This is a genomic window from Chryseobacterium sp. GVT01B (genome assembly GCF_019970045.1).
GTDB lineage: Bacteria > Bacteroidota > Bacteroidia > Flavobacteriales > Weeksellaceae > Chryseobacterium.
Genome location: NZ_JAHXYI010000005.1, coordinates 288,358 through 346,028, shown reverse-complemented (window position 1 = coordinate 346,028; position 57,671 = coordinate 288,358). Strand labels below are relative to the sequence as shown.

At 36.1% G+C, this 57,671-nt stretch carries 47 protein-coding genes (1 of these 47 running past the window's edge); 33 read left to right on the top strand and 14 right to left on the bottom strand.

Annotated elements, in window-relative coordinates:
* The 3 genes from LC457_RS13950 to LC457_RS13940 all read left to right on the top strand — a co-directional run.
* On the top strand, positions 1 to 40 hold the final stretch of the coding sequence (locus LC457_RS13950; RefSeq protein ID WP_223600412.1) for a T9SS type A sorting domain-containing protein. The gene continues 3,509 nt to the left of window position 1, outside the view; only the last 40 of its 3,549 coding nucleotides appear in the window; the start codon falls outside the window, past its left edge; it ends in the stop codon at positions 38 to 40.
* Between the two features lie 128 nt (positions 41 to 168).
* The gene (locus LC457_RS13945) at positions 169 to 2,982 is read left to right on the top strand and encodes a T9SS type A sorting domain-containing protein (RefSeq protein WP_223600411.1); all 2,814 of its coding nucleotides are present in this window, start codon (positions 169 to 171) and stop codon (positions 2,980 to 2,982) included.
* 173 nt (positions 2,983 to 3,155) lie between these two features.
* The gene (locus LC457_RS13940; RefSeq protein ID WP_223600410.1) at positions 3,156 to 5,480 is read left to right on the top strand and encodes a GEVED domain-containing protein; all 2,325 of its coding nucleotides are present in this window, start codon (positions 3,156 to 3,158) and stop codon (positions 5,478 to 5,480) included.
* Between the two features lie 193 nt (positions 5,481 to 5,673).
* On the opposite strand, the gene LC457_RS13935 is transcribed toward LC457_RS13940, so the two are convergent.
* The gene (locus LC457_RS13935; RefSeq protein ID WP_156118404.1) at positions 5,674 to 5,832 is read right to left on the bottom strand and encodes a hypothetical protein; all 159 of its coding nucleotides are present in this window, start codon (positions 5,830 to 5,832) and stop codon (positions 5,674 to 5,676) included.
* A gap of 43 nt (positions 5,833 to 5,875) precedes the next feature.
* A complete protein-coding gene (locus LC457_RS13930; RefSeq protein ID WP_142719381.1) occupies positions 5,876 to 6,703 on the bottom strand; it encodes an ion transporter in 828 nt (275 codons plus the stop codon).
* Positions 6,704 to 6,952: 249 nt separating this feature from the next.
* Here LC457_RS13930 and LC457_RS13925 point away from each other — a divergent pair, with 249 nt between their 5' ends.
* The 3 genes from LC457_RS13925 to LC457_RS13915 all read left to right on the top strand — a co-directional run bounded on the left by LC457_RS13925 (position 6,953) and on the right by LC457_RS13915 (position 9,806).
* Positions 6,953 to 7,801 carry a hypothetical protein gene (locus tag LC457_RS13925; protein ID WP_223600409.1) on the top strand — a complete coding sequence of 283 codons (849 nt, stop codon included), beginning with the start codon at positions 6,953 to 6,955 and terminating at the stop codon, positions 7,799 to 7,801.
* 128 nt (positions 7,802 to 7,929) lie between these two features.
* A complete protein-coding gene (locus LC457_RS13920; protein ID WP_223600408.1) occupies positions 7,930 to 9,027 on the top strand; it encodes a Nif3-like dinuclear metal center hexameric protein in 1,098 nt (365 codons plus the stop codon).
* A gap of 2 nt (positions 9,028 to 9,029) precedes the next feature.
* On the top strand, positions 9,030 to 9,806 hold the full coding sequence (locus LC457_RS13915) for a zinc ribbon domain-containing protein (RefSeq protein WP_047381378.1): 777 nt from the start codon (positions 9,030 to 9,032) through the stop codon (positions 9,804 to 9,806).
* 312 nt (positions 9,807 to 10,118) lie between these two features.
* On the opposite strand, the gene LC457_RS13910 is transcribed toward LC457_RS13915, so the two are convergent.
* Positions 10,119 to 11,897 (bottom strand): long-chain fatty acid--CoA ligase, encoded by a 1,779-nt coding sequence (locus LC457_RS13910; RefSeq protein ID WP_223600407.1) that lies wholly within the window; start codon positions 11,895 to 11,897, stop codon positions 10,119 to 10,121.
* Positions 11,898 to 12,265: 368 nt separating this feature from the next.
* On the opposite strand from LC457_RS13910, the gene LC457_RS13905 reads away from it, so the two are divergent.
* Positions 12,266 to 13,405, top strand: coding sequence for an acyl-CoA dehydrogenase family protein (locus LC457_RS13905; RefSeq protein ID WP_047377008.1), 1,140 nt, complete (start codon positions 12,266 to 12,268; stop codon positions 13,403 to 13,405).
* Between the two features lie 21 nt (positions 13,406 to 13,426).
* Positions 13,427 to 13,792, top strand: coding sequence for a hypothetical protein (locus LC457_RS13900; protein ID WP_142719375.1), 366 nt, complete (start codon positions 13,427 to 13,429; stop codon positions 13,790 to 13,792).
* 267 nt (positions 13,793 to 14,059) lie between these two features.
* Here the strand turns inward: LC457_RS13900 and LC457_RS13895 are convergent, their stop codons facing one another.
* The 4 genes from LC457_RS13895 to LC457_RS13880 all read right to left on the bottom strand — a co-directional run bounded on the left by LC457_RS13895 (position 14,060) and on the right by LC457_RS13880 (position 18,575).
* A complete protein-coding gene (locus tag LC457_RS13895) occupies positions 14,060 to 15,004 on the bottom strand; it encodes a hypothetical protein (RefSeq protein WP_223600406.1) in 945 nt (314 codons plus the stop codon).
* 403 nt (positions 15,005 to 15,407) lie between these two features.
* Complete coding sequence (locus LC457_RS13890; RefSeq protein WP_213278537.1) at positions 15,408 to 17,003, bottom strand: peptide chain release factor 3; 1,596 nt, start codon at positions 17,001 to 17,003, stop codon at positions 15,408 to 15,410.
* A 158-nt stretch (positions 17,004 to 17,161) separates the two neighbouring features.
* Positions 17,162 to 17,872, bottom strand: coding sequence for a hypothetical protein (locus LC457_RS13885; RefSeq protein ID WP_223600405.1), 711 nt, complete (start codon positions 17,870 to 17,872; stop codon positions 17,162 to 17,164).
* Position 17,873: 1 nt separating this feature from the next.
* Positions 17,874 to 18,575: a hypothetical protein gene (locus tag LC457_RS13880; RefSeq protein WP_223600404.1), complete on the bottom strand. Its 702-nt coding sequence runs from the start codon at positions 18,573 to 18,575 to the stop codon at positions 17,874 to 17,876.
* A 110-nt stretch (positions 18,576 to 18,685) separates the two neighbouring features.
* Between LC457_RS13880 and LC457_RS13875 the strand changes: the two genes are divergently transcribed.
* The 8 genes from LC457_RS13875 to LC457_RS13840 all read left to right on the top strand — a co-directional run bounded on the left by LC457_RS13875 (position 18,686) and on the right by LC457_RS13840 (position 31,423).
* On the top strand, positions 18,686 to 19,516 hold the full coding sequence (locus LC457_RS13875) for a CPBP family intramembrane glutamic endopeptidase (RefSeq protein ID WP_223600403.1): 831 nt from the start codon (positions 18,686 to 18,688) through the stop codon (positions 19,514 to 19,516).
* A 40-nt stretch (positions 19,517 to 19,556) separates the two neighbouring features.
* Positions 19,557 to 20,132 (top strand): RdgB/HAM1 family non-canonical purine NTP pyrophosphatase, encoded by a 576-nt coding sequence (gene rdgB / locus LC457_RS13870; protein ID WP_262904076.1) that lies wholly within the window; start codon positions 19,557 to 19,559, stop codon positions 20,130 to 20,132.
* Between the two features lie 68 nt (positions 20,133 to 20,200).
* Positions 20,201 to 21,115 (top strand): ribonuclease Z, encoded by a 915-nt coding sequence (locus LC457_RS13865; protein ID WP_223600402.1) that lies wholly within the window; start codon positions 20,201 to 20,203, stop codon positions 21,113 to 21,115.
* Positions 21,116 to 21,122: 7 nt separating this feature from the next.
* The gene (locus LC457_RS13860; RefSeq protein ID WP_374200547.1) at positions 21,123 to 21,893 is read left to right on the top strand and encodes a TIGR02757 family protein; all 771 of its coding nucleotides are present in this window, start codon (positions 21,123 to 21,125) and stop codon (positions 21,891 to 21,893) included.
* 11 nt (positions 21,894 to 21,904) lie between these two features.
* Entirely contained in the window at positions 21,905 to 22,459 is a 555-nt protein-coding gene (locus LC457_RS13855; protein ID WP_047423643.1) for a DUF1003 domain-containing protein, read from the top strand.
* A 205-nt stretch (positions 22,460 to 22,664) separates the two neighbouring features.
* Positions 22,665 to 25,025, top strand: a complete 2,361-nt coding sequence (locus tag LC457_RS13850; protein WP_223600401.1) for a choice-of-anchor L domain-containing protein — start codon at positions 22,665 to 22,667, stop codon at positions 25,023 to 25,025.
* Positions 25,026 to 25,193: 168 nt separating this feature from the next.
* Positions 25,194 to 28,778 (top strand): choice-of-anchor L domain-containing protein, encoded by a 3,585-nt coding sequence (locus LC457_RS13845; RefSeq protein WP_223600400.1) that lies wholly within the window; start codon positions 25,194 to 25,196, stop codon positions 28,776 to 28,778.
* Positions 28,779 to 29,065: 287 nt separating this feature from the next.
* Positions 29,066 to 31,423: a choice-of-anchor L domain-containing protein gene (locus tag LC457_RS13840; RefSeq protein WP_223600399.1), complete on the top strand. Its 2,358-nt coding sequence runs from the start codon at positions 29,066 to 29,068 to the stop codon at positions 31,421 to 31,423.
* Between the two features lie 128 nt (positions 31,424 to 31,551).
* Here LC457_RS13840 and rsmA read toward each other — a convergent pair whose 3' ends face one another.
* Positions 31,552 to 32,322, bottom strand: a complete 771-nt coding sequence (gene rsmA / locus LC457_RS13835; protein ID WP_223600398.1) for a 16S rRNA (adenine(1518)-N(6)/adenine(1519)-N(6))-dimethyltransferase RsmA — start codon at positions 32,320 to 32,322, stop codon at positions 31,552 to 31,554.
* Between the two features lie 91 nt (positions 32,323 to 32,413).
* On the opposite strand from rsmA, the gene LC457_RS13830 reads away from it, so the two are divergent.
* The 7 genes from LC457_RS13830 to LC457_RS13800 all read left to right on the top strand — a co-directional run bounded on the left by LC457_RS13830 (position 32,414) and on the right by LC457_RS13800 (position 37,930).
* The gene (locus tag LC457_RS13830; protein WP_047423638.1) at positions 32,414 to 33,313 is read left to right on the top strand and encodes an ABC transporter permease; all 900 of its coding nucleotides are present in this window, start codon (positions 32,414 to 32,416) and stop codon (positions 33,311 to 33,313) included.
* 2 nt (positions 33,314 to 33,315) lie between these two features.
* Positions 33,316 to 33,612, top strand: a complete 297-nt coding sequence (locus tag LC457_RS13825; protein ID WP_047381407.1) for a DUF3098 domain-containing protein — start codon at positions 33,316 to 33,318, stop codon at positions 33,610 to 33,612.
* Between the two features lie 96 nt (positions 33,613 to 33,708).
* The gene (locus LC457_RS13820) at positions 33,709 to 34,527 is read left to right on the top strand and encodes an undecaprenyl-diphosphate phosphatase (RefSeq protein ID WP_223600397.1); all 819 of its coding nucleotides are present in this window, start codon (positions 33,709 to 33,711) and stop codon (positions 34,525 to 34,527) included.
* Between the two features lie 23 nt (positions 34,528 to 34,550).
* Positions 34,551 to 35,249: a tRNA pseudouridine(55) synthase TruB gene (gene truB / locus LC457_RS13815; RefSeq protein ID WP_223600396.1), complete on the top strand. Its 699-nt coding sequence runs from the start codon at positions 34,551 to 34,553 to the stop codon at positions 35,247 to 35,249.
* Entirely contained in the window at positions 35,246 to 35,824 is a 579-nt protein-coding gene (locus LC457_RS13810; RefSeq protein WP_223600395.1) for a hypothetical protein, read from the top strand. Before truB ends, LC457_RS13810 begins: the two co-directional genes overlap by 4 nt.
* Positions 35,824 to 36,546: a 23S rRNA pseudouridine(2604) synthase RluF gene (gene rluF, locus LC457_RS13805; RefSeq protein WP_223600394.1), complete on the top strand. Its 723-nt coding sequence runs from the start codon at positions 35,824 to 35,826 to the stop codon at positions 36,544 to 36,546. The genes LC457_RS13810 and rluF overlap by 1 nt, the downstream gene beginning before the upstream one ends.
* 163 nt (positions 36,547 to 36,709) lie before the next feature.
* On the top strand, positions 36,710 to 37,930 hold the full coding sequence (locus LC457_RS13800; protein ID WP_223600393.1) for a YncE family protein: 1,221 nt from the start codon (positions 36,710 to 36,712) through the stop codon (positions 37,928 to 37,930).
* A 60-nt stretch (positions 37,931 to 37,990) separates the two neighbouring features.
* Here the strand turns inward: LC457_RS13800 and LC457_RS13795 are convergent, their stop codons facing one another.
* Positions 37,991 to 39,214 (bottom strand): helix-hairpin-helix domain-containing protein, encoded by a 1,224-nt coding sequence (locus LC457_RS13795; protein WP_223600392.1) that lies wholly within the window; start codon positions 39,212 to 39,214, stop codon positions 37,991 to 37,993.
* A 518-nt stretch (positions 39,215 to 39,732) separates the two neighbouring features.
* On the opposite strand from LC457_RS13795, the gene LC457_RS13790 reads away from it, so the two are divergent.
* From LC457_RS13790 to LC457_RS13780, 3 genes are read left to right on the top strand one after another with little or no spacing between them, the layout of a single operon-like run.
* A complete protein-coding gene (locus tag LC457_RS13790) occupies positions 39,733 to 40,299 on the top strand; it encodes a hypothetical protein (protein ID WP_223600391.1) in 567 nt (188 codons plus the stop codon).
* Positions 40,300 to 40,345: 46 nt separating this feature from the next.
* The gene (locus LC457_RS13785; protein ID WP_223600390.1) at positions 40,346 to 40,660 is read left to right on the top strand and encodes a reprolysin-like metallopeptidase; all 315 of its coding nucleotides are present in this window, start codon (positions 40,346 to 40,348) and stop codon (positions 40,658 to 40,660) included.
* On the top strand, positions 40,660 to 41,100 hold the full coding sequence (locus tag LC457_RS13780) for a hypothetical protein (protein ID WP_223600389.1): 441 nt from the start codon (positions 40,660 to 40,662) through the stop codon (positions 41,098 to 41,100). Before LC457_RS13785 ends, LC457_RS13780 begins: the two co-directional genes overlap by 1 nt.
* Before the next feature lie 702 nt (positions 41,101 to 41,802).
* On the opposite strand, the gene LC457_RS13775 is transcribed toward LC457_RS13780, so the two are convergent.
* A complete protein-coding gene (locus LC457_RS13775) occupies positions 41,803 to 42,147 on the bottom strand; it encodes a MerR family transcriptional regulator (RefSeq protein WP_047383183.1) in 345 nt (114 codons plus the stop codon).
* A 206-nt stretch (positions 42,148 to 42,353) separates the two neighbouring features.
* Between LC457_RS13775 and LC457_RS13770 the strand changes: the two genes are divergently transcribed.
* On the top strand, positions 42,354 to 43,235 hold the full coding sequence (locus tag LC457_RS13770) for an AraC family transcriptional regulator (RefSeq protein ID WP_223600388.1): 882 nt from the start codon (positions 42,354 to 42,356) through the stop codon (positions 43,233 to 43,235).
* A 193-nt stretch (positions 43,236 to 43,428) separates the two neighbouring features.
* On the opposite strand, the gene ccoG is transcribed toward LC457_RS13770, so the two are convergent.
* Complete coding sequence (gene ccoG / locus LC457_RS13765) at positions 43,429 to 44,871, bottom strand: cytochrome c oxidase accessory protein CcoG (RefSeq protein ID WP_223600387.1); 1,443 nt, start codon at positions 44,869 to 44,871, stop codon at positions 43,429 to 43,431.
* A gap of 257 nt (positions 44,872 to 45,128) precedes the next feature.
* On the opposite strand from ccoG, the gene LC457_RS13760 reads away from it, so the two are divergent.
* On the top strand, positions 45,129 to 46,022 hold the full coding sequence (locus LC457_RS13760) for an SMP-30/gluconolactonase/LRE family protein (protein WP_223600386.1): 894 nt from the start codon (positions 45,129 to 45,131) through the stop codon (positions 46,020 to 46,022).
* 237 nt (positions 46,023 to 46,259) lie between these two features.
* On the opposite strand, the gene LC457_RS13755 is transcribed toward LC457_RS13760, so the two are convergent.
* Positions 46,260 to 47,567, bottom strand: a complete 1,308-nt coding sequence (locus LC457_RS13755; RefSeq protein WP_149388085.1) for a DEAD/DEAH box helicase — start codon at positions 47,565 to 47,567, stop codon at positions 46,260 to 46,262.
* A gap of 452 nt (positions 47,568 to 48,019) precedes the next feature.
* Between LC457_RS13755 and rpsA the strand changes: the two genes are divergently transcribed.
* From rpsA to LC457_RS13735, 4 genes are all read left to right on the top strand, one after another.
* Positions 48,020 to 49,810, top strand: a complete 1,791-nt coding sequence (rpsA, locus tag LC457_RS13750; RefSeq protein ID WP_047376953.1) for a 30S ribosomal protein S1 — start codon at positions 48,020 to 48,022, stop codon at positions 49,808 to 49,810.
* 384 nt (positions 49,811 to 50,194) lie between these two features.
* Positions 50,195 to 52,822, top strand: a complete 2,628-nt coding sequence (locus LC457_RS13745) for a T9SS-dependent M36 family metallopeptidase (RefSeq protein ID WP_223600385.1) — start codon at positions 50,195 to 50,197, stop codon at positions 52,820 to 52,822.
* A 124-nt stretch (positions 52,823 to 52,946) separates the two neighbouring features.
* Positions 52,947 to 53,933 (top strand): DMT family transporter, encoded by a 987-nt coding sequence (locus LC457_RS13740; protein ID WP_223600384.1) that lies wholly within the window; start codon positions 52,947 to 52,949, stop codon positions 53,931 to 53,933.
* A gap of 81 nt (positions 53,934 to 54,014) precedes the next feature.
* Positions 54,015 to 55,007 carry an alpha/beta fold hydrolase gene (locus LC457_RS13735; RefSeq protein WP_047423623.1) on the top strand — a complete coding sequence of 331 codons (993 nt, stop codon included), beginning with the start codon at positions 54,015 to 54,017 and terminating at the stop codon, positions 55,005 to 55,007.
* Positions 55,008 to 55,089: 82 nt separating this feature from the next.
* Here the strand turns inward: LC457_RS13735 and LC457_RS13730 are convergent, their stop codons facing one another.
* The gene (locus tag LC457_RS13730; protein WP_223600383.1) at positions 55,090 to 56,229 is read right to left on the bottom strand and encodes a multidrug effflux MFS transporter; all 1,140 of its coding nucleotides are present in this window, start codon (positions 56,227 to 56,229) and stop codon (positions 55,090 to 55,092) included.
* A gap of 75 nt (positions 56,230 to 56,304) precedes the next feature.
* Between LC457_RS13730 and LC457_RS13725 the strand changes: the two genes are divergently transcribed.
* Entirely contained in the window at positions 56,305 to 57,087 is a 783-nt protein-coding gene (locus tag LC457_RS13725; RefSeq protein WP_223600382.1) for a helix-turn-helix domain-containing protein, read from the top strand.
* A gap of 173 nt (positions 57,088 to 57,260) precedes the next feature.
* On the opposite strand, the gene rplS is transcribed toward LC457_RS13725, so the two are convergent.
* Complete coding sequence (rplS, locus tag LC457_RS13720) at positions 57,261 to 57,617, bottom strand: 50S ribosomal protein L19 (protein ID WP_047376947.1); 357 nt, start codon at positions 57,615 to 57,617, stop codon at positions 57,261 to 57,263.
* Positions 57,618 to 57,671 lie beyond the last annotated feature (54 nt).

Here is a 57,671-nt window from a genome sequence, read left to right as displayed (position 1 = left end):
AGATGGATCTAAACAAACGATTAAAGCAATTAAAAGATAAAATGTATTAATTATATAACATGAAACGACAGCTAAAAAGCTGTCGTTTTTTTATTTTTAAATTTTTTAAAAAAGGTGTTTTAAATTTATTGTAAATTCGTAGACGTATTAATAACCAAAAACTTATACATGAAGAAAATCTTATTTGTATGCTTACTGATGATAAGCATCGCATTAAGTGCTCAAATCAAACTGGGTGGAGGCAGCACAGCTACCGGGAATGCTCCTGTCAATAGTGGCTTTAGTTATTCCTATTCTCAGCAGATTTATACAAAACAGGAAATCAATGCTGATGCAGCAGGTAATATTACAGGTCTTAAGTTTTACTTAACACCTTCTGCAAATCCCGCTTATTTATCAAATTGGGTGATTTATTTGGGACATACCACAAAAAACTCTTTAAATTATCAAGTTGGGTGGATTCCTGTCGGGGAAATGACTCAGGTGTATTCAGGTACGGTTACTAATGTAAACGGGATAGTAGAAGTGACATTTACTACACCATTCCCATATGATAATATAAGAAACCTGGTTGTTGCAGTAGATGAAAATGGATTTAATTCTAATTCAAATAATCCGTTTTTTGTGTATAATACTATGGAACAGGCTCTTTATACCGAGAGTAATACTGTTAATCCGGATCCTGCAAATCCGCCAAATGGTCATTTTTTACCTTATAAACCTGTAGTCAGTCTTATGGGGTTAGTTCCTAATCCATTACCGGATTGTCCAATAATCAGTTATCCTGCAAACAATGCTTCGAATGTACCGGTTCTGCCTAATTTTACATGGGCTGCTGTACAGGGAGCTACAAGTTACAAAGTTTCTGTCGGAACTACTGCGGGAGGAACAGATATTGTTAATCAACAGTCTGTAACGACAACAAACTTTACTCCGTCATCTCCACTTTTGGCAAGTACAGTTTATTATCTTAAAGTAACAGCAGTGGGGCCAACAGGAGAGTCCTCTGGTTGTGTTAATCAGAAATTTACAACAGTACCGGCTATACCTTCCAATGATGAGTGTACAAATGCTATAAATCTTACTGTAAATCCAGATGTGAATTGTGTGAGTTTTACCTCTGGGACTACTGTGATGTCAACTGTATCTTCTCCTGCATCATCATGTGGTACGAGTACTGGTGATGTATGGTATAAGTTTACAGCTACTTCTTCTAGGCATACAGTTAATCTGAAGGATGTAACCTCTGTACCATTAGGAGGTGGGTATGTTTATTTTCAGGTTTTAAAAGGTGATTGTGGTAATTTGACAAGTATATTATGTTCTGATTCTGGATGTGGTTATGTGACAAGTGCATCATGTCCTGTTTCTGTTGTTAATAACCTTACTGTAGGAGAGACCTACTATATAAAAGTATTTAGTGGATCAGGCTATTCATCTCATAAATTTGATATATGTGTAGGAACTGTTCCACCGCCGCCATCCAATGATAATTGTACCAATGCTATAATTGTTCCTGTGAATTCTGGGATGGATTGTATCAATGTTATTTCCGGAACAACTTTATCATCAACGAAGTCTGCTATATCTTGTGACTCTTTCTCCAGATATGATGTGTGGTACAAATTTATAGCAACTGATACCAAGCATATCATTAAATTGATTAATAAAGTTGCTGTGGGAGAACCAAACTCTTTGGGAGGATTAAGTTTTAATGTGCTGGGTGGCAGTTGTGGTAATTCTGTATGTGTAGGAATAGGTGGGGCTGTTGGACTTGTTACCGGTCTTACAGTGGGAGAAACTTATTATCTCAGAGTATTTGATGTAGAAGGAACGCCCCAATCGGGTTTCAATTTTGATTTATGTATTACAAAAGATTTGACACCGATTCCGGTAAATGATGAATGTGCAAATGCTGTTTCTTTGACTGTTAATCCGGATTTGACCTGTGTTGGGGGACTTGAAGGAAGTACTTTGGGAGCAACAGTTTCAGCGATGTTACCAGCAACTTCGTGTGCCGGAATCGGGGTTCAGAATGATGTTTGGTTTAAATTTGTTGCCACAGGAACCAGCCACAGAATTAGTTTTAAAAATATTATAGATGTTGGAGTGAGTGGTACACAGCAAGATATACGATTTGAGGTTTTCAAAGGTAGCTGTGGTGCTTTAACAAGTGTAAAATGTGGTGGAAGCGTTAATCGTTCTAGTTATATTAATAATGTTTCAGGGTTGGTTGCCGGTGAAACCTATTATATAAGGGCATACAGTACAGGTGTTGGCATTGCCGTTAAATTCAATATATGTGTGGGAACATTGCTGCCTCCTGTTAATGATGACTGTGCTGGTGCTTTGACGGTCTCAAATTTTCCATATACTTATACACAGATTGATGCTGAGCATACTACCAATAATAACGGATTTATAAATTCTTGCAATTCTGCAATGAATGACGGAACATGGTTTACCTTCGTTGGTGATGGTTTTCTGCATAAGATTACAGTTTCAAGACCTTTAAATAGCACATTTAATTTTGGTATTGGTGCCTATAAAGGAAATTGTGGAAACTTAACGTGTGTAAAAAGAGTAAATTTTACTGGTTCAAGTCCGGTTATAATGGATTTGCCAACTATTGCAGGAAACGTATATTATATAAATATCGGAGATCGGGATTACGATACAGATACAGTGGAAGGCGTTTTTACCATTACTATAGAAAAGGTAACCAGCCTTGGTACTCTTGAAGTTACTGATAAAAAAGAAACTATAGAAATATACCCAAATCCATTTACAAGTGTACTGAATATTGTAAAACCACATAACGTCAAATCAGTTTCCATTCTGGATTCTTCCGGAAGATTGATAAAGACTATTGATAATCCTTCTTCTACGATTCACTTAGGAGATTTGAAACAAGGAATGTATTTAGTAGTACTGAATATGAAAGACGGATCTAAACAGACAATTAAAGCAATTAAGAAATAAATAATTTCTTAAAAAATAGGATACAGAGGCTGCTCAATTTGAGCGGCCTCTCTTTTTATAAGTGAAATTATCTTTTATAAAAGGAAAAGTTTAATTCATTGTGATATAATTAAAAAAATATTTTTTTTATTGTTGATTTTCACTAGATTTGATTAACTAATACTGTTTTTTATATGAGAAATTTTTTACTTGTTGGTTTCTTAATGACCGGCCTTTTATCCTCCGCACAGACTTACTGTACGCCTGCGTTTGCAAGTGGGTGTAGTGGAGGAGATGTAATAGACTCCTTTGCAATTCCGGGTGCCGGATTTGATCACCCTAATACGGGTTGCTCTACTGATGCATATGGAGATTATACTTCGATGACAATCAACCTTAGTGCAGGTTTGAGTTATGATTTTAGCGTTAAACATGATTACAGTGATCAGAATGTAAGGATTTGGATAGATTTTAATAACGACGGAACTTTTGATGATGCTGCTCCGGAACTTGTAGCTTCTGCGAGTAGTACTTTTGTTGGAGGAAACAATATTACCTCTGGGCTTATTGAAATTCCTTCAACCGTTACTCCTGGTACTTACAGAATGCGAGTAGGGGATAGATTCTCCAGTGACCCTATTCCGTGTAATACTGATGGGTATGGAGAAGCCCATGATTATACTGTAGTAATTGGTGCAGTTCCAACTTGTTTTGCACCGTCTGCTTTAACGGTATCTGCAGTGACGGCAAATTCAGCTCAGATTGGATGGACAGCTCCGGCTTCTGCTCCAGGCAGCGGTTATGAATATTATTATTCAACTTCCAGTACATATCCTACAGCTGCTGCTGTAGCTTCCGGAACGAGTACCGGTTTAACTGCTGGCCTGTCTACATTGGCTCCGGCTACTGTTTATCACGTGTGGGTACGTTCTGTATGCAGTACTTCAAATAAAAGTGCATGGTCTCAAATGGCAACATTTATGACATCCTGCGTTTCTGTAGCAGTGCCATATGCATTGGATTTTGAAAGCATAACTCCACCTGATCTTCCAAACTGTACCTCAGTAGTAAATGACGGTTCAGGAAATATGTGGGTGACGGGCGATTTGGATGCTCAAGGATTTACGGGAAATGTTCTTCAGTATTCTTACGACTATGCCAATAATGCTGATACCTGGTTTTTCACCAATGGAATAAACCTTACCGCGGGAGTTACCTACAGAATTAAATATAAATATGCAAACGCAGAAGGAACTGTATATGCCGAAAAGTTAAAAATTGCCTACGGAACTTCAGCTACAGGTGCAGGAATGACCAATACATTAGCCGATCATTCAAATATTGTTACCAGTACAGCAACCAGTGCTTTTGTGAATTTTACACCAACTGCCACAGGGGTCTATTATTTTGGATTCCAGGCATATTCTGATGCCAATATGAATCAGTTGTATGTAGATGATATTAATATAGATGTAGCACCAGCTTGTAGTGAGCCTAATGCATTAGTGATGTCTAATATTACTGCCGCAGGAGCTACGGTTTCCTGGACAGCTGCCACTCCTGTACCGGCAAGTGGATATGATATTTATTACAGCACAACCAATACAGCACCTACAGCTACAACTACACCTAATTTTACAGGAGTTACAGCAACTACTTATAATATTCCAGGTTTAGCTGCTTCCACTGTTTATCATGTATGGGTGAGATCTGCGTGTAGTGCAACCAGCAAAAGTGTTTGGAGTGATTCTGCTACGTTTATGACATTATGTTCAAGTGCGAATCTTCCTTATGCAATAGATTTTGAAAATGTTACTGTTCCTGAACTTCCAGGATGTACAATGAATGTTAACTCGGGAGCTGGGAATAATTGGGAAACAGTAGATCCGCCTTCTGACAGCCAGGGATTTACTACCAATGTATTAAGATATCATTATAATTCTTCCAGTTCTGCCAATGCATGGTTCTTTACCCAGGGATTGAACCTGACAGCGGGGACACAATATACCATTAGCTATAAGTACGGGAATAACTCATCTACTTATGTTGAAAAACTGAAAGTAGCTTACGGAACTTCACCAGTTGAATCTGCAATGACTAATTCAGTGGCAGATTATCCGTCAATCAATGATGAAATGGCTCATACAGAATCTATAACGTTTACAGTTCCTACGACAGGAGTGTATTACTTTGGATTTAATGCCTATTCAGATCCGGACCAGTTTAATCTGTATGTAGACGATATAAGCATTAATAATGCAAATCTGGCAACATCTGAAGTTTCTGCAGCGAAAAACAGTATCAAAGTATATCCTAATCCATTTACGGATGTATTGAATATTTCTGATGTGAAAAACGTGAAAAATGTATCAGTAACAGATGTTACGGGAAGATTAGTGAAAACTATTGCAAACCCTGAATCTACGATACACTTAAGAGACTTAATGCAGGGTGTTTATTTAGTAACGTTGGAAATGAAAGACGGATCTAAACAGACTATCAAAGCCATTAAAAAATAATTTATCATTTAAATAGAAAGAAAGAGACGGGTCATTAGTGATCCGTCCTTTTTTATGAAGTAGACATTTACTTTAAAAATCTACAGATCAAAAAAAGATGAGCGAAATATTTCACTCATCTTTTTATTTTGTTAATGACCGTTATATAATATAAATCATTATAAATTATTCATTACCTATTGTTTATTACTCATTACTTATTAGGCACCGGCTGAATCTCACCCTTGTTCATAAGGTCAAAAACAGTTGGGAAGAACATTACTAATATAAAGTAGACGATGATCATCAGCACTACCAGTGCAAAAAGAATGATCACTAAGCTATTCGGTTTGTTTTTCTTTTTAGGTTCCATGATTTTGAGGTATTTGGTGAATAAATTTTACTTATACCAAATATTAAGCTAATTTCTTGCCACATTGCTTACAATATCTGGCATCATCATCAATATCTTCGTTTCCACAACGTTCACATACCATTTCCAGATTTTGTCTTTTGTTTCTCATTTCTGCCGTGACAATACCAGTAGGAACAGCAATAATGGAGTAACCGGCAAGCATCAGAACAACCGCAAAAAACTTTCCTAAAGGCGTAATAGGAGATACATCACCATATCCTACGGTAGTTACTGTAACAACCGCCCAATAAATAGACTGTGGTATAGTTTCAAATCCCTGGCGTCCACCTTCCACCATAAACATCAGTGATCCTACAATCACAGAGAATATAATCAGGAATAAAAGGAAAATATAAATCTTTCTCGAACTGTTTTTCAGGGCCCGCACAATAAGATATCCGTCATTCATAAAATCCAGCAAATTGAAAATCCTGAAGATTCTCAACATTCTCAGCATTCTGAAAATCAGGAAATATTTAGTGATAGGAAAGAAAAAGCTGAGGTAAAAAGGTACAAGAGCCAGGAAATCTATAATTCCAAAAAAGCTGAATATATAATTCCGTTTATTCTTCACCACAGCAATACGCATAGAATACTCAATAGTGAAGAAAATGGAGATCACCCATTCCAGAATCAGGAAGGTATAATGAAACCTTTTATCAAGCTTAGGGACACTTTCCATCATAATAATGGCAGTACTTGCAAGAATTAAAGATAATAAGATGATATCGAACAGTTTTCCGAGCTTCGTATCGGAGCGATAAATGATCCGGTAAAGGAATCTTTTCCAAAGTTTGTCTTCAGGAACAAGATTATGTTCTCTTTCCATTTATATAGGTTATTTCACAGCGAAGTTAATAATTTCTATAGAGTATAAGGTAAAGATATGATTGTTAAAAGAATCCTGCAAATGTTAAAGTAATTTTCATCATTAAAAAGTGAATTATTCGCACTTAATTTAATGATTTTCAATACATTATAATAAGTAAAATACGAATAAAAAATGACATATAAAAATTTATTTTTTAACATAATATTAATTCAAGTTTGTAATTTTATCCAACAAAAGCTTTATATCATGAGAAAAATTTTAACCTTGTTTATTCTGTTTTTCATAAGCAGTTTTGTAGATGCTCAGGTTGGGATTAATACTTCAACACCCAATGGTGCTGCAGTACTGGATATAGTCTCCAACCAGAAAGGGATTCTCATTCCTCGTCTTTCAGATACTGACCGGGATACATACCTGGCAGATAATAATGTTTCCACAGTACCACCTGCAGGTGTTGTGAATGCTAACCTTACTGCAGGAACACTTATTTTTAATACGACAACGAATAACTTCCAGTATTGGGATGGTACCCTCTGGAGACAGCTTTTTGTTCCCACATCTTCTCAGGCTGGTAACGACGGTGTCGTTAAAATAAATTCTGGAAACGCAAATGTAAAACCCTCATTCAGTTTAAGTGCAGCAGGAAGCGGGTATGGCCCAAGACAACAGGTGCTTTATGCCACACCGCTGGTCTTTGCAGCAAGTCCTACTACAAGCTGGCCGGAAACCACAGTTCCATTTCCGGGAGTTACCTCCAATATTTATATTGCAGCCAGTGGTAAATGGAGAGAAAATGAAATTTACGGACAAGTACATGTCTGGAGAGCCATTGCTACAATTACTCCAGGGTCCAATTCATCAGGATCAATAAAAGCTACTTTTAAAAATCCTGACTCCGGTTTTGAGATTAACTCTATCCAATTAGTCCCAAGTGGTTCAAGTGGAGCAGGTAACATTCTTACATTCTATTTCTATACTATTGCAGATCCTGCGAGTCTTGATCCGGGAAGAGGCTATCAGCTTTTTATGGAAGCCGATATCAACTGTAGTGTGGTAATGGAATCCTTTACAAGAGTATCGCTTTTCAAAGATTAACAGTCTATTTATTTTTTTAATATCAAATTCAAACCGGCCGATGAAAGCCGGTTTTTTATTGCAGCAGAAATATTCTTTGGGTTTTTAGTAAAATTAATATCTTCGCTGTAACCGTAAAATATAAATTAATGAAGCTAAAAACCGTAATTGCAAAGATTGAAGAGGAAATAAGTATCAGACAGGCAGAAGATTTTGATAACGTAGGCCTGTTGTGTGGTGTTTATGATCGTGATGTATCCGGGATTCTGGTTTGTCATGATGCTTTAGAAAATGTAGTAGATGAAGCTGTTGAAAGAAACTGCAATCTTATTGTATGCTTCCATCCCATTATATTTTCCGGACTCAAATCTTTAACAGGGAAAAACTATGTGGAAAGAGCCGTCTTAAAGGCTATAGAAAATAAAGTGGCGATCTATGCCATTCATACAGCATTTGATAATGATTTCTTTGGAGTCAACTATGGAATTTGCAGGCAGTTGGGATTAAAGAATATGAAAATTCTTCAGCCGAAAGAAAATAATCTAAAACAGCTGACGGTTTTTGTACCGAAAGAGCATTCCGAAAAAGTAAAAGAAGCAATGTTTTCAGCGGGAGCGGGAAATATCGGTTTCTATGATGAATGCAGTTTTACGGTGAATGGTAAAGGAACCTTCAGACCGGTGGAAGGTTCAAATCCGTTCTCAGGCCAGCAGGACATTCGTGAAAATGCAGATGAAGATATGATTTCTGTGATTTTTGAAAGCTTTAAACAAGGGCAGATTGTGGGCGCAATGAAAGCCGCACATCCTTACGAAGAAGTGGCCCATCAGATATACAGCCTTGATAATAAAAACCAACATGCCGGATTGGGAATGTATGGCGATCTGGAAGAGGAAATGGATGAAAAAGATTTCCTGGGGTTTGTAAAAGAAAAGTTTGGTCTTGAAGTGATAAAGCACTCCTCTTTCAACAATAAAAAAATCAAAAGAGTAGGGGTTCTGGGCGGTTCCGGAGCAAGTGGGATAAGATCTGCAGCTTCCAGAAAATGTGATGCTTATCTTACCGGAGATCTTAAATATCACGACTATTTTTTAGCAGAGTCTAAAATGCTGATTTGTGATATTGGCCATTATGAATCAGAACAATTTGTTACTCAACAATTATTTGAAATTTTGTCACAAAAATTTAGTACATTTGCAATTTCAAAATCTATTGAAAAAACAAACCCAGTAAATTATTTCATTTAAATATGGCAAAAACCAACGATATTTCAGTTGAAGAAAAATTAAGAGCTTTATACGATTTACAGATCATTGATTCAAGATTGGATGAAATCCGAAATACTAGAGGAGAATTGCCAATTGAAGTTGAAGATCTTGAAATCGAGATTGAAGGTCTTGAAAAAAGAGCTGAAAAATTTCATGCTGATATCAAAGATCAGGACGATCAGATCAAAACAAAGCATGAAGTTATTAACCATGCTAAAACTTTAATTGAGAAGTACAAATCTCAGCAGGATAATGTAAGAAACAATAAAGAGTTTGAAGCATTAGGAAAGGAAATGGAATTCCAGGATCTGGAAATTCAGCTTGCTGAAAAAAGAATTAAAGAATTCGGAGTTAAAATTGCTCACAAAAACGAAACTTTAAGTGAACTGAATACGAAGATCGACGATTTGAAAAGCCACTTGAAATTCAAGAAAGAAGAATTAGAAGGTCTTATCTCTGAAACTCAGAAAGAAGAAGAATATCTTTTAGAGCAGTCTAAAGAATTCGCAGGTAAAATCGATGAGAGATTATTAGCTTCTTACAACAGAATCAGAACAAACTCTATCAATGGTCTTGCAGTAGTAGGATTAGAAAGAGGAGCTCCAAAAGGATCTTTCTTTACAATCCCGCCTCAAAAGCAAATGGAAATTGCTCAGAGAAAGAAAATTATTATTGATGAGCATTCAGGGAAAATCCTTGTTGATGACGAATTGGTAATGGAAGAAAACGAAAGAATGAAATCTGTAATTAAGTTCTAATTATTGATTTTAAATCATACAAAAGCTGCTTCAGAAATGAAGCAGCTTTTTTTGTGTATATTCAATAGGAACGGGCTTTAGTTTGTTTAACCTTTTGCGGTGTGTTGTCATTCCGTAGGAATCTCTATACATTCTTTTAATATAATATGAATTCCTACGGAATGACAATAGTGCAATAATAGGCCTATTGAAACGCAACGGAGAATAATCAATAGAAACGCTATAGCCCGTTTAATAAAAAAATAAATCCTTCTGTTGGCTTTAGCCAAAACCTATAAAAAAACCGCCTCAAAATGAAGCGGTTGGTATTATTTATTCCTGATGATCATACATCTTATTATACAAAGCAATAAACTTCTCTTTTACCGCTTTTCTTTTCAGTTTTAATGTTGGAGTAAGCAATCCGCTTTCAATGCTCCATACTTCAGGAGTAAGTTCAATTTTTTTGATTTTCTCCCAGTTTCCAAGATGTTCGTTGATCCCTTCAATCTCTTTTTCAATTCTTTGCTTCAGCTCAGTGCTTTTTGCAATCTCTTCCGGTGTGGAACCGATGTTCAGATTGTTTCTCAAAGCCCAGTTTTTAGCAAATTCAAAATCTGGCTGTACTAAAGCACATGGCATTTTTTCACCATCACCTACCACCATGATCTGCTCAATAAACTTGGAAGCTTTTGCTAAGTTTTCAATCGTCTGAGGAGCAATATATTTTCCACCGGATGTCTTGAACATTTCTTTCTTACGGTCTGTGATCTGTAAAAATCCGTCACTGTCAATATGCCCGATATCGCCGGTTTTGAAAAATCCATCTTCTGTAAAAGCTTCTTTGGTCATTTCTTCGTTTTGGAAATATCCTTTGAAAACTGATGGCCCTTTTACGGTAATTTCACCATCTTCCTGGATCTTTACTTTTAAATTATCCAATGGAATACCTACCGTTCCGACTTTCATTTTCTCAAAACTGTTGACGGAAATCACCGGGGAAGTTTCTGTTAAGCCATAACCTTCCAAAATTGGAATTCCTGCATTTTGGAACATTAAGTTAAGTCTTGTAGATAATGCGGCAGATCCTGATACCAAAGTCACGATTTCACCACCTAAACCTTCTCTCCATTTAGAAAATACCAGTTTGTCAGCAATAATTTCCTGAAGTCCGGATGGTTTTGAGATTACTTTCTTTTTACTGATGAGGTTCAATGCCCAGAAGAATATTTTTGATTTCAGTCCTCCGGCAGAAGATCCTGTATTGTAGATTTTATCATATACCTTTTCAACAAGTCTTGGAACTACGGTCATATAATGAGGCTTCACTTCTTTTACGTTTTCCCCCATTTTCTCGATGCTTTCAGCAAAATAAAGAGAAAAACCGTTGTATTGATAAAGATAGAACAGCATTCTTTCAAAAATATGACAGATAGGAAGGAAGCTTAATGCTCTTGTTTCCTTATAATCGAAACTTCTTTTCTTTGGAATCCTAGGAATAGCCCCCAATACGTTTGAAACAATATTGTTGTGGGTAAGCATTACTCCTTTAGGTCTTCCGGTAGTTCCGGAAGTATAAATAATAGTTGCCAGATCCTCTGTATTGATGGCATTGGAAAGGTCGTCTACTTCAATTTGTGTAGATTCATCTTTACCCAGATCAAGGATTTCTCTCCAGTTGGCAGCACCGCTGATGTTGTCAAAAGTAAATATTCCCTGTAGAGTAGGGATGTTATGTTTCACTTTCATTACTTTAGTCAACAGCTCCTTATCAGAAACAAAGCAGTACTGAATTTCAGCATTGTTGAAGATAAATTCGTAATCTTCAGGTGAAATACTTGGATAAACAGGTACGGAAACAACTCCGATCTGAGAAAGACCAAAGTCCATAATCGCCCATTCAGTGCGGGAATTGGTAGTAATCAAAGCGATCTTATCACCCGGTTTTATGCCCAGCTTCAGTAACCCTCTGGATATCTTATTTCCCTCATTAATAAACTCCTGCGTAGAAGTTTTTTTCCACTCACCCTGATACTTCGTTACAAACATATCCGTTTTAGGATATTTTTCTAAAGCGTAGTGCGGAATATCGAATAATCTCTTGATCGTCATGATTTTTTAAATAAATTATAAAGAAATTTAAATATAAGCATTTTTTTTAATTGAAAACATATGAATGTAATAATTAGGAAATAGTTAAATGCTTACCATAATATATTGAACCAAAAAGGGGACCAGAGGTCTTTAAAAAGTGGTTACAACAGCTCATTCTGGATTTAGCATACCTTAGCAAACCGTTTTTATTTTTCGTCCTGAATAGTGTGGTATTCCCGATTGGTAAACCTGCATGTCATTTATTGCTATTTCAAACTTTAAAACCTCTTTCAACTCCCTTTTTCTGTGCGTTTTTCCTGCTTTTAATTTATTTTTTCAGATTTGCTTAAAAAGTGTAAATTTACGGCTATCTAATTATTTTTTTTATGGACTTTAATTTATCGGAAGAACAGCTGATGATTCAGCAGGCAGCAAGAGATTTTGCACAGAACGAACTATTACCTGGAGTGATTGAAAGAGACCGTGACCAGAAATTCCCTGCAGAACAGGTGAAAAAAATGGGAGAAATGGGCCTTTTGGGAATGATGGTAGACCCACAATACGGAGGAGCAGGTATGGACAGCGTTTCTTACGTGCTGGCAATGGAGGAGATTGCAAAAGTGGATGCTTCTGCAGCTGTTGTAATGTCTGTAAACAATTCATTGGTTTGTGCCGGTCTTGAAAAATTTGCTTCTGAAGAACAGAAAGTAAAATATCTTACTCCACTGGCGAGCGGACAGGTAATCGGAGCTTTTGCGTTATCTGAGCCTGAAGCTGGTTCTGATGCGACTTCTCAGAAAACAACTGCTGAAGACAAAGGAGATTACTATCTTTTAAACGGAATCAAAAACTGGATCACCAATGGTGGAACAGCTACTTATTATATTGTAATTGCACAGACTGATCCTGAGAAAAAGCACAAAGGGATCAATGCTTTCATCGTAGAAAGAGGATGGGAAGGATTTGAAATCGGGCTAAAAGAAGACAAACTGGGAATCAGAGGAAGTGATACACACTCTTTGATCTTTAATAATGTAAAAGTTCCAAAAGAAAACAGAATTGGTGCTGACGGATTTGGGTTCAACTTTGCAATGGCAGTATTGAACGGAGGAAGAATCGGTATCGCTTCTCAGGCTTTAGGTATTGCTTCAGGTGCTTACGAACTGGCATTGAAATATGCTAAAACAAGAAAAGCTTTCAAAACTGAGATCATCAACCACCAGGCAATTGCATTCAAATTAGCTGATATGGCTACGCAGATCACGGCAGCAAGAATGTTATGTTTCAAAGCAGCATGTGAAAAAGATGCAGGAAAAGATATCTCTGAAAGTGGAGCTATGGCAAAATTATACTCTTCTCAGGTAGCAATGGATACTACTATTGAAGCAGTACAGATCCACGGTGGATACGGATATGTGAAAGAATACCACGTAGAAAGATTAATGAGAGATGCGAAAATCACTCAGATCTACGAAGGAACTTCTGAAATTCAGAAAATCGTGATCTCAAGAAGCATCGCGAAATAACATTTTATCAAACACACTACTATGAAAAAATCTTTGTGGATCACCCTCGGTGTTGTACTGTTGTTACTAGGCGTATTTGTCTGGTATAAGTACTATTTTGTTTTCGGAGAAGGCGTAAAATCCGGATACCTGAACTATGCCATGAAAAAAGGTTATATCTTCAAAACTTATGAAGGTAAACTGATTCAGGAAGGCTTCGGGAGAGGTAAAACAGGAACAATTACAAGCTACGAGTTTGAGTTTTCTGTAGATGACCCTGAGATTTTCAAACAATTGGAAACCAACAGTGGTAAAAGCTTTGATCTGCATTACAAAGAATACAACGGTGCTCTCCCATGGAGAGGAAATACAAAGTTTGTCGTAGACAAAGTAGTGAATATGAAATAAAAACAAATAAGGCTCTCAATATGAGGGCCTTATTTTACACCAAATCACAAAATATTAATATATGAAATAAAAATTTCCGGTTTTGTGGTGAATCCTGTATAATAACAAAGATTCATTGTTTTTATCTACACTTAAAGTTAAGAGTAATTTTCCTAATAAACAAGCTGTTTTTATTAATGTTATAAAATTAAGCATAAGAATTAATCTTACCTTCTAAACCTCATTAAAAAAACATTAAAAAATCCACCACGAGGATGGATTTCAAATCTAATGAGTGTCGTTATCAGGAACATTTTTATTCTTCTTTTTGTAAAAGTAATATCCAATACCGGCAATAAGAAATAACGGCCACAACGGAAGAATAAACAGGAAAATAGACGTTATTACCTCCCAGCCAGATTCAATGGCTGCCAATGATTTTCCACCGAAAGTTTTAGGTTCTTTTTCTGTTTGAGCCTTATCACTGATACTTACATTGATCGTACAGATGGTATTGTCTGCATAATTACGCCCTGAAACCTGAATGTCTTTAGTATCAATATCTCCAACATTACTGTTGATAGCATCCATTAAACCATCAAAATGCTGGATCGGAACTTTGATATCAAGACTGTATACTTTTTGATTCTCACCATAAGGGCTGGCAGATTCAACATAAGAAAGATTTTCATTTTTGATGTAGCCGTTATTTTTATTGGCCTCTTCTCTGATGATTTCTTTCACCGTTTCTGCATTGTCTGCTTTTATCACAAGATATCCTGATTTCACCATTTTATCTTTTGGCATATTCAGTTCATAGCTGTCATTTTTAGGTTGGTCTTTATAAATGATTTTGGTTTCTTTAATAACCTTTGGAGCGGGAGCTTTTACAGCTATTTTTTCAGATTTTTTTTCAATAGAATCTTTTTTCTCTATTTTGGATTCCAGTTTTGTAGTGGCAATTTTCTCGGATATAGAATCTACCATTTTTGAGGTGCTCTCTATTTTTTGCTGGATGTCACTTTTAGTATTTTCAAAATCTTTTATTTTAATACTGGCAGAATCCATTACCTGGTTTGCTGCTTTACTGGCATTGTCAATGGTTTCTGTAGCGACAGTAGTTGCGCTGTCAGCTTTATTGATTACTTCATTAATTTTATCCTGTGTAGCTTCTGCTTTTTTACACATAATGAAAGTGCCTGATACAGCAACGAGTAATATGAACTTTTTCATAACATTAATTTTTTTGATGAAGTAAAATTAGGAGGGAAGTTCTTGTAAAGATTGTAAATAGAATGTATTGTGCTGGTAAAATGATAACTGTTGTGTTTTCAGTGTTTTGTATTTGTTTTACAAAAGATTTACAAATCGTTTTTCTTTTTTTTGGGTATTAAAAGAGTAGGATATGTTTTCATAGAGGTGTTTAATAACAACATTTTATTATTTAATAGATTAGATTTCTACGGAATGACATACAGAACGCTGAATTTTATCCATACACTTTGTCATTCCGTAGGAATCCAGATGTATTAAAATAATAAACCTCATGCCTTCATAAAAATGATCATATAGTAAGAAATAAAAAATCCGTAGAAATTTTCTACGGATTTTATATGATAAGCAATTTTACCTTTAATTAATGTTCCTGGAATTCACTGATGAAGTGTAATTTCACATTCGGGAATTTTTCCTGTGTCATATGAATCGTGAAAGATGAGTCTGCAAGGAATACCAGTTGATTGTATTTATCTCTTGCCAGGAATCTCTGCTTTAATCTTGCAAATTCCTTGAACTCTTCAGATTTCTCGTCTGCTTCTACCCAGCATGCTTTGTGCATGGATAGTGGCTCATAAGTACATTTTGCACCATATTCATGTTCAAGACGGTATTGGATAACCTCATACTGAAGGGCACCTACTGTTCCAATGATCTTTCTTCCGTTCATTTCCAGGGTAAACAGCTGCGCAACTCCCTCATCCATCAACTGATCAATACCTTTTGCCAATTGCTTAGCTTTTAACGGATCATTGTTGTTGATATAACGGAAATGCTCAGGAGAGAAGCTCGGAATACCTTTGAAGCTCAATTTTTCTCCACCCGTAAGTGTATCTCCGATCCTGAAACTTCCGGTATCATGTAAACCTACAATATCACCAGGGAAGCTTTCTTCCACTACTTCTTTTTTATCAGCAAAGAATGCATTGGGAGAAGAGAACTTCATTTTTTTACCTTCTCTTACCAATAAGTAATTTTCGTTTCTTTTGAACGTTCCTGAAACAATCTTTACGAAAGCAAGTCTGTCTCTGTGCTTAGGATCCATATTCGCATGGATTTTGAAAACAAATCCTGTGAATGTACTTTCTTCAGGTTTTACAAGACGGGTATCACTTTCTTTTGGCTGTGGCATTGGAGCAATATCAATGAAAGCATCCAATAATTCACGAACACCAAAATTATTTAAAGCCGAACCGAAAAATACAGGCTGAAGATCACCTTTCATATAATCCTCACGGTTAAATTCAGGATAAACAGATTGAATAAGGTCAAGTTCTTCTCTTAAAGTTTTTGCTGCTTTTTCACCAATTACTTCGTCAATAGAAGTATCATTGATGTCATCAAACTTGATAGAATCTCCAACTTTCTGTTTTTTCTCCTCTAAGAATAACTGAATGTTGTTTTCCCAGATATTATAAATTCCCTGAAAGTCACTTCCCATACCGATTGGTAAAGAAAGTGGGCAAACTGTTAATCCTAATTTTTGTTCTACTTCGTCCAACAGATCGAAAGCATCTTTACCCTCACGGTCAAGTTTATTGATGAAAACCAACATAGGAATGTTTCTCATTCTGCAAACCTTAACCAGTTTCTCCGTCTGTTCCTCAACCCCTTTTGCAACGTCAATTACAACGATTACAGAATCTACAGCAGTTAATGTTCTATAAGTATCTTCAGCAAAGTCTTTGTGACCTGGAGTATCGAGGATGTTGATTTTGTGGTCTCTATATTCAAATGCCAATACAGAAGTCGCTACAGAGATCCCTCTCTGTCTTTCGATTTCCATAAAGTCGGAGGTAGCTCCTTTTTTTATTTTGTTGGATTTTACCGCACCCGCTTCCTGGATAGCACCCCCGAAAAGAAGTAACTTTTCCGTAAGAGTTGTTTTTCCGGCATCCGGGTGGGAAATGATCCCGAAGGTCTTTCTTTTTTGTATTTCTTTGATTAAGTCTGACATATCGTATTTTGAAGTTGCAAAAATCGTGATTTTTTACGAGGTTTTCAAATTTAAATTAGACAATATTAATTACACAGAAGAATAGAAGGATAGTCACGTCTGAGAATGATAAACAGGACTATGAACCTACTAATAGTCTGCTTTACCTGAGCTACTTATCAAATAAACATTTTTATTAGCAGCATAAAAACATAAATCAATCCAACAGCAATCAGTATAAAAACTGCAGACATGATGTATTCAAATACACCGAATTTAGTTTTTTGCGGTTCTGAAGTAAGGTTGTACTGCTCAATAGTCTGTAGACTTATTTTCAGATCAGGGCGGAAATGTTGAATACCTTTAAGAAAATGGCGGTACAGATCATATTGGTTGCGTAGAATTACCAGTTCAAAATTAAAGTCTACAGTTGAAAGTACAATGTTCCCGGAATTATTTTTCAGATAGATCTGTAATGTCGTTTTGCCATATTTTACAGTTTGATTGTTTCGGACATATACATCATCATATGGATTTTTAGCTGGCTGAAGATCGCTATACAGGATCGTTTCAATAATGGTATTTTGAGTGTTGTAGAAAGTAACTCCTTTTTCATCTACAACAGCTTTTCTTGTCTTTTCTTTTTTTCTGTACGTTAAAGCCATTATCAAAGCTATACAGCAAAAAATAAGAAAAAACTGGGCAATAAGAAGGATGAAAAAAATACCGGGATCATTTTCCAAATATTGTCTGAAATGATAATAAAGATTATCGAAAACGACCCCGATTACCACAATAATCAGAATGATGGCTATCCAGATGATTCCCATTAGAAAATAAGTAACGGGTTTATTGATTTTGGATTCTATGGTCTGGAATTTTTCTGTCATATTAATTCTTGGTTTCAGATAATATAAAAACAAATCCGCATATAAGTGCCGTAATAATAAGAGCCGTCAAAATTACAAGCCAGCATCCCAAAGAAACTCCTCTGTTATTCACTTTCCATGTTTCAGTATCAATAGAGTAGCTTCGGAAGACCATCGGGTCCACCTTTAAATCAGGACGGAAATTCACAATGCCATGCAGGAAGAATGCATACAAAGTATATTTATTTTTTACCACCTTCAGAGGAAGATTCATATCAATACGTCTTGTGGTCTCCTCTTTTTTCTCTGATTGGATGGTTATTTCCAGTAAAGGAGCAATACCTGACCCCACCGGATTTACAGTATAAATATCAAAATTTTGTTTTGAAGGCCGAAGATCTTTATAAAGGATCTGATCTGCAATCTCATTCTTTGCATTATAAAATAAAAGCCCGGTTTCGTCCACCACAATTTTACTTTTTAATGTTTTTCTTTTTATATAATAACGGACTGCAGGAATTAAAATAAGTGCCGAGATCCCCCAAAAAACCAATGCCGGATAAATCATTGTCTCAAATCCTCTTTTATAAATTCCGTAAACAGGTCCCAGAACGAAAAGTATCATGAAAGGAATAAATATAACGAGGAATAGTGTATTCAGAACGACCGTTATCAATTTGTTTGTTGTAGACTCAATCCTCTGAAACGGAGATTCTGTATTCATTTTGTGATGTTCATGGATAAAGGAACGAAAATAAGAAAATCCTTTTTTAGTTGCCTGTGGCAGTCAAAAAAATTATCTTTGTTTCTATATAAACTTTTTACAGAGAAAGGATGGAAAATAGCAAATATCCGAAGTTTACGTTCACATGGTTTGGCGGTGTTGTTTTGGTGGTTGGATTATTCGTGGGAACAATGGCTGTTTCTTTATTCAGCACCTTTTGGAAAGTTGTTTTCAGGGAAAATATCGAATTGAAAGACTGGTTTCTGATGGTTGCGAATTCTGTAGGATTTCTTACTGCTATTGCCTTTTTTGATTTTTTCATTGTAAGACGTACCACTCAAAAGAAGCTTAACTTCAATTTATCATCCGTTAACTTCTCTACCTATCTCCTTATTTTTCCAATGATGACGGGGATGATGTTTGTTTCAGAGTTTATTGCCGCTCAGATTCCTACTACAGGACCTTTTTTTGGAAAGTTTTACGAATATTTTACCCAACTGATGAGTCAATTGACCGATAATCCTGTGGTAATGATCATTATGACGGTAATTATGGCTCCGATTTTTGAGGAAATTATATTTCGAGGAATTATCCAGAAAGGATTGATCAATAAAGGAGTAGAACCATGGAAAGCTATTTTGTATGCTTCCATTATTTTTGGAGTGGTTCACGGAAATCCATGGCAGTTTATCAGCGCAGTGATGCTGGGCTGTGTGCTGGGATTGGTTTATCATAAAACAAAATCTTTACTGATGCCTATACTGCTGCATGCGTTTAATAATTTAACCCTGTCACTGTTGGTGCTTTATGGTAAGGATGAGAGTTTTGCAAAAGTTCTTCATGTTTCAGAATGGCTCGTACTGAGCGTAGGAATTGTACTTTTTTCTTTATTTTATTATCTTTTTATGAAAAAGTATAAAGTGCATTATGCTGAAATGTAAGTAACCAAGTAAAAAAGTAAAATTGAAAATGAATATAGAAATGGAATTATTAGTAGCTACACACAACGAACATAAAAAAGAAGAAATCCAACAGATCCTGGGAAGTGATTGCGTTGTGAAAAGTCTTACCGATTACAATATTCACGAAGAAATTGTGGAAGATGGAGATTCTTTTCATGCCAATGCTCTGATCAAGGCAAAATACTGCTTTGAAAAAACAGGTGTTCCAAGTTTGGGAGATGACAGCGGCCTGGTAGTAGAGTCTTTGGACGGAAGACCTGGCATTTTCTCTGCCCGTTATGCCGGAGATCATGATTTTGCGAAAAATATTGAAAAGGTGCTGGAAGAAATGCAGGGAATAGAAAATAGAAAAGCTTATTTCGTTACCGTTCTATGCTACTATGATGAAAAAGGAGCTCAATATTTTGAAGGTAGAGTTCACGGGAATTTATTGACAGAAAATAAAGGCTTTAAAGGCTTTGGATATGATCCTATTTTTGTTCCTACAGGGCATGAGAGAACCTTTGCAGAGATGAATCCGGAAGACAAAAACAAAATCAGCCACCGCAAGCAGGCCTTAGATTTATTCATGGATTTTTTAAAAGTGACTGATTAAGTTTAAATATCAGGGTGAACCGACCATTTAGATTTTCTGTCGTACATTTGTTATAATAAATTATTGATTTGAGTACTTATTTAACAATATTAGGCTTCAATTCAGCGATTCCAACCATCAACACATCACCCACAGCCCAGCTGCTGGAAATGGAAGAAAGACTTTTTCTTATTGATTGTGGAGAGGGAACACAGGTTCAGCTGAGAAAAGCAAAAGCAAGATTTTCAAAAATCAATCATATTTTTATCTCCCATCTGCATGGGGATCACTGTTTCGGACTTCCGGGACTTATTGCCTCGTTCCGTCTTTTAGGAAGAGATACTCCGCTGCATGTTTATGGTCCGAAAGGAATTAAGAAGATGCTGGAAACCATTTTCCAGATTACGGAAACACACCGTGGTTTTGAAGTGGTCTATCATGAATTGGATAAAGATTATTCTGAAAAAATATATGAGGACAACAGAGTAGAAGTATACACAATTCCACTGGATCACAGGATTTACTGTAACGGTTATCTTTTTAAAGAAAAACCGAAAGACAGACATTTGAATATGAAAGAAATTGCCAAATACAGCGAGATTGAAACCTGCGATTACCATAATATAAAAGCAGGAAAAGATTTTATACTGAGCGATGGCTATGTTCTTAAAAACGAAATTCTGACCCTGGAACCTGCTCCACCGGTTTCCTATGCATTTTGCAGTGATACCCGCTACCTTGAAAGTGTTATTCCGATTATTAAAAATGTAACGGTTCTTTATCATGAATCAACATTTTTACATGATTTGAAGGAAATGGCTGATTATACAGGACATACCACGGCATTGGAAGCGGCAACTATTGCTCAGAAAGCTCAGGTTGAAAAACTGATTTTAGGACATTTTTCCAACAGATATGGAGATCTGACTGTATTTACCGATGAAGCAAGAAATATTTTCCCCAATACATTTTTACCAAAAGCATTGGAAAGTGTAAAGATTTAAAATGAATATGCTGAAATTTGAAGAACTCAGAGATTTTCTCAACGAAAAAGCAGATCGGTATAATACTCCTGATTTTATTGAAAATGATCCCATACAGATTCCTCATCGTTTTTCTTTAAAACAGGACATTGAAATTGCGGGATTTCTGGCAGCTACAATTTCCTGGGGAAACAGAAAATCGATCATCAATTCTGCGAATAAAATGCTTGATATTATGGGGAATTCTCCTTATGATTTTGTGATGAATTATTCAGAAAAGGATCTGGAAGATATTCAGGATAAAAGTATTCACAGAACCTTCAATGGGCAGGATTTTTCCTACTTCATCAGGCAGTTCAACAGAATTTATAAAGAGAATGAAAGCCTGGAAAGCCTGTTTGAAGTAAAAGAACCGGAGAATAATTTTCTCCATGCCATAGAACGATTCAGGAATGGGTTTCTGGAAACAGAAAAGCACAGAAGCCATAAACACATCAGTTCCCCCTATAAAAACTCTTCTGCTAAAAGGATTATTATGTTTTTGCGGTGGATGGTACGTAAAGATAAGCGGGGAGTGGATTTTGGAATCTGGGAGAATATAGATCAGAAAAACCTTTCCATTCCTTTGGATGTGCATACCGGAAATATTTCCAGAAAACTGGGATTGGTTTCCAGAATACAGAATGACTGGAAAACGGTGGAAGAACTGGATGCTGCCATTAGAAAATTTGATGAAGCAGATCCTGCAAAGTATGATTTTGCCTTGTTTGGATTAGGCGTTACCAAAGAACTGTTGTAAAAATATAAAGGATGAAAAAATATAACGAAAAAACAGAAGTTCTTGAAAAAATAGCGGACAGTATTACATCATGGATAGGATCTATCCAGTCTCTGATTGTACATACTCTGCTGTTTCTTACTTCGTTTTTGCTTCCGATGCTGCATATTGTAGACTTTGATAAGATGCTTCTGATTCTTACTACAGTGCTGTCTCTGGAAGCTATTTATCTGGCTATTTTTATCCAGATGTCAGTGAATAAAAGTCACGAGAAAATTGAAGATATCCAGGAGGATATTGAAGAGATCAGTGAAGATATTGAAGACATTCAGGAAGATATTGAAGAAATTAGTGAGGATATTGAAGAGATCAGTGAAGACATTGAAGAGATTAATGAAGATATAGAAGATATCCAGGAAGACATTGAAGAGATCAATGAAGAAGAGGAAGAAGAAGATCACAATGAAAGAGCAAAAAATGTAATATTAAGGAGTAATGTCAACTCTAATAAAAACGAAATAAAGGCTTTAAAAGATATTATTTCTCAGCTGCAAAATGAAATTGAGCAATTGAAAAAAGAAGAATAGCTGCAACTGAAGTATAACAATAAAATATAAACAGATCAATACAAATTGGTCTGTTTTTTTATAAATTTCTGTTCCAGAATGATTTACGGAAAATGTAATGATAAGAAAAAAATCTTATGAATCTAGGTGTTTATTTGAAAAATAGTAACATTAAAGGCTGATTTGTTATTATTATTTTTGCTACATTTGAACAAATGAAAACAAAATGTTAATCTATAGACTAAAAAACTATTTTTTCCTTTTTTCTTTTTTATTGATTTCTGTTTCTGCATTTTCTCAAACGAGACCAGTCAGAAAATCAGAAAAGATAAAGCCTTCTGCTGCCAGTCTCAGAGCTGGAGCATTCATAGATGTAAATGTACCTCCTTACACTCCTTCAAATTATACACCCGAGCAATTGGTGAAGAATATTTTGATCAACGGTGGTACCAATTGTACAACAGCCAATGTTACCAATGTTACAGTATCTCCTAATCATGATGTGACTAACAGCAACAGATTTTGGGGATATTTTCATAAAGGAACAACAAGTTTTCCTTTTACTGATGGTATTGTTCTGACTACAGGGTATGCTTCGGAAGCAGGTAATAGCTATGTGTCAGCTGTTGGGCAATCTACAGGAACCGGGAGTGATGCAGACCTTGTAGCAGCTACCGGAGCCAATGTCAGCTTAACGGATGCTGTAGCACTTGAATTTGATTTTGTACCGAATTCCAATCAGGTAAAATTTAACTATATATTTGCTTCTGATGAATATACTTCGGATTATCCATGTCTGGGTTATTCTGATGCTTTTGCATTATTGCTGAAGAAAGTGGGGGATCCTACCTATACCAATCTTGCGGTGCTGCCGGCAAGTGCAGGACCTGTAAGTGCGACCAATATTGTTCCTGCCGGCAATGGATTCAGTTGTGGACCTATCAATGCAGCTTATTTTGGAGGATTGGCAAACCCTCACCTGCTTATTAATTATTTTGGAAGAACAACACCTTTAACAGCTATAGCAGATGTAATTCCGGGACAGACATACCATTTTAAAATGGTGCTGGCAGATGCAAAAGACTCTACCCATGACTCAGCTGTATTCCTGGAAGGAGGATCTTTTGATGTCGGAATTAAAATTGTAGATGAAGCCGGAGCAGTTTTACCTGGCAGCATCAACATGTGTGACAATACACCAAAGCAATTGAAAGCACAGGTAGCAGCCATTCCGGGAATGACGTATCAGTGGTATAAAGACGGAGTTGCCATTCCGGGAGCAACCAGCGCTATTTATGTTGCTACCCAGCCAGGAGTATATACTGTGAAAGTAATGGTTCCGGGCAATCAGTGTCCTAGTGAAGCAACCGTTACCATTATCGGAGGAACGAGTCCTACAGTACAGAATGCTGTGCTTAAACTCTGTACAACACCTGCACTCAGTACCTTTGATTTAGAAACGGCAAAACCTCTGATCAGTACCACGCAGGGAGCGGTATTCCGTTTTTATGCTAATCAGGCGGATGCACAGGCTCAAAACAATAGTTATATTACCAATCTGACAACCTACAACGGTACAGATGGACAGATATTATATGTACTGGTTTCCAATGGAGCTTTCTGTAGTAAAATTGCAACTTTAACATTAAGAAAAGAAGAAACTCCGACAGCATTGCTTACAGCTCCAAGATTAAAAATCTGTGCAGGGGAATCTGTGTTGTTAACAGCTTCTGGTGGAGTAACATACCAGTGGAGTGATTCTGCAGCCACTACAGGTGGAATAAGAACTGTAAGTCCTACCCAGACAACAACATATACTGTATATGCTATCGGAGCACAGGGATGTAAATCTCTTCAGCCGGCACGTATTACAATAGAAGTAGTACCGGCTATCGTTTCAAACTTAAAAGGAGGACATATCTGCCAGGGAGATAAAATCATTCTGGATGCAGGTTCAGGTCCTGAATATACTTATCAGTGGAGTAATGGAGAAACAGGTCAGAGCATTACTGTTTCTACTCCGGGAGAATATTCGGTAATGATAAGTAATGGGGTATGTTCAAAAGAGTTTAAAGCACAGGTTATTAAAGCTGTGATTCCTGAAGTAATAAACGTAGACTATAATGAAAATGGAGTAATGATTGTTACAGCAAGCAATCCAAGCAATGGTATTCTGGAATATTCAGTAGATAACGGAGTTACTTGGCAGTCTTCCAATGTATTTAACAATGTCCCTAAAAATAAAATTATTTCAATCAGGGTGAGAGTTAAGTTTACAAGCTGCGTAGGCTTCCTTGAATTCTTTACATTCGTGATGAAAAATGTAATTACTCCTAATGGGGATAATATTAATGATATTATAGATTTCAGCGGAGTGGTCAACTATAAAGATTTCAGCGGACAGGTCTTTGACCGATACGGAAGAGAAGTCTTCAAGGCTGAAAAGATAAGACCATATTGGGATGGATATTTCCAGGGTAAGAAACTGCCTACTTCCACCTACTGGTATCAGGTAACCTTTGAAGATCCTGCGAGTAAAGAAGTTACGGTGAAAACAGGATGGATATTACTTAAAAATATAGAATAATTAAAACTATAATCGAAAGACTGGCTATTTTGTCAGTCTTTTTTTATTATATTAAAATAAATAGAGTTGATATCCTAACATAAATAAATTTGCGTTAGTAATAATGTAAATTGTGTTAACTTGAATTTCAATCAAAAAAAATAGTATTTTTGTTTAAAATAATATAAAATGTTAAATAGGAGGAGAGGAAATTTATTTTTAGCGTTATTTTTAGTTTTCTTAAGCAACTTTATTTCTGCTCAAAATAGAGGAAGGGTAGAAATTGCGAGAAAACCGAGTGCTGCTTCCTTGAGGGCAGGTGCTTTTATAGATGTGAATGCACCAAGTTACCCGGAATCAGGCTATCCTATAACCCAGCTAATCAATGATGTTCTTATCTCAGGAGGCACTACCTGTACCAGCTCAAGTGTAAGCAATGTAACGGTGTCTCCAAACCTGCCGGCTTCCAATCAGAATCGAAGCTGGGGATATTTTAATAAGTCAAATACCAATTTTCCGTTTAGTAAAGGGATTATACTTTCTACCGGATATGCCAATAAAGCAGGAAACACTCTTCAGGGAACTTTAAGCGATGACCTTGGAACAGGAGGAGATGTAGATCTGGCGAACGCTTTGGGAATCGGTAATAATAACCTCACCAATGCTACTTCAATTGAGTTTGACTTCGTTGCAGCTTCTACTGAAATTACTTTCAGATATTTATTTGCTTCGAAAGAATATCAGCAGAACTTTCCATGTACCATCACCGATGGTTTTGCCTTGCTTCTAAAAAAAACATCTGATCCTACTTATACCAACCTTGCAGTGCTTCCGGCAGGAGCAGGCCCTGTAAGTGTAACGAATATCCACCCGCAGTATCAAAACTGCGGACCTAAAAATGAAGCCTATTACGGAGGTACCAATACTGCTCAGATTGAAACCAATTTTAACGGGCGTACCATTCCTCTTACAGCAAAAGCAACTGTAATCCCGGGAGAAACCTATCATTTTAAAATCGTTCTTGCTGACTATCAGGACCCCAATTTTGATTCTGCCGTATTTTTGGAAGCAGGATCTTTCGATATTGGAGTGAAAATTTTAGACCCGGCAGGAGTACAGCTGCCTGCATCTGTAAATATGTGTGATAATACACCACAGACTTTTACAGCTTCTGTTCAGGGGCCAAATATAACCTATCAGTGGTATTTGGGAACCAACCCGATTGCCGGGGCAACCAATGCAAGTTATACAGCAACAGCACCGGGAGTTTATACTGTTAAGGTTTTTATACAGGGAAACAGCTGTCCGGGAGAAGCTACTATTACTGTAGTGGGTGGGACATCTCCAACAGTACAGAATGCTACACTAACAGCCTGTTATGCTGCCGGAAATGCAACATTTAATTTAACATCAGCACAGGCTTCAATAAGTACCACTCCGGGAGCCGTGTTTTCATATTATACCACATTAGCGGATGCTAATGCAGGAAATACAAATACAATACCTAACCCAACGGCTCATCAGAGCGCAGGTGGAACGGTATATGTAAGAGTTGCAAACGGTTTCTGTGCAAAAGTAGCGCAGCTTCAATTGGTGAAAGCGCCACAAATGATCCCTACTATTGCCCCTCCTGCAGTACTTACTTGTGCTAACTCTCAGACTACACTGGATGCCTCAGCTTCCGTTTATCCGGCAGGTGCTACATTTAACTGGACAACTACAGGAGGAAATATTGTTTCAGGAGGAACTACCTTAAACCCTGTTATCAATGCTGCTGGAACCTATACTTTAACCATAACAAAAGTTTATCAGCCAGGAAATATTAGTTGTACAGCAGTGGGCAATGTAACGGTAACGGGAAACAGTGCTCCACCGGTGACAGGACTTACTGCAAGCAAAATAAAAATCTGTAAAGGTACATCTACAACACTTACTGCATCAGGAGGTGCTACCTATAACTGGGGTAATGGTCTTACCGGAAACGGAAATACACAGGTGGTTTCACCTACCGTTACAACTACTTATACTGTAACAGCAGTAGGTGCTAATGGCTGTGTGTCTCAAAACCCTGCTACCATAACAATTGAAGTGTCAGAACCTTTTACGCCACAGAATGCAATACTACATAAATGTTATCAGCCAGGATTAACTTATAATCTTACAGAAGCTCAGCCTCAGATCACAACTACTGGTGGAGTTACTTTTACTTATTATGTAAACCAGGCTGATGCCAATGCTGCTAATGGAAACTTTATTGTAACTCCTACAACTTATACGCCGCCGGGAGGAAGCCAGACGATTTATGTATTGGTAAGTAATGGAGGTTGCAGCTATGTAGTATCTCTGCAATTATTAAGCACGGCTCAAACTACTCTTACAATTGCTGCACCACAAACAATTACCTGTACAACTCCTCAGATTACAATCAATGCTTCAGCATCTGTTGTTCCTGCAGGATCTACAATTACATGGACAACAACGGGAGGAACTATCGTCTCAGGAGGGAACACCCTTACCCCTGTTGTAAGCGCTGGTGGTACCTATACTTTAACAGTTACTAATGTATCACAGCCAGGTAATTTAAGTTGTACATTTACTTCAACAGTAACTGTACAGGAAGATAAAGTACAACCGGTGGCTGCTGTTGTTTCGTCAGTACCTCGTATTTGTATTGGGGAATCTGTAACATTAACAGCTTCCGGAGGGGTAACTTATAACTGGGGCAATGGTCTTACAGGAAACGGAAGTACTCAGGTTGTTTCACCTACTACAACTACTGTGTATACTGTTTTTGCTGTTGGAGCTAACGGATGTATTTCTGCAACACCGGCATCAGTTACCGTTCAGGTAGGTCCACCTATAGCAGGACTTACAGCATCCAAATTAAAAATTTGTGAAGGAGAATCTGTGACACTGACTGCTACGGGAGGGATTACTTATAACTGGGTAGGACTTACAGGAAATGGAAATACGCAGGTCGTTACTCCTACCACAACAACAGAATATTCAGTATTCGCATTGGGAGGAAACGGATGTAGCTCTGTGAATCCGGCTAAAGTAACCATTGAAGTAGTTCCGGCAATTGTTTCTACATTGAAAGACGTATTTGTTTGTGCCGGAGATAAAGGAACTCTTGATGCAGGTCCGGGACCAAATTATACTTACTTATGGAATACTGGAGCAACCACTCAGACGATAACAACTAATGTTGCGGGTGCTTATTCTGTAATAATCAGTAACGGAGTCTGTTCCAAAACGTTCTCTGCCCAGCTGATTAATCCTGATCTGCCACAATTTACCAATGTTGTATATGATAATCACATTCTTACCCTTACGGCAAGTAACCCAACTGGAGGTGTTTTAGAATTTTCAATTGATGGAGGGCTGACGTGGCAGCCATCGAATATATTTACCGGTATCCTGAACAATACAATGTATTCTCTGATGGTAAGAGTAAAAGGTGCTAAATGCGGTACTTCACTGGATTATTTTACATTCGTTATCAGCAATGCTATTACTCCTAATATGGATGGTGTAAATGATACTATCGATTTCACAGGAATCAGTGGATACAAAGATTTTGCAGCTTCTATCTTTGACAGATATGGAGCAGAGGTATTCAAAGCTTCAAAAGGCGATGTTATCTGGACAGGATCTTTAAAAGGAATTAACCTTTCTACAGGGACATATTGGTATAGAGTACAATGGGAAAACCCGGCCAGTAAGAAAATGGAACAGCGCTCAGGCTGGATTCTCTTAAAAAACAGAAATTAGAATTTATTAAAATAAAAAATAGACAACAAAATCTTTCAGTAATGGAAGATTTTGTTGTTTTATACAAGAAACGTTGTTGTGTTTTGTGAATTATTTTAAATAGAGGATAAATATGTTAAAACAATTTGTAACACGATGCTACCACATTGTTTATGGTTTGTACGAATAGGGATTGATTAACGAAAATTTACTTTAAAACGTTCATATATTGTTTTTTTACAGTAAAAAATATAAATATGTATGTGAGATATTTAAAAAAAAATTAAATTTGTTGAAACAAAAATATTATGAGAAGATATCTACCGCTTTGTTTATTTTTTTTAGTCATCTCGACTTTTTTATTTTCACAAAATCTGCCCCCCAGGAAACATGCAAAGGAAACCCCTTCAGCATTATCCAGAAGGGCTGGAGTTTTTATTGATGTAAATGCTCCGCAGTATGCTGAAACAAGTTACACGATAGAGAAAATGGTAAAAGATGTATTGATCTCATCCGGGACCAATACCTGCCTTACTCCAAATGTAAGTAACGTGAAGATTACTCCTAATCATGCTGCAAGTGATGCAGACAGAGCATGGGGATATTTTCATAAAGCTACAACCAATTTCCCTTTTAAAGATGGGCTTATTCTTTCTACAGGGTATGCAAGAAGAGCTGGTAACAGTTTTGAAGGTGGGCTGAGTGATGTCAATGGTGGAGGATCAGATGCTGACCTTGCACAGATAATCGGAGTAGTGGAAAGCAGATTGAATGATGCCGTTCTTCTGGAATTTGACTTCGTTCCTACGACAAGCCAGATTAAATTTAACTATTTGATTGCATCCGAAGAATACACGGGTTCTTTCCCTTGTACTTTTGCAGATGCATTTGCCATCTTATTGAGACCTACTTCAGGAGGACCTTATGTAAATATGGCTGTACTTCCCGGAGGGGCAGGACCCGTAAGTATTACGAATATCCACCCTGCAATACCAGGAAGTTGTGGTGCGGTAAATGAACAATATTTTGCAGGATACAATACAGGTAACGTTGAGACCAACTTTAATGGAAGAACAATTCCGTTAACCGCTACAGCAACCGTAGTAGCAGGACAGGAATATCACTTCAAAATGGTAATTGCTGATTATAGTGACCACAGTTATGACTCTGCAGTATTTCTGGAAGGAGGATCTTTCAATATCGGGGTTGACCTTTTAGATCCGGCAGGTACAAAATTACCTTCAGATATCAACGTGTGTGATAACGTACCTCAGGTGATCACTGCTTCAGTAAGTGATCCTAACCTTGTGTACCAATGGTATTATAATGGTGCACCGGTACCAAATGCTACTACCAATACAATTACGGCTATACAGCCAGGTACTTATACTATTGAAGTAAGTGTTCCGGGGAATCCTTGTCCGGGTAAAGCTACGATTCAGATTCATGGAGGAACAACTCCGCAGGCTCAGGATGCTACATTACTGCTTTGTACTACACCGGATATTACCACTTTTGATTTAAGCACAATTACCTCTACCATCAGCCCGACACCAGGAGCTATTTTTAAGTTCTACGTAAATCAGGCGGATGCAATTGCACAAAACAATAATTATATTCAGACTCCATTAAACTATAACGGTAACGATGGTCAGATTCTTTATGTTGTAGTTTCTAATGGTGGTTTCTGTAGTAAAATGGTTGAATTGAAATTACTGAAAGAAGTAACCCCAACGGCCAAAGTAAAAGCTTCCAGAATAAAAATCTGTCCGGGAGAATCTGTAACCCTTACTGCTGAAGGAGGAGATACTTACCAATGGAGCAACTTCATGGGAACTGGAAATATGCAGACTGTTACTTTATATCAGACAACAACATTTACAGTATACGCTATTGGAACAAAAGGTTGTAAATCTCTTAATCCGGCAACAATAAGAATCGAAGTTACTCCGGAAATCACTTCCCCATTAAAAGATGTTGAAATGTGTGTGGGTGATAAAGTGACTCTTGATGCAGGTGCGGGACAAGGCTTTAAATACCTTTGGAGTACAGGGGCAACAACACAGAAAATTGATGTAGACCAATGGGGTATCTATTCCGTAGAAGTTGATAACGGAATTTGTAAGAAAGTTTTTGAAGCTAAAGTAATGGGTGCAGCTACACCTTTTGTGACTGGATTAAACTATGAAAGCATCAAGAAAACAGTAACGATCACGGCTGAAAATCCTCCGATGAACAATATGCCAAGTACTTTGGAATATTCTATTGACAACGGAATCAGCTGGCAGGATTCAAACGTGTTTAGCAATCTTTTAGACAATACAAACTATACCGTTTTGGTAAGAAGAGTAGGGACGCACTGTGTAGGATCACTTGAATTCTTTACCCTGCAGATCAACAACATTATTACTCCGAATGAAGACGGAATCAATGACGTACTGGATCTTAAAGCTCTTGGAGAATTTAAAAACTTTACAGGTTCTGTGTATGACAGATATGGAGTGGAAATGTTCAGATTCTCAAAAGAAAATCCTATCTGGGACGGAACAGTTGGAGGTAAGAGACTTCCTACAGCAACATACTGGTATAAGTTCAATTTTGAGTATCCAAAATCAAAAGCTCAGATGAACTGGTCAGGATGGATTATGCTGAAAAACAGAAATTAGAATTGATAATGTAATATAAAAGAAAGCCTTTCAGATGTATTTTGAAAGGCTTTCTGCTTTTTAGACATGAAATATTATCGTTGATCCAAGAAAAAAGCTCCTTTATCAGGAGCTTTTACTATTGAAGTTTATTGATTTTCTTTCCAGAGATTGGCGAAGTGTATAAAATCTGCTACACTAAGTTCTTCCGCTCTCTTATCCAAAAACTCATGGCCTTTTAAAGCTTCAGGAATATTTAAGGATTTCAATGCATTAGACAATTTTTTTCTTCGCTGATTAAATCCTGTTTTTACAATCTGCTTAAAGAGAATTTCGTTACCTGCAAGACCTTCCTTTGGATTTCTTGTAAGGCGGATCACTCCGGATTTTACTTTTGGCGGCGGATTGAATACGTTTTCATGTACTGTAAACATATAAGATACATCATAATAAGCCTGTATCAGGACAGAAAGAATACCGTAATCTTTAGTTCTCGGAACGGCAGCTGCTCTCTCAGCCACCTCTTTCTGAAACATTCCTACCATTTCCGGAATCAGTTGATAATGATCTACAATCTGAAACAAGATCTGTGATGAAATATTATAGGGGAAATTCCCAATGATAGCAATCTGATCATCTTTGATAAAACCGAAGTCCTGTTTCAGGAAATCTCCCACAAAAGTCTCTTCAGTAACCTTTGTATAATTCTTTTTCAGGTATTCGATAGACTCTGTATCGATCTCTGCAAGATAAATGTTCTGATCCTTTTCAAGAAGATATTTGGTAAGAACTCCCATTCCGGGACCTACTTCCATGATGTTATTATAGTTCTCAAAACTAAGACCTTCTACGATTTTTCTTGCGATGTTTTCATCTGTCAGGAAGTGCTGTCCAAGATGTTTTTTTGCTTTTACACTCAAGGTTTTTTATGATTTTATTAACAATGATTTTCTTTATTTCGTCCCAAATTTCGGAAGTTTTTTTCTATTTTAGCCAAAAATTTTAATATTAATGGCTAAATCTGTAGATGAATTTAATAAGAAAAGGCTTCGGTCCAGCAATATTACAGTAGTGATAAGTATTGCCTTAGTGTTATTTTTGTTAGGATTAATGGGGCTTATTTTAATTAATGCCCAGAAGTATTCTGACTATATCAAAGAACAGTTGGTGGTGAACGCCTACTTTGATGAAAATTATGATGCTAAAGACTCTGTAAAGATTGCAAAACTGGAGGAAGAAACTTTTAAAAAGGTACAGACACTAGCTCCGGTAAAAAAAGCAACCTATATTTCAAGAGACATGGCTGCAAAAGAAGCCAAGAAAAGTATGGGAATTGACAGTGATGCATTGTTTGAAGAAAATATCTTCCCTTCCTCTATTGAAGTAGCTTTAAAACCTGAATTCGTAGATCCTGCAAAAATTGATGAAGCTATTAAAGAAATCAAATCAGTTCCAGGGATTATCGATGTTAAAAATGACAGTACCTTGATGGTAGATGTTTACAATAACCTGAGCAGAATCTTAAAGTGGATCTTCGGATTTTCAATTCTGTTCCTGGTATTGGCTGTTGTATTGATCAACAACTCTATCCGTCTGAAAATATTCTCAAAGAGATTTATTATTAAAACAATGCAGCTGGTAGGAGCGAAGAGAAGATTCATTCTTAAGCCTTTCATCATAGAAGCTATCATTTTAGGAGCTATTGGCTCTGTAATTGGTCTTATTGCTTTAGGGGGTGTCTGGTATTATTTTACAAGCCAGATTGGTTCTGCTTTCGTACAGGATAACAACCAGTATTTCTGGTTAGTGATCTTAGTATTGGGAGTAGGAGTCTTTATCTCTGTCTTAAGTACAATTTTCGCTACATGGAGGTTCTTAAAATCAAACGTTGACGATTTATATTACTCTTAACAATGAGCAAAAAAACAAATAAATTTTCCGCTTCAGACTTTGGACATGAAGCTGAAGTACCACAGGAAAACGCTTTCTATTTCGGACCGCAGAATTTCAAGTGGATGCTGATAGGACTGGCATTTATTGTCGTAGGATTTCTATTGATGATGGGCCCGGATGCCAATACGGTAGATGGTAAATTTGACCCGAACTCATGGAATGATGATATCTTTTCTATCAGAAGAATCAGGATAGCACCTCTGTTTGTTGTTATAGGATTTGTAATAGAAGTATACGCGATCTTAAAAAGAAAATAAATAAATTTTTATATTTTGAGATTAAGAGATTAAGAAATTGAGAATAATGTATTCTGAATTTCCGGATCTCTTAATCTTTTAATTTTTTAAAAGAATATGGATTTAATCAAAGCAATTATTATTGCCATTGTAGAAGGATTAACAGAATATCTTCCAATTTCCTCTACCGCACACATGGGATTTACAGCCAACCTTATGGGGCTTGAAGAAACAGAATTTTTAAAGATGTTTCAGGTATCCATTCAGTTTGGAGCTATTTTATCAGTGGTAGTGGCATACTGGAAAAAGTTTTTTGACTTAAATAATATTCAGTTTTATTTTAAACTCGCTTTTGCTGTAGTTCCGGCTTTGGTTTTAGGATATTTATTCGATGATAAAATTGAAGCTGTACTGGGAAATCAGATCGCTATTTCCTCAGTATTGGTTTTAGGAGGTGTTGTTTTACTGTTTGCTGACAAATGGTTTAAAAATCCTAAAATAGACGATGAAAAAGGAATTACCATAAGAAATGCTGTGACCATTGGTTTCTGGCAGTGTCTTGCAATGATGCCGGGAACGAGCCGTAGTGCTGCTTCTATCATTGGAGGTATGGCACAGGGGCTTACCAGAAAAGCGGCCGCAGAATTTTCCTTTTTCCTTGCAGTACCCACAATGCTGGCGGTAACCGTATACTCGGTTTTTGTGAAAACATGGGGGAAAGAAACACCCAATCCGCAGAAAGGATATGAAATGATTATGGCGTCGCAGGATCACATTATGATCTTTGTGGTAGGAAATGTTGTCGCGTTTATCGTGGCACTTATCGCTATCAAAGCATTCATTGGAGTGCTTAATAAATATGGATTTAAACCTTGGGGATGGTACCGTATTTTTGTTGGAGTTGCCCTTTTGATTTATTTTTATTTCTTTAAATAAGAATTACCCATTTATACCCATTCATGACTGCTGAAGAACTGAAATCAGGATACGTTTTTTTATTGGATAAGCCTTTGGACTGGACTTCCTTCCAGGCTGTCAATAAAATGAAATATAAACTTAAAAGGGAGTTTGATCTTCCTAAAAAATTTAAAATCGGGCACGCAGGAACTTTAGATCCCAGAGCAACGGGACTTCTGATTGTCTGCTGCGGAAAATTCACCAAGAAAATTCCTGAAATCCAGGATGCTCCTAAAGAATACTGGACGGAGATTAAGATTGGGGTACAGACAGAGTCTTATGATACCGAAAAACCTGAAATCCTTCATCAGGATATCTCTCATATTACTGAAGAACAGGTAAAAGAAGTACTGGGAAAGTTTGTTGGAGAAATTGAACAGAAACCACCCGTTTATTCAGCCATTAAAATTGATGGTGAAAGAGCTTACAATCTTGCAAGAGCTGGGGAAGAAGTGGAAATGAAGGCCAGAAAAACCACCATTCATTACATTAAAGATGTTAAGATAGATTTTCCTTTAGTAAGTTTCATGGTAGGCTGTTCAAAAGGAACCTATATCAGAAGTCTTGCCCATGATATCGGACAGGAATTGGGAGTAGGAGCCTATCTGACTCAATTAAGACGTACTAAAATCGGTGACTATGCTATTGAAAACGCTACTGATCAGTTTTTAAATAACGAGTACAGATTTGAAAATCTATGAAAATAAAATTATCCTTTTTAATATTTGTATTTGCCTTTTTAAAGACATTTTCTCAGGATACAGAATCTGGAAAATCAAAAATGGATTTTTATTTTAATCCTTCCCTTAATATCGGGTTTAATATTAAGAAGAAGGATCAGGCCAACAATTCGCAGTATATTGAAAACAAATCTTCATTAGGAAATCTGACTTATGGTGTTACTGCTATCGGAGGATATAATTTTCTTCCTAATTTTGCATTAGGAACCGGAATCAAATATAGCTTTATACAGGATAATTATCATCTGATTTATTGGGTTATTCAGCCGAAGATCATTTTTTCTCCGGGAGAAAGACCATTTTACATTGATATTAATTATGGAAAGCAGCTTAATCATTCTGCAGTTTCAGATACTGAATTCTGGGGCGGCAGATTGGGAATGCAGGTTTCTTATTCAAAGAGATTGAGTCAGGAAGGAGGAATTGTTTTTGAATCACATAAACTCAAAGATAGGGCTGATGGATTTTTCATAGGATTAAGCTATGGAATTACAATTTTCAGCAATAAAAATTATACCGGCTACGGAAAAGACTAATGGAAAAAACGCGCATCAATAAATATTTATCAGAAGTAGGATACTGTTCCAGAAGAGCAGCAGATAAGCTTTTGGAAGAGGGCAGGATTAAAATAAACGGGAAAATTCCTGAAATGGGAACAAAAGTTTCCGATGAAGATCTTGTGGAGGTAGACGGTAAAGCTATCAGAGAACCTCAGGAAAAGCCAGTATATATCGTTTTTAATAAACCGGTAGGAATTGTTTGTACTACGGATACAAAACGTGAAAAAAATAACATTGTAGATTATATCAACCACCCGAAAAGAATTTTTCCTATCGGAAGATTAGACAAACCAAGTGAGGGACTGATCTTACTGACAAGTGATGGTGATATCGTCAATAAAATCCTAAGAGCCCGTAATAATCACGAGAAAGAATATATTGTTCGTGTAGATAAGCCGATCAATCCGAGATTTTTGGAAAAAATGCGAAATGGAGTTCCTATTCTGGATACCGTAACCAAAAAATGTGAGGTAGAAAAGATTGATGATATGAATTTCAGAATTGTTCTTACCCAGGGACTCAACAGACAAATCCGAAGAATGTGCGAATATCTCGGATACGAAGTAAAAAAGCTGAAAAGAATCCGTATTATGAACATCAAACTAGACCTCCCGATTGGAAAATGGAGAGATCTTACCGAAGATGAACTGAATGCATTGAATGCTCTGCTCACAGATTCCAGTAAAACATTCGACTAAACTTATACAATACTTTAACGATTTTCCTTCTATATTTTCCGGTATAAGTTACCGGAAATAGTATTGAATTATTTTCATTTCATTATTTTTCACATATTGGTGTAATATATTTTATTTTTCATAGAAAATATATTATATTTATAACACTTATAACCTGAAAATCATGAAATTAAAATTTATTGCAGTTCTTTTATTGGTGACTTTGATAACTTTTACCAGTTGTCTAAATGAACACGATCCAGATCATTCACATGATTCTTCCTTTTACATTGATTACAGAAGTTTAAAAGGATTACCAGACGGAATTGCCGTTATTGAGCTTGACCCTGAAGCCCCGGATTTCGGAAATATCAGCAGTAAGCTTGAATTGGGTATTGGTGTATTACCCCATCATATTTATTACAATCAGAATGCAAAAAAAATGTTCACAACTGCTTTGGGTGGCAGTTATCTCTATGAGATAAAAACGGGAGAAGATCAAAATGGATTGCCAAAATTAATTGATGCAACGCCTATTGATACTGGTGAGAATACGGTAGGAGAAAATTTATTTTTCACAACTGACGGAAGATATTTTATGACCTTTATGGGAGGAGCAGGAGGTCCGAAGGATGGCAGCATAGGTGTTTTTAATGCTAATAATAATCAGCTCATCAAAACAATTAAAGCACCGATTCAGGCTAATCCCAATAAGTTTATAATGTATCCGCATGGTATTTCAATTAATGAAGAAAAAGGATTGATGATGGTCAGTTCAACCATTCACCCGGACCTCACAACGGGAATGGGCAATACCTGTACTTTATTAGATCTGAATACTTATGAAATAAAGGAAACCTATCAGGTAGCAGACTCCCCAACTGATTTATCTGCTCCTGTGGAAGTGTTATTACTACGCGGAAAGTTTCCACAGTATGCACTTGCTACAACAATGCTTGGAGGAGATATCTGGATTGCACCATACAATACTGCCACCAAAAAATATGATGCTTTTACTAAGATCTTTGACGGAAGCACAAAAGGTTTAGGCTGGGCACTCGAAATGTATATTGATGATTCAAACAAACTGTATGTGAGTTTTGCAGATCCTGGAAAGGTACTGGTCTTTGATTTAAGTAATCTTCCCCAGCTAAAGCTTTTGAAGACTTTTGATGCTGATAAAGGGGCGCATCATATGGCTTTCTTTAAAACCAAGTCAGGAAAAGAGGTTGTAGCAGTACAAAATAATTTATTGGATCTCCCTAACTTGAATTCAGGAACCATTAGTGTAATTGATATCAATACAGGAAAAACCTTAGGTACAGTCGATTTGCGTAACCGCTATGGAATACTGCCGGAATCTATTGAAGGAACCAATGGTCCAAGCAATTATATGCATCATTAAAATTTAGAATATTTCATATAATCAACGATTCCAAAATATTATTTTTTGGAATCGTTTAAGCTATTTTACATATAGTCTCATCCTTTCTTCATACTCAGGTTTTAGTTTTAAAAGTTTCCATATTTTTCTGTCATCAGGATTACTGATCCGGTAGAAAATGATTTTGTCTGCAGAATATTTGAAATAGGGATGGTTCTTAAGCCATTCTTCGGGGGCGTCTACTAATGAATATCTGGGTACATCTGAGGAATTTAACGGTGCAATTGAGATTAGCTTTTGAACAAGATCCTGATTAATATTATAAGTACTTAAAATCTGTTGCTTATTGATAAAACCTCCGAGTTTTTTTCTAAAGCCAATCATAGAGCCAGCGCTTCTTTCATCCAAACCAAATTCTATAAGTTGTCTGAAAGTAATAGTGTTGAGATCTGTTTTTGAAAAATCAGTTTTTTCCTGTTGTTTTTCCTGGAACTTGATATAAGGTTTCATTTCCTGAAATTTCTCAGCAGAAATCACAAAACATTTCTGCAGATCGTCCAGGCTTTTAAAGCTTCCCCGAAGATTTCTATCCCGGTAATTAATGATGGTAATGGCTTGCTTTTCCGAAAATCCAAAGGTTTTCCAGCCCTCCAGATCCAGCTGATTAGGATCAAAAGACCGGTATTGAATTTTTTTGACTGTATTGTTCTTTGCCGAATTTTGAAAAGATTCGGGAGTTTTCGCTGGTAAAAGTAAATAAGGCTCAAGTTTGATATAATTTTCCGGAGAGATGATAAAACATTCTTTAAACTTCTCCTTACTGATAAAGCTTCCTCCCAGATAATTTCTGTATTTTAAAATAGCTTCTGCCTGTTTTTCACTGAACCCCATTTTAAGCCAATCATTAGCAGAAAACCGATCAGGATTGAATTTCCCTGAAATAATAATTTCTTTCTTTCCAAACGTATTGAATCCTTTTGAATTTCCTTTTTCTGCTATTTCAGGAAGTAAAATGAATGATTCCAATTCACTGAATTTCTCGTCAGAAATAGCGTAACATTTTTTCAACTGTTCTTTTGACATAAACTTTCCCCCTACAATATCTTTATATTTAAGAATTGTAGCAGTCTGCTTCTCTGAAAAGCCAAGTTTCTGCCATTGCTCTTTGTCCAGTGTATTGGGATCAAAATCGGATAAATTTGCAGAATTTGAAGAACTAGTAATAAACTTTATATCAGGAAAAGGTTCTTTTTCCCGGCTGGTGTATTTCTGATAGGCCAATAAAATAGTCAGCAATGTGACCATAAATGCCAATTTCTGGTAATAGCTTTTTCTCATCATGAAGTAAAAATATCAATAAAAATAAAGTATGTCAATGGTTGATAATGAAATGATTAAAGATGATATGCAGATTTTGTTTAATACTTAAAAAACAAATGGAAATTTGATATTTTTATATGATATAATTTCGTAGGGATATGGTAACTCTTCGGAATTTAATAATTTAGATATATCTAAATCAGAAGATAAAAAAGTTCATTTAGTTTCTTTAAATGAAAACTATTTTAAATAAAATAGTAGTGATTCAAGATAAAGTGTAATAAATACTGATGATTCAGGTAGTTCGAAAACTGTCGGATATAGCAATTATGATTTAGCAGAAACAATTTATCATGAAATAAAGTCTCATATAGAAGATTCCACAGGAGGAGCCAATGGGGATCATATTAAATATGGAGCCGATGCTTTTAAGCTTATAGTACCACGCACATCTGGATCTTCTGCAGAAATAATTATGAATCAGCTTATTAAAGTTAGAGAATATGCAAAAAAAGAAAAAAATGACAAGCAGAATTAAAAAAACAACATTTTTATTAATCTTATTCTTACCTTTTACTAGTATTATAAAAGGGCAGATTTTAGAGTTTTATAATCCAATTGTTGTAACTTATAGATCAGGAATGTTAAACAATGAAAAAGTTAATGCAGGAATATTCGATTATTTTAAACAAGATACTTCTAAGATGAAGTATGAATATTTAAAATATGATTCTGACAAAGAAAGTTTGTATAAATATGATGATACTAAGAATTCTTTCCAAAAAATTTTATGCTTAAAATCTGAGAATTTTAAATCACTAAAAAAAATAAAATTAGGAATATTCGATGAATTTAATTTAACTAGAGAAAACTCTAAAAGTTTTATAGCTTCCTCACCATATGGAAAATATCCCTCCCATCATAAGATAGTTACTTCAATAGATATTCTTCAAAAAACAAAAAAGAGGTTAATTATAAAAATTAACTATCAAGATGAATTTGAATGGAAGTATTTTGGAATATTAATTCTAACAGATTATAAATATGAAAACTTAGAAGACAATGAATAATAAGATATAAGATCAAGATAAGAGGTTAGCTTTAAAGTTGGCTTTTGTGTATACCACTGCTGGGACAGTTCTTGGAGACGCACCGCTCGGAAATTCAATTACAGCAACTGTTAATGCAAAGAATGGAGATACAGATACAATTACGCATGAAATTGGTCATACTTTTGGTTTAGAACATATCTGGGAGCCAAATTCAGGAGTTGAAGCTACTCCTGCCAATATTAACAATAGGATGAATTCATATGAAAACCCAACTTCTTCAATGAAAGGATTAGGTATAGAATTTAATAAAAATCAGATACAGAAGATGGAAGAAACTGTTAAAGCTAACTCATTTAGATTACCAAAAAATAAAAAATAATGAAAATAATATTTTTTTTAATAATTGTTTTACTGACCAACAATAGTTGCTCCGCACAAAATAATATTGATTTTTATTATCAAGATAAAACGAAAGCAACAGAAACAGATAGTACGGCATATAAATCTTATTTGGAAAATATTCCAAAAGAATTTCTTAAAAAAGATGACGAAGTTTTATTATTTTTTAATAATGCTGCTTTTATTGACGATGTAATCACTATTAATGGTAAAAAATATAATTTTGATAATTATACCTGTGGGTATAGAGAAATTAAAATTTCTAAAGGAAATAAAAAGATAAAGATTACGTCTAAGAAAAAAGAAAAGATGGAGTTTAATTTAAAAAAAGGAATTGATTATATTATTATTAGCGGAGACTTTGATAATAAATGGAGTGTTACATTTTCAGAATATTTTCCAGCAATGAATTGTTTATAAGTAATCTTTGATAGTATAGATTGTAATCCCCGCTGGCCCGAGAGTTTCGCTCGTGTCACGAATAAAACAAAAACCACTGTTTGTGCAGTGGTTTTGTCCATTTTCATTAGAGCTTTATATCTTAAGAAGCTCCTCATTTGCCAGGTAATTTTTCATTCATTTAAAAAATATCCATAAAATATTCCTATCATATTTATTAAAGTGTCGGGAACTATTTTATAACTGTATTCAGCGGCTTCGGAAGTGTTTTTGGCCATTATAGTAAGTCTCTGCAGTCGCTCATTAATTTGCTATAGCCATTTCGTAAACTGTCCCCAGCCATTTAAGAAATGCCTTCAAACACTATTGTAAATATCTCCGGGCACATTATCAAATAGATATAACTACTTTACAACTGTCTCAACCGTTTTTATAAGTCACTTTACCCACTTATCAAAGTGGTTGGAGACCGTTAATGAACACCTCTAGCCCTTATATAGCAGGGTATACCCCCTTGCCCAAAGGGGTAGAGGGGGTTGATGAAGGGGGTAGAAAAAGTGAAATCATCAGCGTCATGTTTTTTATTAATAGGTTGCCAGCTTTCCATAACTATAAAAAAAAGTATTTCCTCCTGGAAGCTTATTCAGATTTGATGGGTAGTAGAGAGTATAAACAAAAAATCCGCTGCAGTAAATGCAGCGGATTTTAATATATTGTATAAAACTATTCTTCCTCTCTTTCTCCCAAAGACTCTTTTAATTTAATAAGCTCAGCTTTTACAAATTCAAGCCTGTCGATAAGGGTGATGGTTTCGGAGATTTTACTGTTTGTAGTCAGGGCGATACGGGCTCCGTCCAGAGTGTATCCTTTTTCTTTTACAAGATGATAGATCATCTGAAGGTTTTTGATATCCTCAGGAGTGAAATATCGGTTGCCTTTTCTGTTTTTTTTAGGTTTGATAATAGGGAATTCCTGTTCCCAGTAGCGTATTAATGAAGTGTTTACATCGAATGCTTTTGCTACTTCTCCTATAGAATAATACAGTTTATCAGCTAAATTTATTTTCATTTTACGACTCCTAAACTTCAAAGATAAAAATTTTTTAAAGTTGTATCCAAATATATTGGAAAAACTACAGTCTGACTTTCATTATACAATAGCAAACTTGCCATAAAATTACATATATTAGTTTGTATCAGATCAGAAGACCCGGTATATGCTGGTCTTTTTTTGTCTACATTTGTGAATCTTTACCAGATATATAAATTTACGTGATGAATCCTATTTCCGTCCTTCATATTGATCTTTTTCAGGCAGGTAAAAATACTTCAGATTTTTATTTCAACACGATGAAGAATCATTTGGTGGTAGGACATCGGCATATAGAAAAGCCACACAGACATGATTTTTATGCTGCTGTTCTTTTCACCAAAGGAGTAGGGGTACATGAAATTGATTTTCAGAAGTATGATGTTTCTGAGGGAAGCCTTTTCTTTCTTTCGCCCGGGCAGATTCACAGTTGGGAGCTTTCGGAAGATATAGAAGGTTATATTTTCTTTTGTTCCCAGGAATTTTATGAAATGCATTATGTAAATCAGAAACTGAGGAATTTTCCTTTTTTTGGATCTGTGTCTTTTCCTAGAAAACTTCAACTGAATGCTTTGGAACTGAAGCAGAATATTAATTTATTTAAGGAACTCGGAGAAGAGCATCAGGTTAAAAATATCATGAAAGAAGGTCTTATTTTATCATTGATGTCTCAGATCTTTATTAATTCCACCAGATTATTTTCAAAAGATTTTGATATACAGGCTTCCGCTGCCGGACTTTCGTATTTTAAACATTATCAGGATTTTGAAAATTTGATTGAACAGCATTTTGCAGAACATAAATCGATTGCCCATTACGCTTCCTTATTAGGTATTTCATCCAAACATCTGAATAGAATTGTACAGACTGTTGTTCAAAAAACAGCTACAGATGTGATTACAGAAAGGGTTGTACTGGAAGCCAAAAGAATGTTGATGTATCTGGATGAAAGCCTGGTTGAAATTGCTTTCAGATTAGGATACGAAGAATATTCCTACTTTGTAAGAGTATTCCGGAAAAGCTCCGGAATGACTCCCACGCAGTTTATGAGGAAATATAAGGCTTAATGAGTTTAAAGTTCAAGGTTCTGAGTTAAATGTTTAAGGTTTAGCGTTTAGCGTTTAAAGTTGTCAGTTCTGCTCTGTTAAGATTCACTATTCACTGGCGAAGCAAAATTCACCATTGATATAATAAACCTCTATCCATATTTCACAGCGCATTTTTCCTAATCCCTATTTCCTGCAACCTACCATCTGCTCTCTAAAGAGCTAACTTAAATGGCCCTTCAAAAGTTGTTTCAAATGAATCTACCAGTTTTCCTTTTTCATCAAAGACTCCGATGATCATATTTTGTTTTGAGAACTTAATCTCATCTTCAGGGAAAGAAATATTGATGTTTCCTTTCAGAATCTGGTCTCCTTTCAATATGATTTTTTCAGAACCGAAATAAGTGATTTCAGCATTTGATGGGGTGATAACTTTAATATTTAGGATCTTTTTCTCATTCGATTTATTCAGAAGTGTATAAATAAAAGTATTGGTGATTTTACCGTTTTTAACGAAAAAAGTAGAACCAGCCGGTTTGATGAATTTCGCTTCCATAGAACCACGGTCGTACATTAAAAATCCAAGGAATCCGATCAGCAATGCCAGAATAACGGTCGTTGCTTTCATTCTCGGAGTAAATCTGAACTTCTCGCTGTTTTCAATTTCTGATTCTGTAGCATAACGCACCAATCCTTTGGGTAAGCCTACCTTTTCCATGACTTCATCACAAGCATCAATGCAGGCAGTACAATTCACACACTCCAATTGCTGCCCGTTTCTGATGTCAATTCCCGTAGGACAGACAACAACGCATTGGTTACAATCTATACAATCTCCCTTCCCAGCCGCTTTTCTGTCTTCATTATTTCTCCATTTTGAACGGCCTTCCCCTCTTTTAAAATCGTAATATACGTTGATTGTCTGTTTATCAATTAAAACTCCCTGAAGCCTTCCGTAAGGACAAACCAGAGTACATACCTGCTCACGAAGCCATGCAAAAACAAAATAGAAAGTCATCGTGAAAAAGATCATCGTAATGAACTTTAAAGGATGTTCTGAAGGTCCTTCCTGCATAATCTGGAAAACCTGTTCATAGCCTACAATATACATAAACATGAAAGTAGAAATGATCAGGGAGATCAAAATAAATACGGACCATTTCGTCATTCTTTTTCGGATTTTCTCGGCATCCCATTCCTGTCGGTCGAGTTTCATCTGCTTATTTCGGTCTCCTTCAATCCAATATTCTATTTTACGGAAAACCATTTCCATAAAAAGAGTTTGAGGGCAAAGCCAGCCACAGAATATCCTTCCGAAAACCACGGTAAATAACATTACAAAAATGACAGAAGTTACGGCACCTAATGCAAGGATAAAAAAGTCCTGCAGATAGAAAGGCTGTCCGAGGATAAAGAATTTCCTGTCGATAACATTGATGAGCAAGAAAGGATTATTGTTGATCTTTACAAAAGGCAGCCCGAAAAATAAAGCAAGAAGAAAATAGCTGGCGTAATTCCTGTAGTTGGTGTATTTTCCTTTTGGTTTTCTGGGGAATATCCACTTCCTTTTTCCGGTTTCATCCATTGTTCCCACTGAATTTCTGAAATCTTCATTTTCAATTTCCAAAGACTTGATATTGTTGGACTCTGCGCTCATTATTGTGTGCTATAAAAGTATTTTGGTACTATTTTCATCCGGATTCACCTTCTTTTTTGCATTGATTTTTTCATTGAAAAAAGTGATTGATCCTGTTACTGCAAAGCTCCGGATTATATCTTTTTATTACTAATATGATCTACTTCAAAAATAGGACAATTGGGACATTTTGTATTTATGATTTTTATTGTATCAAAACGGGAAAATATTTTGAAACCTGTAGGTCATATTGTAAATTGCAGGTTTAAAAATGAAGTATGAAGAATATCTTTAAAATAGGCATGATTGGTTTGGTTTTCGCATTGGTAAACTGTCAATCAGTAAATTATAGTAAAATGTTTTATGAAGGAGTAAAACCGGAAAAGGTTTCCGATACATTCAGTTTCACAGAAGGACCATCAGCAGATAAAGAAGGAAATGTTTACTTTACCGATCAACCCAATGATAAGATCTATTATTGGGACTGGAAAAGCAATACAGTCATAGAGTTCTTAGACAAGACGGGAAGGGCAAACGGAATGCACTTTGACAAAGACGGATATTTGATTACCTGTTCAGATGATCAGGGAGAAATCTGGAAAATTTCCAAAGACAAAAAAGTAGAAGTTCTGCTTAAAGGTTTTGAAGGAAAAAGGTTGAACGGTCCCAATGATGTATGGAATGACGAAGCCGGAGGCATGTACTTTACAGATCCATTGTATGAAAGAGATTACTGGGTCGGTTTTAAACAGGAATTACCACACAAAAGCCTTTATTACAGAGATAAATCAGGAAAAGTAACCAAGCTGGATACATTTACGCAGCCGAATGGAATTGTAGGCAGTGAAAAACTGAAAAAATTATACCTTTCTGATATTGATGCCGGAAAAACATATGTATATGATATATTGGACGAAGGAAAGCTGTCTGAAAAAAGACTTTTCTGTGAAATGGGATCAGACGGAATGGAGTTAGATAAACATGGCAATCTTTACCTTACAGGAGATGGAGTACATGTTTTTAACCGTTCCGGAAAGAAAATTTACCATATTCCTATCCCTGAAAAGTGGACTTCCAATGTAACTTTTGGTGGAGAAAATAATGATATACTCTTCATTACTGCCTCAAAATCTGTGTATACTTTTCCTACCAAAGTAAGAGGAATAAAGTAGTATATTTCTTATAACAAAAGAGCTCTGAAGTTACCACGAATGGAACATCAGAGCTCTTTTGTTATATTGTTGAAACCACCCCGTCAAAAATTCTCTGAATTTTCGCCACCCCTCCGGAGGAGGGGAATTCTCTCAAGATTAATTACTTTATCTTTGAAAATTGAAGATTTTTACAAGCTTATGTGAACTTTATATACACAAAGTATCAACTTAAAAAACTTTTGTGACTTTTGTGGTTTAATAAGCAACTTCCATTTTTACTTTCTTTCCTTTCAGTTTTTCGTTTTGCAGCTTTCTTAAAACAGCATTGACTTTACTTCTGGAAACAGCAACATAGGAAGTGGTGTCCTTTACTTCAATCAAACCGATATCTTCTTTCTGAAGTTCTCCTTTTTTGATAAGATATCCCACAACATCCACTTTATTGACCTTATCTTTTTTTCCTGCACTAATATAAATAGTCTGGAAAGGTGTTTTTTCCGGAACTTTAGTAAATCCGGCAACACTTTCTTCAGGGGTATTATTTTTAATGAATGGGAAATTTTCGTCCTCTGTCATGATCAGATATACAAAACCTTTGGCATTCATTCTTGCAGTACGTCCGTTTCTATGAATAAAAGCATCTTCTTTTGGAGGAAGCTGATAATGTACAATAGATTCTACCTCCGGAACATCAAGTCCACGGGCAGCAAGATCCGTAGTGATAAGAATTCTTGCAGAATCATTTCTGAATTTCAGCAATGCACGTTCTCTTTCATCTTGTTCCATTCCGCCATGGAAGGTTTCTCTGTCGATTCCCATCTGATGAAGAAGTTCAGAAATTCTGTCAACGGCTTCACGGTGGTTACAGAAAATAAGAGTTCTTTTATTTCCTATTTTACAGATTAAATTAAACAAAGTATCCAGTTTTTCCTCAGAAATTGTCATTACTTTTCGCAATTGAATGTCTGGTTTTACTTCACTTAGTTTTAAAAAGTCGATTGTTTTTTCATTTTTAAGACCTGTAAACGATGGAATTTCATCCATTGCAGTGGCTGAAGTTAAAATTCTTTGTGAAAGTCCTTTTAATGAGCCGGCAATAAACTCCATATCTTCATGGAAACCTAATTCCAGCGCTTTATCGAATTCATCAAGAACGAGGGTTTTAATCGTTTTCGGATCGAAATTATTATTTCTCACATGGTAAGCAACTCTTCCCGGAGTTCCTATTAACACTGCAGGAGCTTCAATTAAATTGTTAACCTCGATTTTTTTGTCATGTCCGCCGTAACAAACAGATACTTTAAAATCTGTTCCCATTGCTTTGAAAACCTGTTCAATCTGTAGAGCCAATTCTCTGGCCGGAACCAATATCAATGCCTGAACCCCCTGAACATTTTTTTTCAGATTCCGAAGAACCGGGAATAAAAAAGCAAGAGTCTTTCCAGATCCTGTAGGAGAGAGTAAAACAATGTCTGTATTGTTTTCAGACGCATTATAAGTAGATTTCTGCATCTGATTCATATCCTGAATCTGCAGCTTCTGGTAGATTGATTGTAGTTCCATGGTGCAAAGGTAGTGAATTTAAGTGGGTGCTGTGTGGGAGAGTTTGAGGGTTTAGAGGGATAGGGAAGTGCTGCTCTTCTTTAATTGTTATTGTTTTAATTCTGGGTTACTGTCATTCTGAATGAAGTGTAGCGAAATGAAGAATCTCATATATGGATTGTATTCCTGCTCTTTTGATCAAAAAAATAACTGAGTTTTTCTGAACCGCCTGATCTTTCAATTTTTAAATCCTTATAATCTTTAAATCGTAAATATTGATATTCAGTTGTTTAACGAGAAAATTTGTAAAGGCAAATGTATTGTTTATCTCAAATAAAATTCCTATCTTTGCACCCACTTTTGTGGCGAAAAGGTTTGATGGGTAAATTACTTAAAATTAATTACTTCCGTATTTTTTAATCCGCATTTATTCAAACCGTTAAAAAAGAAGGAATACAAATTTTTATTAGAAAATGTCAAAAGAGACAAATTCAGCAGAGGTTTTATTAAACCAAAACGTAGCACCAGAACAATTTGATTGGGATTCTTTCGAATCAGGTCTTGATGCAGATGCGAGAAAAGAAAAAAGCGATTTAGAAGAAATCTATAACGGATCTCTTAACAGCCTGAACGATAATGACGTTTTAGTTGGTAGAGTTGTAAGATTAACTGACAAAGAAGCTATCGTAGACATCAACTTCAAATCTGAAGGTGTTATTTCTCTTAACGAATTCCGTTACAACCAAGGCCTGAAAGTAGGTGATGAGGTAGAAGTAATGGTTGACAAGAGAGAAGACAAAACTGGTCAGTTACAATTATCTCACAGAAAAGCTAGAACGCTTAAAGCTTGGGATAAAGTAAACGAACTTCACGAAACTGGAGAAATCGTTAACGGTTTTGTTAAATCAAGAACTAAAGGTGGTATGATCGTTGATGTTCACGGAATCGAAGCATTCTTACCTGGTTCTCAAATTGACGTTAAGCCAATTAAAGATTACGATCAGTTCGTAGGAAAAACTATGGAGTTCAAAGTTGTGAAAATCAACCCTGAGTTCAAAAACGTAGTTGTATCTCACAAAGCATTGATCGAAGCAGATATCGAAGGTCAGAAAAAAGAAATCATCGCTCAGCTTGAAAAAGGTCAGGTTCTTGAAGGTACTGTTAAGAATATTACTTCTTACGGTGTATTCATTGACTTAGGAGGTGTTGATGGATTGATCCACATTACAGACCTTTCTTGGTCTAGAGTGAACCACCCATCTGAAATCCTAGAAGACGGACAGACTGTAAAAGTTGTAATCCTTGATTTCGATGATGAGAAAACAAGAATCCAATTAGGTATGAAGCAATTAGAAGCTCATCCTTGGGATGCTCTTTCTGCTGACTTGAAAGTAGGTGACAAAGTAAAAGGAAAAGTAGTAGTTCTTGCTGACTATGGTGCATTCGTAGAAATCGCTCCAGGTGTAGAAGGATTAATCCACGTTTCTGAAATGTCTTGGTCTACTCACTTAAGATCTGCTGGAGATTTCGTAAAAGTAGGTGATGAAGTAGAAGCTGAAGTATTAACTTTAGATAGAGAAGAAAGAAAAATTTCTCTTGGTATCAAGCAATTGTCTAAAGATCCATGGGAAAACATCGAAGCTAAGTATCCGGTAGGATCTCAGCATGTAGGAACTGTAAGAAACTTCACTAACTTTGGTGTATTCGTAGAGTTAGAAGAAGGTATCGACGGATTAATCTACATCTCTGATCTTTCTTGGACTAAGAAAATCAAGCACCCATCTGAGTTCTGCGCAGTAGGTGATAAATTAGATGTTGTAGTTCTTGAATTAGATATCCAAGCTAGAAGATTATCTCTAGGTCACAAGCAATTGACTGAAAACCCATGGGATAAATTCGAAACTAAATATGCTGAAGGAACTATCCACGCTGGTAAAGCTGTAGAAGTTCACGATAAAGGAGCTTCTGTTCAATTCGAAGATGCTGAAGTTGAAGCATTCTGCCCTTCAAGATTATTAGAGAAAGAAGATGGATCTAAAATCAAAAAAGGTGAAGATGCTCAGTTCAAAGTAATCGAATTCAACAAAGAATTCAAGAGAGTAGTAGTATCTCACACAGGTATCTTCAGAGACGAAGAAAAGAAAAACGTTAAAGAATCTTCTTCTAGAAACGTATCTTCTTCTTCAAACAACGAAGAAAGATCTACTCTTGGAGACATCGATGCATTAGCAGAGTTGAAAAGAAAAATGGAAGAAGGTAAATAATCTTTGAACCATTGATATATAAGGAGCCGCTCGTTTGAGCGGCTTTTTTTATCTCTATACTATAAAGTAAAAATATGATAAAAGAAAGAGTAGGTAATATAGCCTTTTTAAAAAATAATAATATAAAGTAAAAGGAGATAATCATTAAAAATATTACAGTGATGTGTGACTTATTTGATGAAATAATTACATTGTGAAGATTTAAAAATTCGTTAAATATAATGTGGTAGACATAAATTTATGACGAGGTTCTCTCTATTGAGATATATGTAAAATGATGTTAGTTTGACAATTTCTAATGTATTTATTTATATTTTTATTTTTAATAAAAAAAATATTAAAGTTATGTGAATTATTTGTAGATTAGCGGCTTTAATAATGGATATGAAAAATAGAGCTCTACCCCTTTTATTTGCAGTATTTTCTGCATTTCCGACTGTATTGTTTGGACAGGATAATGAAAAACTGATTAAGGATTATATTTCTCAAAATAAAATAAGAGAATATAAAAAGTCTGATCTTAATAATATCATTGTTGATATTGTAGATCCTTCAAAATCCTTAAATGGTAATGTTGTGAAATTTTTACAGACTTATAATGGTTTGCCAATTTACAGCTCTGTAGGAACAGCATTGATCAAGGACAATAAAATTGTTTATTATACGGACAATTTTGTGAAAGATTATACTGCATCTACATCCGGTACAGCTGCTATTAATAAAAGCACAGCTCTTCAAAAAATTGCTGAAGATCTGAAAAACCCTGATATTGCAAATTTTACGATTCTTGAATATCTTGAAAAGACTCAAAAAAAAGCTACATCAGCCAATCAAAGACTGGTATATACCAATGACGAGAATGGAAACCTGCGTTTAGCCTATGAATATACCTTAACGGAACCAAAGACTCCGAATTACTGGAATATTTTAGTAGATGCCAATAATGGAAATATCCTGTTAAAAAATAATCTGACTTTATCTTGTAATTTCCATCATGATGCTTATAGCTCAGATGCTGAATACAGCCATGCTGATCATTTTGAAAATACTCTAATGGGGCCTCAAAATAATGTAGTACAGAATAATATTCCGTTACTTTTACCGGATAATGCATCCTATAATGTATTTCCATTGCCAATTGAAGCACCTACTTTTGGTTCAAGATCAATCATTACTAATCCCTGGATTCTGAGTGCTTCCCCGGAAGGATGGCATTCTGATGGTACCACTCATTATACTGTTACAAGAGGAAATAATGTTTTTGCCTATGAAGATGCTGCAGGAACAGCTTTAACAGCACCTGATTATCTTACAGGAGCTCCGGCAGATGGTGGGGCAACAAGAAATTTTGATTTCCCTTTTAATATCAATGAAACTCCGTTAAACAACAGAAATGCTGCTATTACGAATTTATTTTATCTGAATAATAGAATTCATGATGTTTTCTACAAATTCGGATTTACAGAATCTGCCAGAAACTTCCAACAGAACAATTTTGGTAATGGACCTGTAGGAGGAGATGATGATTCTGTATATGCAGAGGCGCAGGATGGCAGCGGATTAAATAACGCAAATTTCTCTTCAGGACAGGATGGTTATAATGGTAAAATGCAGATGTACCTTTGGTCTCCGGTAGGAAGAGTATTCTACTATAATGCACCAACGGCTGCTGTTTCCCGTACACCGGGAGCTGGGACTGCTCAGTTCGGTACTCCATTACCTATGAGCGGAATAACAGGAGATGTAGCGCTTTCATCAGTTTTGGATGGTTGTACAGCTTTACCTGCAAGTTCATTGACTGATAAAATAGGACTGGTTGAAAGAGGAACATGTTCTTTTGCTGTTAAAGTGAAAAACCTTCAGGATGCCGGAGCTAAAGCAGCGATTGTTTATAACAATGCAGTGAACGGAGCTACTATAGGTAATATGGCAGGTAATGATCCAACAATTACAATTCCTTCGGTACTTATTACCAATGCAGAGGGAGAATATATCAAAACTCAGATGGCAGCAAGTACTACTGTAAATGTTACCCTAAAAGGAAATATGACTCCTGATGGAAGTTTTGATAACGGAATCGTAACTCATGAATATGGTCACGGAATATCCAACAGAATGACAGGTACAGGATATAACTGTCTGAATGCAGGAGTGAGTAGAGAACAGATGGGAGAAGGATGGTCTGATTTCTTCGCCTTAATGTTGACTAATAAAGCTGGAGACAATGCTACTGTGGCGAGAGGTACAGGTACTTATGCTATAGGTCAGGCGATAACAGGTGGTGGTATCAGACCTGCAAAATATTCAACAAGTCTTGCTGTTAACGGATTTACATATGGAGATACCAATGGAATGGAATACAATAACGGATCAGCAATCGTTCCGGATGTACACTCTATTGGTTTCGTTTGGGCTACTATGCTATGGGATCTTCACTGGAAATATGTTGAAAAATACGGATATTCTTCAGATGTATTATCCACAACTCCTAACGGAAGTACAAAAGTATTACAGCTGGTAACAGATGCTCTGAAACTTCAGGCATGTAACCCTAGCTTTATTGATGGAAGAAATGCAATATTAGCAGCAGAGCTGGCAACAACTGGAGGTGTTGACAAATGTATGATCTGGGGCGTTTTCGCAAGAAGAGGTTTAGGAGTGAATGCATCTGCGGGAGTGAAGAATAATATTAATGATCAGGTTCAGGACTTTAATGTACCGGAACAATGTTTATTAGCTACCAATGAAGTGAATGGTGATAAGAATAAGAATATTTCTATCTATCCAAACCCTGCTAAAGACGAGTTTTATATCAACTTCCCAAGCAATACTCTTGGAAAAGTAAGCGTAGAACTTTATGACATGTCTGGTAAACTGGTTTCTTCTGAAGATAAAATTTCACCGGATGCTAAGAAAGCAATTTCTACAAGCAACCTGGTAAACGGAACTTATATGGTGAAAATCAAAGGACTTGGTTTTGAAGCCGCTTCAAAAGTAATGGTTAAAAAATAATTTACTTATATTTAATTTCAAAATCGCCACAAGCTTGCTTGTGGCGATTTTGTTTATCTATCATTATAACATTTCGGATTGGTTTAATTTATATGTCGTAACTTTGCAGGCTGTAAAAAAAATTATGAAGAAGAAAAATATACTAAAAGGTGTTTTATTTGTAGGGATTGGAGCTAGTATATACGGTATGTTGGCCACTTTTGTGAAAATGGCTTACCATGATGGTTTCACCACTTCGGAAGTAACTACTTCTCAGTTTGTATTAGGTTTGACCGGACTTTTGGTCCTTAATCTTATTCAGACCCTAACTTCAAAACAGAAATTATCGCTGCCAGATTCTAAAGAAGTAAGAATGCTGTTGCTTGCAGGAACTTCTTTAGGAGGAACAAGTTTATTCTATTATATTGCTGTACAATATATCAATGTTTCAATTGCCATTGTGCTGTTGATGCAATCGGTATGGTTTAGCGTGGTGGTTGAAAGTATCATCACAAGAAAACTGCCCAATGCAAGAAAAGTGGTTTCTGTAGTTATCGTATTGGTGGGAACAGTTTTGGCAACGAATCTTATCAATATGGAAATTGAGCTGGACTGGCATGGAGTCTTCTGGGGACTGATGGCCGCTGCGTCGTATACCTTGACGATGTTTACTTCCAATACGCTGGCAACCCATCTTCCGGTTTTCAGGAAAAGTATTATCATGTTGGCGGGCGGTTCTGTAGTGGTTTTTGCATTTTTATTCTTTGCTCAGATCGGGCCTATGTATTTTGATGGTTTAAAATCATTATACTTGAATTTTACAGATAATACAGAACATATTCACTCATTCAATTATTCAATATTCCTGACATACGGATTTGTACTGGCTCTCTTTGGAACCATTATTCCACCAATTTTATTCAATATCGGATTTCCAAATGCAGGCTTGGGGCTGGGAAGTATTGTTTCCTCACTGGAACTTCCGGTTTCTGTGACGATGGCCTTTGTTTTATTAGGTGAGAAAGTATTTCTGATTCAATGGATAGGAATTGCTTTGATTCTTTTTGCGATTGTTTTGATGAATTTACCTTCAAAAAAAGTAAAAGAAGTTTCGGTGGCAGAATTGTCTTAAAAAATATTTAAATAAAAATAACAGTTGAAACCGTTCCTTTTGGAGCGGTTTTTTTTAATTTTAATCTTTAAATAAAAGTTCATGAAACATTTCAGAAATATAACGGCTGCTTTTGCGTTGATGGTGTCCGGTTTTATGTTTTCACAGGTAAAACCTCTGGATGCAATGCTTTCCGATTATAAATACCCTTATGAAGTCCATTTTCTTAATTTGAAGTCTCAGGGAGAAGATTTGAAAATGGCTTATATGGATGTACAGCCACAAAAACCCAATGGGAAAACAATAATGCTTCTTCATGGAAAGAATTTCAACGGAGCGTATTGGGAGAAAACAGCAAAAGATTTATCTGCGAAAGGATTCAGAGTGGTGATTCCTGATCAGATCGGGTTTGGAAAGTCTTCAAAGCCTCATGCTTACCAATTTTCTTTTTCACAACTGGCAGAGAATACGAAAGGAATTTTGGATGAACTGAAAATTGATAAAGCAATCGTTCTGGGGCATTCAATGGGTGGAATGGTAGCGACTAGATTTACATTGCTGTATCCAGAAAAAGTACAGAAACTTATTCTTGAAAACCCAATCGGGTTGGAGGATTATAAGACTTTTGCAGCATATCAGACAATCGACCAGGCGTATCAGTCCGAACTGAAAAATACTGCGGAAACCTATAAGAACTATCAGCTCAAATTCTATTATGATAATAAATGGAAAGAAGAATATCAGCCCTGGCTTGATCTGATTGCAGGATGGACACTCCATAAAGATTACCCTCAGGTAGCCTGGGATGCGGCGCTCACATCGGATATGATCTATAACCAGCCCGTATGTTATGAGTTTAAAAATATCAAAGTTCCCACACTGCTTATTATCGGAACAAGAGACAGAACGGCAATCGGGAAAGATAGAGCTCCCAAAGAACTTCAGCCAAAAATGGGCCAGTATCAGGAACTTGGAAAGAAAACCCAGCGTGAAATTGCAGGCTCAAAGCTCGTAGAGATTGAGAACGTAGGGCATCTTCCACACATCGAAGTATACCCTCAGTTCTTTGAAGCTCTGTATAATTTTATACAATAAAATATTTGAAACATTAAGTTTTTGTTGAGTGATTAAAATAGTAAGCTATTTTGCTTTCCTTAAACCTAATGTTTCAAATTTATTACTTTTTACGATCAATAAATAGTAATGCACAAACTCCAATTCCGGAAAACAAGACACAGGAAATCCCTAAATTCTGTATAAAACCAATACTTATCAGACCTAAACCTATCAGAATGTAATAAATCAGTCCCAGCAAAGCTCCTGCACTTCCGGTTTCGTTTTTATAATTGATAAGCGCAGTACTCAGAACATTTGGAATTGTAATGCTGAATGCCATCACAATAAAAAAATAAGGAATTAAAAAGTATATCCCTTTACTTGCCAGAATCCATACGAAAATAGAAGTGATAAATGCCGCAAATATACCTGCATTAACTAAGTTTTTAGGTTGTATATTCCTCAATAACAGAAATCTGTTAAGTTTTGCTCCTGCAAATGTTCCGCCAGCCAATATAATACTACTGTATCCAAAAACATAAGTGGAATAATGATATTCCTTAAAGATAAACGGAGCCAGTGAGTAGTAAGAAAACAGCAAGACATTAAAACTCATAATCAATAAACAAGATTTTATAATAGCTTTGTCATGAAGCATTCTCTTTAATAATTCAGTTAAAATACCCATATTGATTTCTTTTATTGAATGCCGGGTTTCTGAAATTTTCTTACAGGAAAGAATATAAAACAGCCCTGCAAGCAGGCATAATGTTATGAAAACACCCTGATGTCCAACGGAAGAAGTCAATACTGATCCGGTAATCATTCCAACTACAGGACTTATGGATAACCCAATTCCGATCCAGGAGAATACTTTGCTGATATTGTTCTGATCATAGGTATCTCTTAGAATTGTTTGTGTCACAATAGAGCCCACAGAAATTCCAAATGCAGAAATAATCCTGGCACAAAGGAAAATAATGAAATTGGGAGCAAAAATAGCTGTCAGTGTTCCAATTCCATAGGTGATAAGCCCGAATTCAAGGGATTTTTTCCTTCCGATCCTGTCACATTGTATTCCCCAAAATGCTACTCCCAGCGCAAATGCTATAAAATATAGGCTGATCGTCAGGGCAACAGATTCTTCTTTCACTCCGAACTGTTCCTGAACCATTGGTAAAACCGGGCTGTAAATAGTTTCTACAAACTGAGGAAGCATTACAAGTACGGTCAGGAGCCAGATAGGATTTGTTTTTTTCATTTTTTTCTGCAAAGTTTCCAAAATTTCAATGTATATTTATAATGATATAAAAACAAAAAATATCAAAAATAGGACATGGCTGTATTAAAGCAAAATGAAGAGTTTGATGCGGATTCTATTCGGGGAAAGGTAATTGGGATAGCTTCTGATATGGTGATGCATGATTCCGGTTTTCATTTTCATGCAACGAAAGCTCAGTTATTATATGCGCCATCTGGTTGTATGACTGTTACTACTTCTGACAGGCAGCTGGTTCTGCCTCCATTCAGAATGCTCTGGATTCCTGCCAATGAGATTCATCGGGTAAACTTCAGAAATATTGTGGCTCACAGATCAATCTATTTTGACGAATGTTATGCAGAAAAATACATGAATTCAAGTCTTAGAGTTTTGCACGTCAATCCATTATTAAAAGAAATCATCGAAAGGATCTGCTTTTGGGAATGGTCAGATCTCAGAAATGATCAGGTCAGTCTGCTCAATGTATTTTGGGATGAAATAAGCGGAGCTCCGGAAGAAAAGCTGAAGCTTAAAATACCACAAGACAGGCGTTTTAAGAAATTTTCAGAAGAATGGACTCTGCGCTATGCCATGCCGCCGATGTTGAAAAAACTTGCGGAAAAAACCGGGGCCGTAGAGAAAACAATCAGCCGTATTTTTAAAAAAGAAACAGGGTTGTCTTACCAGGAATGGAGGCAGCAGTGGCGGTTACAACGATCAATTGAACTTTTGGTGGAAGGGAATTCAATAGGTGAGGTGTCTCATATTTTGGACTTCTCTTCAGACAGTGCTTTTATTGAGTTTTTCAAAAAACAAACAGGCTCGACTCCTTTGCAATACCTCATAAAGCATGAGTAATATCTTTACAGGTGATAAAAGAGATTGGATAGATGAACCTTGACAGGGTTGAACAATATGGATAATCTGGAAACAGGAAAAGGAACTCCAAATAGAAAATAAAGAAAATTTTAAACAAAAAAAGAGACTGTTTACGGGTAAACAGCCTCTTTTTGTATGTATTGTTGTCTGAATTATTTCTTCTTGTAAGCAGCGTCTTTGATTCTTGCTTTTTTACCTCTAAGGTCTCTGAAGTAGTAAATTCTAGCTCTTCTAACTCTACCTTTTCTATCAAGCTCGATTTTTTGAAGCGCAGGCAGGTTAATAGGGAATACTCTTTCTACACCTACATCACCACTCATTTTTCTGATAGTGAAAGTTTTTGTAGAACCAGTACCTCTTAATTGGATAACTGTTCCTTTGAAGAACTGAGTTCTTGTCTTTTGTCCTTCTTTAATTTCGTAATACACAGTAATTGTATCACCTGCTTTGAATTCAGGGAATTCTTTTTTAGCAATGTACTTGTCTTGTACGTACTTTAATAAATCCATTATTAATAAAATAAAATGTTAAAGCTAAGCAACTTACACGTTCTTCGTCAGAGG

What these genes read in the sequence shown, in the direction of transcription:
- LC457_RS13945 (WP_223600411.1), top strand. Translation starts at nt 169, where the DNA reads ATGAAGAAAATCTTATTTGTATGCTTACTGATGATAAGCATCGCATTA.
- LC457_RS13940 (WP_223600410.1), top strand. Translation starts at nt 3,156, where the DNA reads ATGAGAAATTTTTTACTTGTTGGTTTCTTAATGACCGGCCTTTTATCC.
- LC457_RS13935 (WP_156118404.1), bottom strand. Translation starts at nt 5,832, where the DNA reads ATGGAACCTAAAAAGAAAAACAAACCGAATAGCTTAGTGATCATTCTT.
- LC457_RS13930 (WP_142719381.1), bottom strand. Translation starts at nt 6,703, where the DNA reads ATGGAAAGAGAACATAATCTTGTTCCTGAAGACAAACTTTGGAAAAGA.
- LC457_RS13925 (WP_223600409.1), top strand. Translation starts at nt 6,953, where the DNA reads ATGAGAAAAATTTTAACCTTGTTTATTCTGTTTTTCATAAGCAGTTTT.
- LC457_RS13920 (WP_223600408.1), top strand. Translation starts at nt 7,930, where the DNA reads ATGAAGCTAAAAACCGTAATTGCAAAGATTGAAGAGGAAATAAGTATC.
- LC457_RS13915 (WP_047381378.1), top strand. Translation starts at nt 9,030, where the DNA reads ATGGCAAAAACCAACGATATTTCAGTTGAAGAAAAATTAAGAGCTTTA.
- LC457_RS13910 (WP_223600407.1), bottom strand. Translation starts at nt 11,897, where the DNA reads ATGACGATCAAGAGATTATTCGATATTCCGCACTACGCTTTAGAAAAA.
- LC457_RS13905 (WP_047377008.1), top strand. Translation starts at nt 12,266, where the DNA reads ATGGACTTTAATTTATCGGAAGAACAGCTGATGATTCAGCAGGCAGCA.
- LC457_RS13900 (WP_142719375.1), top strand. Translation starts at nt 13,427, where the DNA reads ATGAAAAAATCTTTGTGGATCACCCTCGGTGTTGTACTGTTGTTACTA.
- LC457_RS13895 (WP_223600406.1), bottom strand. Translation starts at nt 15,004, where the DNA reads ATGAAAAAGTTCATATTACTCGTTGCTGTATCAGGCACTTTCATTATG.
- LC457_RS13890 (WP_213278537.1), bottom strand. Translation starts at nt 17,003, where the DNA reads ATGTCAGACTTAATCAAAGAAATACAAAAAAGAAAGACCTTCGGGATC.
- LC457_RS13885 (WP_223600405.1), bottom strand. Translation starts at nt 17,872, where the DNA reads ATGACAGAAAAATTCCAGACCATAGAATCCAAAATCAATAAACCCGTT.
- LC457_RS13880 (WP_223600404.1), bottom strand. Translation starts at nt 18,575, where the DNA reads ATGAATACAGAATCTCCGTTTCAGAGGATTGAGTCTACAACAAACAAA.
- LC457_RS13875 (WP_223600403.1), top strand. Translation starts at nt 18,686, where the DNA reads ATGGAAAATAGCAAATATCCGAAGTTTACGTTCACATGGTTTGGCGGT.
- rdgB (WP_262904076.1), top strand. Translation starts at nt 19,557, where the DNA reads ATGGAATTATTAGTAGCTACACACAACGAACATAAAAAAGAAGAAATC.
- LC457_RS13860 (WP_374200547.1), top strand. Translation starts at nt 21,123, where the DNA reads ATGCTGAAATTTGAAGAACTCAGAGATTTTCTCAACGAAAAAGCAGAT.
- LC457_RS13855 (WP_047423643.1), top strand. Translation starts at nt 21,905, where the DNA reads ATGAAAAAATATAACGAAAAAACAGAAGTTCTTGAAAAAATAGCGGAC.
- LC457_RS13850 (WP_223600401.1), top strand. Translation starts at nt 22,665, where the DNA reads ATGTTAATCTATAGACTAAAAAACTATTTTTTCCTTTTTTCTTTTTTA.
- LC457_RS13845 (WP_223600400.1), top strand. Translation starts at nt 25,194, where the DNA reads ATGTTAAATAGGAGGAGAGGAAATTTATTTTTAGCGTTATTTTTAGTT.
- LC457_RS13840 (WP_223600399.1), top strand. Translation starts at nt 29,066, where the DNA reads ATGAGAAGATATCTACCGCTTTGTTTATTTTTTTTAGTCATCTCGACT.
- LC457_RS13830 (WP_047423638.1), top strand. Translation starts at nt 32,414, where the DNA reads ATGGCTAAATCTGTAGATGAATTTAATAAGAAAAGGCTTCGGTCCAGC.
- LC457_RS13825 (WP_047381407.1), top strand. Translation starts at nt 33,316, where the DNA reads ATGAGCAAAAAAACAAATAAATTTTCCGCTTCAGACTTTGGACATGAA.
- LC457_RS13820 (WP_223600397.1), top strand. Translation starts at nt 33,709, where the DNA reads ATGGATTTAATCAAAGCAATTATTATTGCCATTGTAGAAGGATTAACA.
- truB (WP_223600396.1), top strand. Translation starts at nt 34,551, where the DNA reads ATGACTGCTGAAGAACTGAAATCAGGATACGTTTTTTTATTGGATAAG.
- LC457_RS13810 (WP_223600395.1), top strand. Translation starts at nt 35,246, where the DNA reads ATGAAAATAAAATTATCCTTTTTAATATTTGTATTTGCCTTTTTAAAG.
- rluF (WP_223600394.1), top strand. Translation starts at nt 35,824, where the DNA reads ATGGAAAAAACGCGCATCAATAAATATTTATCAGAAGTAGGATACTGT.
- LC457_RS13800 (WP_223600393.1), top strand. Translation starts at nt 36,710, where the DNA reads ATGAAATTAAAATTTATTGCAGTTCTTTTATTGGTGACTTTGATAACT.
- LC457_RS13795 (WP_223600392.1), bottom strand. Translation starts at nt 39,214, where the DNA reads ATGGTCACATTGCTGACTATTTTATTGGCCTATCAGAAATACACCAGC.
- LC457_RS13790 (WP_223600391.1), top strand. Translation starts at nt 39,733, where the DNA reads ATGCAAAAAAAGAAAAAAATGACAAGCAGAATTAAAAAAACAACATTT.
- LC457_RS13780 (WP_223600389.1), top strand. Translation starts at nt 40,660, where the DNA reads ATGAAAATAATATTTTTTTTAATAATTGTTTTACTGACCAACAATAGT.
- LC457_RS13775 (WP_047383183.1), bottom strand. Translation starts at nt 42,147, where the DNA reads ATGAAAATAAATTTAGCTGATAAACTGTATTATTCTATAGGAGAAGTA.
- LC457_RS13770 (WP_223600388.1), top strand. Translation starts at nt 42,354, where the DNA reads ATGAATCCTATTTCCGTCCTTCATATTGATCTTTTTCAGGCAGGTAAA.
- ccoG (WP_223600387.1), bottom strand. Translation starts at nt 44,871, where the DNA reads ATGAGCGCAGAGTCCAACAATATCAAGTCTTTGGAAATTGAAAATGAA.
- LC457_RS13760 (WP_223600386.1), top strand. Translation starts at nt 45,129, where the DNA reads ATGAAGAATATCTTTAAAATAGGCATGATTGGTTTGGTTTTCGCATTG.
- LC457_RS13755 (WP_149388085.1), bottom strand. Translation starts at nt 47,567, where the DNA reads ATGGAACTACAATCAATCTACCAGAAGCTGCAGATTCAGGATATGAAT.
- rpsA (WP_047376953.1), top strand. Translation starts at nt 48,020, where the DNA reads ATGTCAAAAGAGACAAATTCAGCAGAGGTTTTATTAAACCAAAACGTA.
- LC457_RS13745 (WP_223600385.1), top strand. Translation starts at nt 50,195, where the DNA reads ATGAAAAATAGAGCTCTACCCCTTTTATTTGCAGTATTTTCTGCATTT.
- LC457_RS13740 (WP_223600384.1), top strand. Translation starts at nt 52,947, where the DNA reads ATGAAGAAGAAAAATATACTAAAAGGTGTTTTATTTGTAGGGATTGGA.
- LC457_RS13735 (WP_047423623.1), top strand. Translation starts at nt 54,015, where the DNA reads ATGAAACATTTCAGAAATATAACGGCTGCTTTTGCGTTGATGGTGTCC.
- LC457_RS13730 (WP_223600383.1), bottom strand. Translation starts at nt 56,229, where the DNA reads ATGAAAAAAACAAATCCTATCTGGCTCCTGACCGTACTTGTAATGCTT.
- LC457_RS13725 (WP_223600382.1), top strand. Translation starts at nt 56,305, where the DNA reads ATGGCTGTATTAAAGCAAAATGAAGAGTTTGATGCGGATTCTATTCGG.
- rplS (WP_047376947.1), bottom strand. Translation starts at nt 57,617, where the DNA reads ATGGATTTATTAAAGTACGTACAAGACAAGTACATTGCTAAAAAAGAA.